Raw genomic sequence first — 56,391 nt, 5'->3', positions numbered from 1 at the left:
CGCTTGCGGCTCATCGCGGCGAACCCGTGGCCGCCGCTGGTGAGCACCCGGCCGCGGTGGTGAACGTCGATGTCGTCCCAGCGTGCGAACTCCGCACACATCTGCGCGAAGACCTGCGGGTCGGCGTGCTCGATGCCGCCGAGGGTCTCATCCGAGAAGACCACGCCGAACCCGAAGGTGTCATCGGGGGCGTTGCGCTCCCACACGGTGATCTCATGGCCGGGCTCCAGCTGCTTGGCCAGCGCCGCGAAGTACAGGCCGCCGGGCCCGCCTCCGATGACCGCTATGCGCACGATGCCTCCTGAATGACGTTGGGTCGCCCCAAAATATCGCGCATTTAAGACGACCGTTAATAAAGCGAAATATCAGTAGTCGACCTGGGCGGCCTTCGTGCCGCGGTCGGGGATGACGGCGACGCCGAGGATCTCGATCATGGCTTCGGGCTGCCAGAGCGCGGTGCAGCCGATGCCGGCCATCGCCGGGTAGACCGGCCCGGCCAGCTCGCGCCAGACCTCGCCGATCTCACGGCCGTGCGCCTGGTAGTCGGGGATGTCGGTGAGGTAGATCGTGATGCTCACCAGGTCCTCGGGTTCGCCGCCCGCCTCCCTGAGGGTGGTCAGGACGTTGCTGAACGCCTGGCGAAACTGCGCGACGATCCCGCCCTCGACGATGCGCATGTTCTTGTCCAACGCCGTCTGTCCGCCCAGGTAGAGGGTGTTGCCGTGCAGTGTGCCGTGCGAGTAGCCGCTGGGCTTGGGCAGGGACGTGGGGTTGATGGGCTGGGGCTTCACGGCTGCTCCTCGCGGGTTCGGATAGTGTATTGACAATATCTGACGATCGTGAAATATGCGATACATTCACTGCCGTCAAGGAGGCACGATCATGAAGCTGGCCACGGTGTCCGCCCCGGACGGGGTGACCCGCGCGGCCGTCCTGGACGGCGGCGTGTGGCGGGCGCTGCCCGCCCCCGACCTGTCGGCGTGGCTGCGCGGCGGCCGCGACGGCACCCCCGGGCAGGCGCTGGCCGACTGGGAGCCGGTCAACCCGCTGCCCACCCCCGGAAAGGTGATCTGCTGCGGCCTCAACTACGCCGAACACATCGCCGAGACCGGCCGCGACCTGCCCGCCCACCCGACCCTGTTCGCCAAACACGCCGACACGCTCCTCGGCCCGGACCAGGAGATCGTCGTCCCCGAGAACGCGGCGGTGGACTGGGAGGCCGAGCTCGCCGTCGTCGTCGGCGCCCCGCTGCGCCGCGCCGGCCAGGCCGAGGCCGCCGCGGCGATCGCCGGCTACACCGTCGCCAACGACATCTCCATCCGCGACTGGCAGAAGCGGACCCTCCAGTGGTTCCAGGGCAAGGCCTGGGACGCCACCACCCCCATCGGCCCGATCGTCGTCACCCCGGAGGAAGCCGATCCGGCCGCGGGCCTGGACATCTCCTGCCGCGTCAACGGCGAGGTCGTCCAGCACGCGAACACCCGCACCCTGGTGTTCGACTCACCCGCCCTGCTGGCCTACATCTCCACCTTCACCGTGCTGCGTCCCGGAGACCTCGTCCTGACCGGGACCCCCGGCGGGATCGGCGCCGCGATGGACCCGCCCCGCTTCCTCGCCGACGGCGACATCGTCGAGACGCGGATCGACGGGATCGGAACCCTGCGCAACCGCGTCCGGCTCACCCCCTCGACCTGAACTGGAGACAAACCACCATGGACCCGAACCCCACCTCGCAGATCCTCACCGCGGCCCTCACCCTCACCCCCGTCGAGGCCGAGCACGGCGACGAGGCCTACCTCGCCACCACCCAGGACTGCCCCTGGCCCAAGGCCTACGGCGGCGACCTCGTCGCCCAGGCCGCGGTCGCAGCCATCCGCTCCGCGGGCGAAGACCGCACACTGCACTCCATGCACAGCTACTTCATGCGGCCCGCCGAGATCGGCGGCGAGGTCCGCTACGAAGTCGAAAAGCTCCGCGACGGCCGCGGCTTCTCCACCCGGCAGATCCGCGCATACTCCGGCGGCAAGCTCGCCTACATCGCCCTGGCCTCCTTCCACACCGGCGAGCGCAGCGGCGAGCACCAGGCGCCGATGCCCGAAGGCCTGCCCGACCCCGAATCCCTGCCCTCCAGCGCCGAATACCTGGAGCCCGAGCAGCCTGGGACCGACGCCTGCGGTGACATGACCAAGGAGTCGAAGGCCTACTGGTCCTACGGCCGCAGCTTCGACATGCGGCACGTGCCCGGCCCGGTCTATCTGACCGTCGAAGGCGGAGCCGTCCCCCACCAGGCGATCTGGGTCAAGCCGTTCGACACGCTCCGCCCGGTCCCCGGCCTGACCGACGCCCAGCGCGACCTGGCGGCCTTGGCCTACGTATGCGACTACACCATCCTGGAGCCGGTCCTGCGACTGCTCGACCTGCCCTGGGCCACCCCCGGCCTGGTCACCGCCAGCCTCGACCACGCCATGTGGTTCCACAAGCCCGCCCTCATGGACGGCTGGCTGCTCTACGCCCAGGAAGTCGGCGCCGCCGGCGCCGGACGCGGCCTCGGCGTCGGCCGGTTCTTCACCCGCGACGGCCGGCACCTGGCGACCGTCGCCCAAGAAGGGATCATCCGGCCCCGATCGGCCTGAAGGCCAGCGGGAACTCGGCATCCTGACGGTGGTTGAATCTGCGTGACAAGGCGCATCCTGGTCAGGGAAGCGCCCGGAGACGACGAAGGACCACCGGATGGCAGACGACGACGAATTCACCGGCCGAGGCCAGACCCCCCGCGCGTTGATCGTCACCGTGTACGGCCTGTACGCGCGCGAGGTCGGCGGCTGGATGAGCGTCGCCTCCGTCATCCGGCTCCTGGGCCGGTACGGGGTCGACGCCCCCTCGGTCCGCTCTGCGGTGTTCCGGCTCAAACGGCGCGGCCTCCTGGTCTCGGAGAAGAAGGACGGCGTCGCGGGCTACGCCCTGTCGCAGGATGGCCACGCCATCCTGCGTGAAGGCGACCGCCGCATCTTCGAACGCCGCCGCGCGACTCTCGACGACGGATGGCTTCTGGCGATCTTCAGCGTGCCGGAGACCGAGCGCGACAAACGCCACCAGCTGCGCTCGCGCCTGTCGTGGCTCGGATTCGGTACTGTCTCGGCAGGTGTGTGGATCGCCCCCGCACACCTGCTCGACGAGACCAAGGACGTGCTGACCCGCCATGGGCTCGCCTCCTACGTCAATCTCTTCCAGTCCCACCACGTGGGGTTCGAGGACATCGCCGGACAAGCCCCCGCGTGGTGGGACCTCGCCCGGCTCCAAGCCCTGTACCAGGAGTTCCTCGACTGTCACGGCCCCGTCCTGGAGCGGTACAAGAACGGAGGCGAGATCGATCAGCCCGAGGCGTTCACCGACTACATCGCGGCCCTGACCGACTGGCGCCGTCTTCCCTACTCCGACCCGGGACTCGCGGTGGAGGTCCTGCCAGGCGACTGGAACGGCGTACGAGCGGCCGACACGTTCTTCGAGCTTCACGAAAGGCTGGCCAAGCCCGCGCACGAGTTCGTCGAGTCCGTACTGCGCACCCCCGCGGAGTGACCCGCTTACCGACGAATACGGCTCACCGCCCAGCCCGCACAACAGCAGCCGGGCCCTTCCTGACATTCACGCGATCACCCTGAAACGCCGCGTCATGAGCCGGAGACCGCCGATGCGTCTCGCCCTCGACCGGCCGCGCGTGATGCGGTCCTTGCGTATCCGGTCGACGCTGCGTCCGATGCGGTTTGTTGCTTACCCCAAAGCAGCGTCGGGTGGGCGAGGAGCCCGGCCGCGTCGTGTCATCTCCGCAGCGGATGAACGGTCAGCCCCGCGGGCGATGCCGGGCCTGCCCCGGCCCGTCAGAATCGGGGGCCGTGAACGCCAAGAAGATCATGTGGTCGGTGGCACTGTTCAGGGGCGGAGCGTACACGCCGGAAAAGGCCGGCCGAGTAGGCCGGCGCCTTGAGTGGATGCGGGTCATCAGCCCTTGGGAGCCGTGGTCCTCGCGCGCCGCGGGTCGGTGCGGAAGGGCCGTCGCCCCTTTCTCCCGTACGTGGTCCGCCATCGGGGAAGGCCCCCGCGGATCCCGTCCGGGTGAACGGCGGGACCGCGTGCCCACCGTCGCGCTCACGCGACGCGTGGCGATCGCTCTGACGATCGCCCTGGGGCTGGCGGGTTGTTCGGCGGACCCGGGGCCGGCCCGGGACGGAGTCTCGGCGAAGACATCGGCCGCGGTGCCGGACCGGGGATCGGGCGGGCGGGACACGGCCTCCGCACCCCGCGGCGAACCCGCGCTGCCCGACGACTTCAACGGGGACGGCATCCGCGATCTGGCCATCGGCGACACCGGAGCCGGGGCCGGCGGCGTGGCCGAGGCCGGAGCGGTGGCGGTGCTGACCGGGTTCGGGGCCGGCGCGGGCGCCGTCTCGCCTTCCCGCCTCACCTGGAACGACAGCGGCACCGAGGCGCGCCCGCAGGACTGGTTCGGCAGCGTGATGACCAGCGCGGATTTCAACGGGGACGGGTACGCGGACCTGGCGGTGGCCGCCATCGGCCGCGACGAGCCATCTGACGAGGACGTCGGCGGCGTGACGGTGACGATGGGCGGCCCTTCCGGTCTCACGGCTTCCGCCCCCGCCGCGCGGCTCGACATCCCGGCCGAGCGGCGCACCCACAAGGGCTCCCTGATGGCCTCCGGCGACGTGGACGCCGACGGGTTCCCCGACCTGATCGTCGGAGACTCGACCTGGACCTTCCATGTCGTACACGGTGGTCCCACGTTCCCCGCGGGTGCCCAGGCCTGGCCGTTCGACCTGGGGGAGGAGCGGGGCGACCTCGTCGTGGCGGACGTCACGGGCGACAAGGTGGCCGACGTCGTGACCCTCCTGGGGGACCGCGTCGAGGTCCGGGCCGGGGGCCGTGAGGGCCTGGCCGTACCCGTGGTGACGCCACTGGACCGCCGGGGTCGGGGATACCAGGTCCACCGGATCACCGTCGGCGACGTCGACACCGACGGCAAACCGGATATCGTGGTCAGCGGCCTCCGGGGCCCCGACGCCGGGAAGTACTACCGGGGGGAGATCACCGTGTTCCACGGGGGATCGGTCCGGCGCACCGTCCTGGACGGGAAGACCCCCGGGATGGAACCGTTCAAGACCCGCCCCACGGGATTCGCCAGGATGTCGACGGCGGTGACCGACATCGACGGCGACCACGACACCGACCTCGTCGTCACCCTCCCCGACAGCGACGCGTTCCTGCTCGTGCGGAGCGGACGCGGCGGTCTGACCCCTTCCACGGGCACGCTCGCGGGAGGCGGGAGAAACGAGAGCCGCACCGTCAAGCTGATCGATCTGGACGGCGACGGCCGCACGGAACTGGTCACGTCCGGCCAGGTGACGGGAAAGGTGACCGTGAGCACCTGGTCGAAGGGGTGGAAGAGCTCGCTGGAACTGGGGCCGGGGGAGAACGGCCTCAGCGGCACAGCGCCGGAGAAGGCGGTGGAAGAACCCGTCTGGGTCTTTTTCTCCTCCTGGCTCACGTTCACCGTCTGAGTCACCGGAGGCTGCCTCCGACGTCACCGGCCTGGTTCCGGGGCCGGTTCGCACACCAGGTGGCGAAGCCCCCGTCACTCGCGCGGGGAACGCCGCAGGGCCCGGCGCAAGCGGCCTTTCCTACCTCCCCGCGCGAATCGAACGCGTACGAAGGATGATCCATGTCTGCTCCCGTCGTCGCCCCGGGAACGCTCGGCCGAACGGCCGTCCTCTCCCGCCGGCACGCGTTCCCGTCCCGGCCGTCTCCCGGGCCTCGTGCCCGCGGCGCGCTGGCCACCGCGGCGGCATTGCTCGCCGTCGTCGTACTCCCCGGATGTGCGGCGGACTCCCGCCCCGCGCCGTCCCCCTCTCCGCGGGCACACGGGCTGGTGATCCCGCCGCCCCGGGAAGCGGGCTCCTTCGTCCTCGACGAGGACGGCATGTGGCCGTTCATCGAACGTGAGGAGATGATGCGCAACCGGCCGCTCATCGACGAACTCCCCGGGAACATCCCCGTGCATGACGCGGTGAACGCGCGCTACAGGGAGACCCCCGAGTCCAGGGGTGGGAAGTGGACCAGGAACATGATCTTCTACGGGTACACCATGCAGATCGGCAGCGATCGGTGGCGGCTGGCCGTCGACCACATCATCAAGAAGCTCCTGAAAGGCAAAGACCCGACCCGCAGGTTCGACGTCCCGCTGAGGTCGTCCGCCGGGCATGCCACCTGCATCGGTCTCAAGGGGCCGGGGGCGGGATCGGAGGAGGGCATCTGCGTCTGGGCGGACGAAGGTACGGTCGGGGTGATGAACAGCACGAGCATCGGCACCGCTGAACTCGGGACGGCGCTTCCCGCCTTCCACGCCGCCGTCCGGCGCTGACCACGGGCCTTCGCCGGCGTCGCGGTGATGCGCGACTGCACGGCGGGCCCGGTGCGGTGGGGCACCGGGACGGCGTGCGGGGGCAACTCGCGCCGATGGTGGCCGGCCGCGTCATCGACGGGGGCTGATCGCCCGGCAGTACGAGCAGGCGGGCTCGTACGCCACCGCGCTCAAGCCGCACGCCGGTGAGGCCGGCGGTACCGCCGTACGCGGCGTGCCGCCGCTTCACGAGGAGGTCGTCCGTCCGCAGCGGACGATGAGGGGAAAGGGGAACACCCACGCCTTTCCACTCTCAACGTATAGCGCACCGGGGGGCTTGCCACAAGACCCGGGTCGTGCCGCAGAATCGTCGGCCGAGGCCAGAAGCTGCGGAAATCGGGGGATGCGAAGTGCGTGTGTTGTTGTCGACGTATGGGTCACGCGGGGACGTCGAACCGGTGGTGGCACTCGCGGTGCGGTCGCGGGAACTCGGCGTGGAGGCGCGAGTGTGCGCGCCGCCGGACGAGGGGGTCGCGGAACCGCCGGCCGGTGTCGGCGTGACCCACGCGAGATCGTCGAGCCGGGAAAGCGCCTCGTTCACCTCAGATCGGAGCCGATGACGTGAACCCTTCGACCACCAGCGCGTTCGACCTTCCCGACCACCTGTCTCCCAAGGCCGCCCCGGCGCTGATCGCCGGCGATGAGCAGCACTTCGCGGCCATCGCGGAGAGCCTGGAGCAGGCGATCGCCGACCTGTCCGACCGCCTCGATGCCGAGCGCAGGGCACCCGGTGGCATAGGCCGGGCGGCACTGGACCGGGACCTGGAGATCCACCGGCTGACCGCTCGCCTGCGCGCGCTGCGTCGTTTCGGTCTGGACCTGTGCCTCGGGCACATGGTCAGCGCGGACGACCCCGAGCCCGTGTACGTCGGACGACTCGGTCTCACGGACAGCGCGGGTCGCCGGCTGCTGCTCGACTGGCGTTCCCCCGCGGCCGAGCCGTTCTTCGGAGCGACCCACGCCAACCCGATGGGGCTGGCGAGCCGCCGCAGGTACCGCTGGACCCGCGGCCGGGTCAGCGACTACTGGGACGAGGTGTTCACCGCGGACGGGTTCGAAGGGCATGCCGCGCTCGACGACCAGTCCGCCTTCATCGCCAGCCTGGGCGGCAACCGGTCGGGCCGGATGCGGGACGTGCTCGGCACCATCCAGGCCGACCAGGACGCCATCATCCGCGCGGGATCCCGCGGCGCTCTCGTCGTCGACGGCGGCCCGGGGACGGGGAAGACCGTCGTCGCCCTGCATCGCTCCGCCTACCTGCTCTACTCCGACCCTCGCCTCGGTCACCGCCGGGGTGGCGTGCTGTTCGTCGGTCCGCACCAACCCTACCTGGCCTACGTCGCCGACGTCCTGCCCAGCCTCGGAGAGCAGGGTGTGCGGACCTGCACCCTGCGGGACCTCGTCGCCGAGGGAGCCGCGGCGGCGGCCGAGACCGACCCGGACGTGGCTCTCCTGAAGTCGTCCGCGAGCCTGGTGAAGGCGATCGAGACAGCCGTCAGGTTCTATGAGAACCCGCCCACCAAGGGGATGACGGTCACGACCCACTGGTCCGACGTCCGGCTGAGCGCCGACGACTGGGCCGAGGCGTTCGAGGCACCGGCACCCGGTACTCCGCACAACGAGGCGCGTGACCAGATCTGGGAGGAACTGCTCACGATCCTGGTGGACAAGCACGACGACGACGTCCCGGCCGACCTGCTCCGCAGGTCGCTGCTGCAGGACAGGGAACTGCTCACGACCTTCAACCGCGCGTGGCCGCTGATCGAAGCGGCCGACCTCGTCGGAGACCTGTGGTCGGTCCCCGCCTACCTGCGGATGTGCGCTCCCTGGCTCAGCCCCGATGACGTCAGGAAGCTGCAGCGCGAAGACGCCCAGGCCTGGACGGTGTCCGACCTGCCGCTCCTGGACGCGGCACGGCAGCGGCTCGGCGACCCGGAGGCGTCGCGACGCAAGCGTCGGCATGACGCCTCCGTCGCCGCCCGGCGCGAGCGCATGGCGCGGGTCGTCGACGACCTGATCGAGGCCGACGACTCCGAAATGCTCGTGATGTCGATGCTTCGCGGTGAGGACATGCAGAACACCCTGGTCGACGAGAGCGCACTGCCCGGCACCGAACCGGACCTCCTCGCCGGTCCGTTCGCGCACATCGTCGTGGACGAGGCTCAGGAACTGACCGACGCGGAGTGGCAGATGCTGCTGCTGCGCTGCCCGTCCCGGAGCTTCACCATCGTCGGGGACCGAGCCCAGGCCAGGCACGGGTTCACCGAGTCGTGGCAGGAACGGCTCGAGCGGATCGGACTCGACCGGATCAACCTGGCCTCTCTGAGCATCAACTACCGGACGCCGGAAGAAATCATGACGGAAGCCGAACCGGTCATCCGGGCCGTGCTCCCGGACGCCAACGTGCCGACCTCCATCCGCAGCGGCGGCGTCCCCGTCGTCCACGGATCTGTTTCGGATCTGGGCTCGGTCCTCGACACCTGGCTCGCCGCGCATGCCGACGGGATCGCCTGCGTCATCGGCGATCCCACGTTCCAGGCGACGTCCCGCGTCCGGTCGCTGACCCCGGAGCTGTCCAAGGGGCTCGAGTTCGACCTGGTCGTCCTCATCGACCCGGAGGCGTTCGGCGAGGGCATCGCAGGAGCGGTCGACCGCTATGTCGCGATGACCCGGGCGACCCAGCGACTCGTCATCCTCACGAGCTCCTGACGTCGGCCGCCCGGCACAACCACCGGACGGCCCCGACCGGAACGCTACTACCGGCTGCCGAGACGGAGCAGGAGGGTCACGAAGCCCAGGATGTCCCGGTAGCCGTTGAGCCACATGTCGCGGTGGTCGCGGGCGGCGGCCAGGGCGGCGTCACCGTCGGGACCGGGATGGTCGAGCGCCCAGCGGGTGAGGGACCCGGTCCAGGACCATTCGTACTCGTCCCAGTCGGCACGCGTGCTGGTGTAGGCGTAGACGGTGGCGTAGCCGGCGTCCTCCGCCCGGTTCACCGTTCCCGCGAGGTCGGCGTACTCCTCCGGCTCCGCGCCGAGCCGGGCCAGGGTCTGCGGCGGGGGAGGCTTCTCCCAGAAGCCCTCTCCGACCAGAGCCTGCCCCGCCGGGTGCAGGTGGCGTCGTACGGCGTGCAGGGTTTCGGTCAGCCCGCCGAAGGCGTGGGTGGCGCCCACGCACAGCACGAGGTCGTACGGTTCGCCGGCGGTGAAGTCCGCAGCGGCGAGGTGGTGCAGTCGCATCCGGTCGGTCAGCCCGCGGCGGGCGGCTTCTCCGGCGGCGGAGGTGAGAGCGGCTTCGGAGACGTCCACCCCGTCCGCGGTCGCCTCCGGGTAGAGCTCCAGGGCCCGCATGGTCCACTCCGCCCCTCCGCACCCGAGGTCGAGGATGCGCGCCTCGGGCCGGAGTCGTGCCCGCCTGAGCAGTCGTTCCAGTTGTGCGTCATCGATCGGGGCGGCGATGGGGTGGTCCCGGTGGGCGATGTGGCTGATCAGTTGCCGATCCATCCCCAGGACTATGCCGGATGAGGCGATCAGGACAAAAGCCATCAGATCTTCCGGAAGTATCACGATTGGGAATGGGTCGCAGGCACACCGCCGGTGGGAGCGGTCGAGCGCCGCCGCCGAGCCTTGGACGGGGTGCCCGTCCGCACGTGGATCAGGGCAGTAGGTGGCGCACCCAGACGTTGGGCTCGACGTAGACGGCATGGTCGTGGGCGAGTGCGCAGTGCACGGGCACCAGCGCACCGGGCACCGTGACGGGGCCGTCCGTGTCGAAGGGCAGCCGGGTCCATCGGCGCCACTGCGCCAGGGAGCCGGCGACCACCATGGAGGCCGAGGCGATCGAGTCGATACGGCCGCCGGCCCTGACATGGGTGCGCAGCCACGGGTCGGCGGGCAGGCCGTCGGCCCGGGTGCGCCGGGCGTACTCGGCCATGGGGGTGGCGGGCTCGCGGTGCTTGCGGGTGGGGCGTACCGGGGCGACCACCTGGCGCAGGCCGGTGACCTGGGCGGCGTTCTTCAGCGCCGCCAGCAGCGCGCCCGCCAGGCCGGCGCGCTGCTGGTCGTGCCGGACCACGATGGCGAGCAGTCCCAGGGTGTCGGGCGGGCTGCCGTCCTGGAGGTCGGCGAAGGCCCAGGTGAGAATCTCGTCCCAGCCTCCGTCGGGCAGCTGCCCGCGTCCGGGTGCGGACAGCGCAAACGGCACCCCCCAGCCGCGTCCGACGACCGATCCACCGGCGTCGGTGGCGACCACGCCGAACTGGGGGAAGCGCTGCTGGAGTCGCGCGTGTGCGGCCCACCGGCCGGCCATGTCCTTGCCCAGGAAGGCGGGGGAAGACGGCTGGGCGATCTCCGCCTGGGCGAGGTGAGGTCGTTCGGCGATCGTGGTGACCGTCGCCGCCCGGGGTGACCGCCTCACCGGCCGGTCCGCCGGGACGACGGTGGGGGGAAGCGCGCCGCATGGCCGGGCCGGCGCGGCGGCGTGGACGAGGCGGGTCGCGGCGGGCAGATCGAGGTAGCCGTCCAGGCAGCGTTCGACCTGGCCGCCGGATTGCCCGGGGGTGCATGGGCGGGCGGTGACGAGCAGCGCGTCACGGACGGCGAGCGGGTCGGCCGCTTGGCCGAGCCGGCGCTGCAGGCTCAGCAGGAGGGCGGCGACGCCGGTGACCAGGGCGACGGCCGCGCAGGTGCCCTTACGGGCCTGGACGCCGCCACCCGGTGTGGCACCCAGGACCGCCTCGCCCAGGGCGGTGATGCCGTGCCCGCGATAGGCCGGCCCGAAGTTGCTGAAGCGGAACATGGTGCCGTCGGCGCGGTGCGCGCCGACGGCCAGCACGCCCGGGAGGACGGCCGGGGCGATGCCGCAGTGCCCGTGGTCGTTGCCCGCCGGGGCGACGATCAGTACGCCCGCGTCGAGTGCGCGGTTGACGGCGCGTTTGAGCAGCTCGTCGGCGTCGCCGGAGGCGGTGTGGTACGGGACGGTGAACTGGATGACGTCGGCTCCGGCCTCGAGAAGCTCGTCGACGGCGCGGGCGGCGTGCAGCGGATCGGGCGAGGTGTGCCCGTCGGAGGTGTCCGCCAGGGATATGCCGCGGCAGCGCGGGGCCAGGCCGGGCAGGACGCTGCCGGGCTGGCCGAACAGCACGCTGGCGGTGAAGGTGCCGTGCTCGACCAGGCCCGGGTCGTCCGCGGCGGGGGGAAGCCACCAGGGAGGGAGGACCCGCAGGTCGGCCCCCTCCAGGCAGGGGTGCGCGGTGTCCGGGGGGCCGTCGTAGAAGCCGATCGTGATGTCCGGATGGCCGTGGGTGTACTGCCACAGCTCGGTGACGCCGGCGACGGCTTCGGCGGGAAAGCGCGGACACGGCGGGATGGATCGGCCGGAATCGCTTTTGCCGGTGCGGTTCCCGTCCGGAACGGGGCCGCCCGTCGGGCAGGAGGGCGGGGACGGCGGAAGGTTCATCGGCGGCCTCGTACTGGTGCGGCGGTCGGGTGGGGAAGAGCGGGGCCGGGAGCCGGGGATCGGCCCCGCCCCTCCTGATCCGGATGGCGCGTCTTACCGGGCGGAGAGTTTCGCCTGCTCGTAGCCCGGCAGCGTGTAGGCGGCGGGATCGTTGACGTTGGCGCTGTAGGTGAGGTGGACGCGCACCCGGTCCAGGTGCTCGGCGGTGGGTGGATGAAGGCCGATGGTGGTGTACGGCGGCAGCGGATCGGGCCGGCGCACCGGGGCCGTCTGCGGGGGGAACATGGGCATGATCAGTCTCTTTCCCGGCCGGTGGATCAGGCTTCGGGCCAGCTGCGGACCGGTCCGAGGGTGACCGGCATGACGTCTTTGACGTCGACGGTGAAGCGGTAGACACGCTTGGCCCGCTTGCTGTTGTCGGGGTCGAAGAAGCGCAGCTTGACGTCCCAGCAGTCACTGTCGGGCCGGCCGTAGGGACTCTTCTCCACCTCGATGTTCTGCAGCGCCATGCCGCGTCCCAGCGCTTCGGCCAGGGTCTGGCGGGCCTGGACGGCGTTGGTGGCGGCGAAGTTGAGCGCCCGGTCGCGGGAGGTGGCGCCGAAGTTGCGCAGGTCGTAGTAGATGCGCGTGAGGAAGTCGGACACCGCGTCGGTCAGCCGGGCACGGTCGTTGTCGTTGCCGCGCTGGTTGTGCTGGGGAACCTGGCACTCCTGGGTGACGGCGTGGGCGAGACCGGCCACCGACCAGCCGTACAGGCCGCGGGTGAGGTTGATCTCGATCACCGGCACCACCTGGCCGGAGAACAGCTTCACGGTGCGTCCGGGCAGGGCGCCGGGCACCGAGACTCGGTCGACGAAGTCGACGTCGTCCTCGGTCTTGAGCTGGCGGGCGAGGAACTCGGTCAGCCGCTCGTACACCCCGGGTGCGTAGCCGCCGACCGGTTCGACGGCGTAGATCGGGGTCAGGTCCAGGTTGAGCGTCCAGATCAGCGGACGCGCCTCGGACGGGTTCTCCCGCAGGTAGTCGACCATCTGGCGGGGATCGTAGGGGTTGGCGGGCAGGCTCACTCCGTCGGCCTCGACCGGTGGCATGAGCTGTTTGAACGTGTCACGCCGGGCCTCGGTGCCGAAGTCATAGCCCAGCGTTCCCAGTGCGTACACCAGCCGCCGCGCCGCCGGTTTCCCCTGTTCGGCCGAGGTCACCACACCGGTCTGCGGAGCGGGCGCCGTCGCGGCCGGGGCCCAGGGCCGCGCCGCCGGCGTCGGCGCGGTGACCGCGGCGGGGACGAAGACGTCGTCCGCGGCGCAGTCGCAACCGCCCTGCCCGTCCGTGGCGGACTGGAGCGTGGTACCGCAGGAGAGGGTGACGGCCCGCTCGCCGGCATCGACGGCAGGAGCCGGATCCGGGGAGGAGATGGGCGCGGAGGTGGTGGTCACAGCATTCACCGCTTTCGTGATGTCGAGTGTTCCGGCCAGGTGGCGCGCGCAGGTCCCGTCCCCGAGCCGGGCCGTGTCGCAGGGGGTGGCGGACTCCAGCAGGAGTCTGCCGACGGCGCCCGGGTCGGGAGCGTCACCGCGTCGCCGTTGCAGGCTCAGCAGCAGCGCGGCCACGCCGGCCACGATCGGCGCGGCCAGGCTGGTGCCGCTCATCCGGGTGGTGCCGCCGCCGGGCACCGCGACGAGGATGTCGTGTCCTGGGGCGAGCAGGCCCTGGCGGCGGCTGCCGGGCCCGAAGTTGCTCGTCGGCAGCGGGCGCCCGGCCTCGTCGCAGGCGCCGACCGCCAGCACGCCGGGCAGTGAGGCCGGCACGTGGTCGCAGAAACAGCCGTCGTTGCCGACCGCGGCCACCACCAGCACGTTCCGTTCGCGGCATCTGTCGATGGCGCGGGTCAGCACGTCCTCCGCCTCCTCGGCGCCGGCGAGCTGCCCGCCGCTGACGTTGATCACATGGACGCCGGAGTCGGCCGCCAGCTCGATGGCGCGGGCCAGCTCCAACTGCGAGGTGCGCCGCCCCCGGGCGAACACCGGCACGCTGACCGCCCGGCAGGCGGGCGCCACGCCGGGAACCGGGCCGTCGTGCCGCCCGAACAGCACCCCGGCCACCGCCGTGCCGTGAGCGGCCGAGGTTCCCGAATCCGCATCCCCCGGCCAGGCGTGGCTCGGCTGTGTCAGCTTGCCCTCGGCGAAGACGGGGTGCCGGTCGTCGACCGGGCCGTCCACGACGGCCACCCCGATGTGATCATCGCCGGTGGTCAGGTCCCACAGCCGAGCCAGCCCCGTGACCGCTGACACCTCGCCCATCGCAACGAACTCCCGTGTGCCGGATACCGGTGTTCCCTGACGTCGAGAGGTGAGTGCCGGCGCCGACCGGCGCCGGCACTCACCCGGTCACCGACTACTCGTCGCCCTCATCGGCGAACGGGAAACGGAAGTCAGTGATCGACTGGCCGACGCCCGCGGCGTCGAGTGAGGCGGCTCCGGTGATCGTGCGCTCGACCGGGGCGGCCAGGGTGGGGATGAGCTTGTCGGACATGGTGATACGCCCTTTCCTGCTCGATGGGATCGGCGGCTGAGAGCCCACGCTGAGCCCTCAGCGGGCATGCCGGTGCACGGTGGAACGGCCCGGCCCGCCGACGGTGCACCACGGAGGGGTCGCCGTCGGGCCGTCGCCGTCTTGCCTGCGATCCGGCTGCCGCTTGAGTCTCCCGCCACCTCGGCCGAACACGCAACGTATCTTTCCGGTTACATTGAGTAACTCTATTGAAGGCTCCCAGGGTCCGCCCGAGGAGGGCGGGAAGGGCTCGCCTCCCGCGGCCCGGCCTGGAACGCGAGACCCTCGGTCCCGCCCCGGGCCGGGTCGCACCGGGCCGCCGAGGCGCCGGTCGTGCCCTACCCGAAGATTGATCCATGAACGACATGCCCGACGCCTTCTACCTGCCCGCCGGTGACGACGCCTACGAACCGACGCGTGCGACCGAAAGCCCCTGGGACGCCGAGGCTCAGCACGGTGGGCCGCCCGCCGCGCTGCTGGCGCACCTGATCGACGCCACGGCCGACCCCGGGACGCGCCTGGCCCGGATCTCGGTGGACTTCCTCGGCCCGATCCCGCGGCGCCGGGTCCGCGTCGAGGTGTCCCCGGTGAAACCGGGCCGGCAGGTCCGCCTGTCCGAAGCCCGGATGATCGTCGACGGCCGTACGGCGGTGACCGCCCGCGCCTGGCACATCGCGACCGGCCCGAAGCCGCCCGCCGACGGTGAGTCGCTCCGGCCGCCGGCGCTGCCGAACGCCGGAGCCGAGCAGCGGTACTTCCCCGGCCTGGCCGACTGGGGGTACGGCCGGGCCGTCGAGTGGCGTTTCACCCGCGGCGACTACGAGACCCTCGGCCCGGCACAGGTGTGGACGCGCGTGCGCCTCCCGCTGATCGCCGGGGAGGAGTTGACCGGCCTGGCCCGGACGCTGATCGTCGCCGACTCGGCCAACGGCCTGTCCGCGACCCTGCCGCTCGGGCAGTGGCTGTCCATCCCGCCGACCATGACCACCACTTTGCTGCGCGCACCCGAAGGCGAGTGGGTGCACATGGACTGCCGCACCCACCTGGCCGCCGACGGACTGGGACTGGCCCACGCCACCCTGTGCGACCCCGAAGGCTATCTGGGGGAGGTCGCCCAGCCGCTACTGGTCCGGCAGCGCTGAGATCCGGGACCGACGCCCGCACCACCCGCCCCCGGCGGTGAAGGGGCATGCGTCGCGTCGTCCGGCCACGCGCGGGCGGACGGCGCGACCATCCGGAACCGGGCCGTACGGCACGCCGTGAGTCCGACATTGCTGATTTTCTCTATAGTGGGAGCCGGTCAGCGGAAGGGACGCGAGGGGGGCGAGTGGAGGATGAGACGCCTGCCGTCCGCTCTCCTGACGCTCGCCCTGCTGGCCTTCGCCCTGATCGTGGTCTGGCCGCCCGGCGCTGAACGGGCCGATGCCCCGGGCCCCGGCGTGTCCCGGGTCGTGGCCGCCGGATACGACCACGCCCCGGCGGCACCCAGGTGCTCGGACCGCGAAGTCCCGGCCGCGCAACCGCCGGCCGCTCCGCGCCTGACAGCCACGTTCTCATCTCTGGCGTGCGCGGTGCACACCGCGCTCTCCTCCCATCGGCCGGACACCCCGCCCGTCCGGGCGGGGCGGCGCGGCCCACCGCCCGACCTGCACAGCCTGTCGATTCTCCGGATCTAGAAACGGCGCGGACGCGCCGCCGGCCGACCTGCGGCGTCCCCTCCTGTGATTCCTCGCCCCCGCCGGGGTGCGAGTGTTCCGCCGTTCTCTCGCGCGGCCGTCCGTCGCCGCGCCCGTTCACCTTCCGGAGACATCCATGTCCTCATCCGCCGACCGCCGGCTCATCGTAATGATCATGGTCGTCGTGGCCTGCGGGCTCGCGCTGGCCGTCCTGTCGACCAGCAACAGGAAACCGGCCGCCTCCCCGCCCGCTCCGGCCGCCTCACCCGCCGCGTCGGGACCGGCGAGGACCCCCTCGCCCCAGGAGGAGGCGCTCTCCCAGCTGGCCAGGCGCAAGGACGGCGACCCCTTCGCGGCCGGACGCCCCGACGCTCCGGTCGTCCTCATCGAGTACGCCGACTACCAGTGCCCCTTCTGCGGGCAGTTCACCCGGGACATCGAACCCGAACTGATCAAGCGATACGTGGACGCGGGGACCCTGCGCATCGAGTGGCGCAACTTCCCCATCTTCGGCAAGGAGTCCGAGGCCGCCGCCCGCGCCGCCTACGCGGCCGGTCTGCAGGGGCGGTTCCGGCAGTTCCACCGCGAGGTCTACTCGGTGGATCGCAAACGCAACAGCGGCGCCTTCGCCGACGACAAGCTGGTCGCGATGGCGCGCGAGGCGGACGTTCCCGACCTGGCGCGGTTCCGCCGGGACCTGAACTCCGAAGCCGCCCGCGACGCCGTCGTCGCCGACCAGGCGGAGGGCACGCAGATCGGTGTGCCGAGCACGCCGGCGTTCCTCGTCAACGGCCGGCCCATCCTGGGCGCCCAGCCGCTGGAGACCTTCGTCGAGACGATCGAGCAGGAGGCCGCCAAGACCGCCGGCACGGGAACCTCATGAGCGATCTCGGCTACCTGACGGCCTTCCTGGGCGGCGTGTTCGCGCTGTTCAGCCCGTGCAGCGCCTTGTTGCTGCCGTCGTTCTTCGCCTACTCCTTCACCAGCCCGCAACGCCTGTTCGGCCGCACCGCGCTGCTGTACGGCGGGCTCGCACTCACCCTTGTCCCGCTCGGCGTGGCGAGCTCGGCGGTCGGTGCCCTGCTGTACGGCCACCGGGACACGGTGGTCGCGGTGGGTGGATGGTCGATCATCGCGCTCGGCGTGGCGCAGATCCTCGGGCTGGGCTTCGCCGTCCGGCCCGCCCGGCCGGCGGGACGGCTCCGGCCCGACTCCGCGCTGTCGATCGTGGCGCTCGGCGCGGTGTACGGTCTGGCGGGATTCTGCGCCGGGCCGATCCTCGGCGGCATCCTGACGGTCGCGGCGCTGGGTGGAGCCCCGGTGTACGGCGGCGTCCTGCTGGCCGTCTACGCCTTCGGCATGGTGGTGCCGCTGTTCGGCCTCGCCCTGCTGTGGGACCGTTTCGACCTCGGGCGCCGGCGCTGGCTGCGCGGCCGGCCGTTCTCGCTCGGGCCGCTGCGCCTGCACACCAACTCCCTGCTGTCGGGTGCCTTCTTCATCGCCATCGGCACCGTCTTCCTGGTCTTCGACGGCACCTCGGCCCTGCCCGGCCTGCTCAGCGTGGACCAGGAGTACGCCGCGGAGCGGTGGATCCGCCGGCTGGGTGCCGCCGTACCGGACGCCGCGCTGCTGAGCGCGGTCGTCATCGTGATCGTGGCGGTCCTGCTCGTACGGCACCGGAGACGTACGCGGCGCGACACTCCGTAGCGGGCGTGGCGCCCCGTGGCGGAACGGCGCGCTACGACCGCCCCCCTGGAGCCGGCGGACCGGACGCGCTTCAGTCCGCCCCGGGGTGGGTGCGGCGGGCGTAGGCGCGGGCCGCGCGGGCGCGGTCGCCGCAGCGGGTGGAGCACCAGTGCCGGCGGCCGTGCCGCAGCAGGTAGCGGCTGCAGGGGGCCGAGCCGCAGGCGGCGAGGCGTTCGGCCTCGGGGCCGGTAAGCAGGTCGGCGGCGTCGGCGGCGAGGACCGCGAGGGCGTGGTCGACGATCTGGGTGGTGGGGTGGGAGGCGGCCCGGTACAGGCCGCGGGTTGGATCCCAGTGCAGCAGGGAGGCCGCGGGGGCCCTGGTCAGTGCGTCGTTGACGGCGGCGAGCGCACTGGAGGGGGCGGGGCGCCCGTCGACCCGGGAGGCGAGCAGGGCCCGGATCTGCTCGCGCAGGGAACGCAGCTGTGCTGCGCACATCTCCTGGAGCCCGAGGTCCGCCGGAGCGAGCCCGCGCTCGACCAGCCACTGGCCAGCGGCCGCGGGCGTGCCGAGGAAGTCGAGGAACTGCCCGCCGGGCAGGGCGACGGTGCTGTTGGCGAAGTCGAGCGCGAGATGGCGCTCCGCCCCCGGCGCGGGCGGCAGGACTTCCGTCTCCGGCGAGGGCGGCGCGACGGGCTCGGCGGTCAGGGTCTCCTCCATGCCTCTCATGTTATGAGTTGCGGCCATCCGTGAGAAACGACTACCGTGTATCACGGATAAACCACTTCTCATCCGTGAGGTTTTCACCTTGGCCATCAACGCGACCGATCGGCGGATCCCCGTCCACGTCTTCGGCGGCCCGACCGCCCTCATCGAGTACGGCGGCCTGAGGTTCCTCACCGACCCCACCTTCGACGCCCCCGGTGACTACCCGGTGCCCGGTGGCCCGCTCCTGGTCAAGACCGCGCACCCCTCCATCACACCTGCCGAGCTCGGTCGCGTCGACGTCGTCCTGCTCTCCCACGACGAGCACTCCGACAACCTCGACCACTCCGGCCGGGCCCTGCTCGCCGACGTGCCCGTCACGCTCACCACTCCCGGCGGCGCAGGCCGTCTGGGCGGCACCGCGCGGGGCCTGGCGCCCTGGGAGTCGATCGAGCTGGACCGCCCCGGCGGCGGCACCGTGACCGTGACCGGCGCACCCGCCCTCCACGGCCCCGAGGAACTCGGGGCCGAGGGTGTCAAGGCGGTCACCGGAGAAGTCGTCGGCTTCGTGCTGACCGCGGCCGACCTGCCCACGGTCTACGTCAGCGGCGACAACGCCTCCCTCACCCTGGTCGAACAGATCGCCGAGCGGTTCGGGCCGGTGGACACCGCCGTCCTGTTCGCCGGGGCCCCCCGCCTGCCGATCTTCGACGGTGCCCTGCTCGTCCTCGACAGCGCCATGGCCGTCGAAGCCGCCAGAATCCTCGGTGCCCGCAGGGTGGTTGCCGTCCACTGTGACGGCTGGGCACACTTCACCGAGGGTCGAACCGAGGTGGTGGCCGCCTTCACGGCCGCCGGGATGGCCGACCGCCTGCAGGTGGACTGAGCGGCTGCCGGCCGGCCGCCGGCCCGAGTCACCGGCGACGCCCACAACGTGCTGACCGATCACATCCGGAGCAGCCTCCACCGGCGGAGCAGCGCCGTCGGCCCGTGCCCCCCGAACGGACCGGGACGCAGGCGCCTCAGCCGCCCCGCACCGGGCGGACGCGCAGGCGTGGAGGAGCGCGCGCTTCCCGCCGGCGTCGGCGGAACCCGGCGCGCAGGCTCAGCCGCGCAGGCGCCGGACTTTGAGGACGTTGTCCGTGCGGGTCGCCGGTCGCCCCTGCGGGTCGTTCTGGGTCCGCTCGTACTCCTCGCAGAGCTGCACCTCCCACTGGCCGTCCGGGAGTTCGAGCGACCGCAGGACCTCCTGCGGTGTGGGGAGGTGCACGCCCGGATGCGGGTCGCTCTCCCAGGGCGGGGGAGCCGCGTGCCCCACGATGAGCAGCGTCCCGCCCGGGGCGACGGCCGAGGCGGCGGTCCGCAGGATCCGTTCCCGCGGCATGTCCTCGTAGGAGTGCAGGAAGTGGGCGGAGACGAGGTCGAAGACACCGGTGGGGAAGGAAACCCCGAGGTCGTGCCGCTGCCAGTCGACGCGGTCGGCGACACCGGCCGCCGCCGCCTGCCGGGCCGCCCGGTCGAGGGCGACCTGGGAGATGTCGACGGCGGTGACCCGCCACCCCCGCCCGGCGAGCCAGATCGCGTCGGCTCCCTCACCGCATCCCAGGTCCAGGGCGGTGCCCGGCTCCAGTCCGGGGACCTCGCGGACCAGGATGAGGTTGGGGTTCCCGCTCCAGATCCGGTCGTTCTCGGCGTAACGGGCGTTCCAGAAGTCCTCGCCGGAGAGGTTGTCAGTCGTCATCGTGCTGTCCTCCAGTGTGTTCTCGTGAGGGGGGAGGCGCACCGGTGCGGCCGGGCGCCGGGCGTGCTCGCGGGCGTCACGTCCCGTCCGCGCCGGGTCACGTCCCGTCCGCGCCGGAGAGGGCTCGTCGGGCGGCGACGGCCAGCCGGGTCTCCTCGGCGATCAGGTCGGCGTTGATCGCGGCGCCGGCGCGGACCCCGGCGGCGGCGGCCCCGATGACCTGCTCGTTCAGGGTGGTCACGTTGCCGGCCACCCACACTCCGGGCACCCGCGTCGCGCCGGACGGGTCCGCGTCGATGCGGGTCCCGATGACGTGCCCGCCCATCTCCAGGTCGACCGCCTCCAGGCCGAGGCCGGTCAGGACGCCGGCGCGGGCGGTGAGACGCGGGGCCACCGCGAGAGCCTGACAGGGGATCACCCTGCCGTCGGCCAGGGCCACACCGGTCAACCGGTCGTCCGTCACCTCCAGTGCCGTCACCTCGCCGTCGACGACCGTGATGTCCCGTGCCTCCAGCCGTTCGAGGTCGTCGGCGCCGAGCTCGGGCGTGGTGTGCAGCAAGAGCGTCACGTCCTTGCTCAACTGCCGCCACAGCAGGGCCTGGTGCACCGCCAGCGGCCCGGTGGCCAGCACCCCGATCGCCTGGTCGCGCACCTCCCAGCCGTGGCAGTACGGGCAGTGCACCACCTCGCGGCCCCACCGCCCGGCCAGGCCGGGGATCTCGGGCAGTTCGTCGAGCAGGCCGGTGGTCACCAGCAGCCGGTCCGCCACGACGGCCGACCCGTCCTCGAGCGCGACGCGGAAGCCCCCGTCGTCCAGGCATCCGACCGTCGCGACGGTGCCCGTCGCGATCTCGCCGCCGTAACCGGTCACCTCCGCGCGACCGGCCTCCAGCAGTCGCGCGGGCGGCATCCCCTCGCGCGTCAGGTAGGTGTGGACGCCCGCCGCCGGGGCGTTGCGCGGCCGGCCGGCGTCGATCACCAGCACCGAACGGCGGGCCCGCGCCAGGGTCAGCGCACCGCTCAGTCCCGCGGCGCCGCCTCCGACGACGACCACCTCGTAGCGCCGCTCCCGGCCCGCCGGGGTGACGGTCACCGTCTGCTCCGCCTCTGCGGTCATGGGTAGTACCTCCGTTTCAGGAAGAGGATCCATGCACGTCCCGGCGGATGACAAAGTTCGTTGCCAGGACAGCAAATCGTGGGGAGGGCGGGCGACGCTCTCACCGCGGCGCCCGGTTCGCCGCCGCCGTTCTCCGGTTGATCGGTCACCGCGACCGCCTCCATGGCGAATATGCGAGCTCTCCGGCATTTTCCGCAAACTTATTTGCCGATATGGCAAACTGGCGGCATGGACGACGATCTCGACCAAGCACTCGGCGCGGTCGGCCCCCGGCTGCGCGCGCTGCGCCGGCAACGCGAGACCACGCTGGCCGACCTGTCGGCGGCGACCGGCATCTCGGTGAGCACCCTGTCGCGGTTGGAGTCCGGCGCCCGCCGCCCGACCCTCGAACTGCTGCTTCCGCTGGCCAGGGCCCACGGCGTCACACTCGACGAACTCGTCGACGCCCCGCCCACCGGAGACCCGCGCATCCACCTGCGTCCGATCGTCCGCGACGGCATGACCATGCTGCCCCTGACCCGCCGGGCCGGCGGCATCCAGGCGTACAAGCTCGTGCTCTCACCCGGCGCCCGCCCGGGAGAGCCCGACCCGCAGACCCACGAGGGCTATGAATGGCTCTACGTCCTCAACGGACGGGTGCGGCTCATCCTCGGTGAACACGACCTGGTGCTCTCACCCGGCGAGGCGGTCGAGTTCGACACCCGCGTGCCGCACTGGTTCGGCCCCGCCGACGCCGAAACGGTCGAGTTCCTCAGCCTGTTCGGCAGGCAGGGGGAACGTGCGCACCTGCGTGTCCGTCCCAAGGCGAAAGACTGACCCGGACGCCCCCGCCGGACGCCGTGCCCCGCGGGCAGGCCGGGGGAGGGGCGGGTGGTGTGAGTTTTGTCATCGGCCGGCGGTGAGGAACGCACCTGAACCGGTGATTACCGGCACTGTCCCGCGTCCGGATGACACCGGACGCTGGGATCATGACGATGTCCGATCACCTGTACGCGGTTCTCCGGCCCCGGCCGGCCGAGCGTGAGCCCGGCCCGATCCGGCGGGGAGCCGCGATGCTCCGCCGCGCCGTGCCGGCGGCGGTGCTGGGGCTGGCGCTCACGGCCGCTCCCGCGCTCGCCGGCACCGGCGACGCCCGCCCCACCGCCGCCGGAACGACGCCGACTGAGGGCACCGGCACCGGCGCCGGTCTCACCGCCGGACAGGCGGCGCCCGTCCGGCTCACGCTGCCGGAGCCCACCGGCCCGCTCCGGATCGGGACCGTGTCGCTGCACCTGGTCGACCGCTCACGGCCCGACCCGTGGGTGCCCGCCAAGACGTCCCGGGAGCTGATGGTCCAGCTGTGGTACCCGGCCGAGAAGACGACGGCGCATCCCCGGGCCCCGTGGTTGTCGCCCAAGGTGGCGCAGGCCGTCCTGTCCGGCCTCCCGGCGGGCACCGTACGCCTGCCGGTCACCCACGGGCGGGTGGGAGCGCCGGTGGACCGGAGGCGGGGGCCCCGTCCGGTGGTGCTCTTCTCGCACGGCTTCGCCGCCGACCGCGCCTCCGGCACCGCCCTGGCGGAGGACCTCGCCAGCCACGGTTACGTCGTCGCCACCGTCGACCACACCCACGACGCCGCGGCCGTGGAGTTCCCCGGCGGGCGGCTGGAGACCCATGCGGTCAGCCCGCCGCCGGACTTCGACAAGCCGGACGACCCGGTCGCCACCAAGGCGGTGGCCGTCCGGACCGCCGACACGCGTTTCGTCATGGACCAGTTGACCGCGCTCAACCGCGGACACGCCGTCGACGCCGGCCGCGGGTCTCCGCCGAGCGGGCTCCGCGGCATGCTCGACCTGTCGCGCGTCGGCATGTTCGGGCATTCGCTGGGCGGCGCCACCGCCGCCGCGACCATGCACGCGGACCCGCGGATCAAGGCCGGCGCCAACCTGGACGGCGCGATGTTCGGACCGGTCCTGCGCGCGGGACTGGACCGGCCGTTCCTGCTGGTCGGCAGCTCGGAGCACGGCCGGGACAACGACCCGGGCTGGGCGGCGCTGTGGTCCCGCCTGCGGGGCTGGCGGCTGGAGCTGCGACTGGACGGCGCGGGCCACAGCTCGTTCACCGACCTTCAGGTGCTGCTCCGGCAGCACCCGCTGGGACTGCCGCCGGAGCAGGTGAACGAGATGATCGGGAAGATCGACGGGCCGCGTTCGGTGCTGGTCCAGCGCGTCTACCTCCGCGCGTTCTTCGACCGCCACCTGCTGGGGCGGCCGGGCCGGTTGCTCGACGGGCCGTCCAAGCGCTGGCCGGAGATGCGGTTCACCCGGTAGCGCGCCGTACGCCCGGCGCCGACGGCGTCCGCGGGAGCGGTTCACGGGCACGACTGCCATGATGACGACGTGGGCGGGAGCAGGATGACGGACCGGTGGCGGCGGCGAAGCCAGGCGGAGCGCTGGGACCTGGGGACCCGGATCATGCTCTGCGGGACGTACGTGTTCGAGCCGGTGTGGAGTGCCACCATGCTCGGCCCCGAGGTGGGGGTGTTCGCACGATGGGCGATGCTGATCTGGCTCACTCTGCACGCCCTCGCCTGCGCGCTGCTCGTCCACGCGGGAATGGACCACTACCTGGGGCGCCGGCCCCGGCCGGTGAGACTGATCGCCCTCGTCTGCGGGCTCACGGTCGTGGGCGTGGTGGCCGGGGTCGCGGCCTACCCGGACGCGCAACCCGGCCATCCCGACGGTCCTGCCTCCGGTCTGGTGGTCGTCATGGCGCCCGCGTTCGTCGCCGCCGTGTCGGCGGCGGTGTCGCTCCCGGTCACCGCGGGCGTGCTGGCGGCGGCCACGGTGACGAAGTTCGCGGTGTCCCGGATTGAGGGCGCCCCCGTCTCGATCGCCCTGCCCGCCGCGATCGGCCTGTGCGGCCTCGTGGCCGCCTGGACGCTCACGTTCCGCGTCTCGACGTGGGGGGTGAAGAGCGTCTGGGAGATGGAGCACTCCGTCAGGCTGCGTGCCCGCCTCGCGGTCGCCGAGGAGCGGCTGCGCTTCGCCCGCGACCTGCACGACGTGATCGGCCGCAACCTGTCGGTGGTGGCTCTCAAGAGTGAGCTCGCCGTGCGGCTGGCCGAACGCGGCCGGTCCGGGGCGGTGGAGGAGATGCGCGAGGTGCGCAGGATCGCGGAGGAGTCGTTGACCGAGATGCGCGAGGTGGTGCGCGGATACCGCACCGCCGACCTCGACACGGAACTGGCCGGCGCCAGGGCGGTCCTCGCCTCGGCGGGGGTGCACTGCCGGGTGGTCGGTGACGGGCACGGCCTGTCCACCGAGGCGCAGAGCACCCTCGGCTGGGTGGTGCGGGAGGGCACGACGAACGTGCTGCGGCACAGCGAGGCGCGCACGTGCACGGTGTCCCTGAGCCGGTCGTCGACCGGCGGCGCCGACCGGCTGACCCTGACCATGGAGAACGACGGGGCGGCGGGCCCGGTGCCCGCCGGCGGGCACCGGCCGATCGGCAACGGTTTCCCCGGGGTGGCGGAACGGCTCGCAGCGCTCGGCGGAAGCGTCACCGCCGGATGGGAGCCGCCCGACCGGTTCCGTCTCACCGCCGAACTGCCGCTGCCCGCGACCGCCTCCGGAGGGGACCCGGTGACCGGCGTGACACCGCCGCCGCCCGTGCCCGCGGGGCCGCTCCCGGCCCAGGGGAAGACGGCGGACACCGGGCCGGGCGTGGTCCCGGAGAAGACCGCGACCACCGGGCCGCTCCCGGCCCAGGGGAGGGAGACCCGGTGAGCGGCGAGCCGATCCGGATCCTGCTCGCCGAGGACGAGCACCTCATCCGGGGTGCCTTGGCGGCGCTGCTGTCCCTCGAAGACGATCTGAGCGTGGTGGCCCAGGCGGCCACCGGCGCCGAGACGCTCGCCATGGCCCGTGTCTTCCGGCCGGACGTGGCCATGCTCGACCTGCAACTGCCCGACCTGGACGGTGTGAGCGTGGCCCGCATGCTCCACGGGGAACTGCCGGGCTGCCGCACCATGATCGTCACGAGTCACGGCCGTCCCGGGTACCTGAAACGGGCGCTCTCGGCCGGCGTACGCGGCTTCCTGCCGAAGACCGTCTCCGCCGCCGTGCTGGCCGACGTCGTGCGCACGATCCACGCCGGGGGCCGCTACGTCGACCCGCAGCTCGCCGCCGAGGCGATCGGCGCGGGCGACAGCCCGCTCACTCCACGCGAGGCCGACGTGCTGGAACTGGCCGCCGAGGGGGCTCCGGTGGAGGAGATAGCCCGCCGGGCGGCGCTGTCGCCCGGGACCGTACGGAACTATCTCTCCTCCGCGGCCGGGAAGGTCGGTGCCGCGAACCGCCACGAGGCCGCGCGCATCGCCCGGCGGTACGGCTGGATCTGACCGGGCGGCGGGTCACGCCGGGCGAGCACCCGGGGCGTCCCCGGGGCCTGGGGCACCGGTGATCACGGCCACCGCCTCGACCTCGACGAGCTGGTCGTCGTAGCCGAGCACCGTCACGCCGAGCAATGTGCTCGGGACGTCGTGCGTCCCCATGTACTCCCGGTAGACCTCCCATGCCTCGACCAGGTCGGCCTGTCGGGAGGAGGCCACGTACACGGTGGTCTTGACGACGTCGGTCAGCGACGCCCCGGCCCCCTCCAGGGCGGTGACGAGGTTGCACATCACCTGGTGCGCCTGCCCCGCGTAGTCTCCCACCGCGACCGTCCTGCCCTCCGCGTCCAGGGGGCAGGCCCCCGCGACCCAGATGGAGCGCACCGGTGCCTCGGCGACCGCCGCGTAGGCGTAGTCGACCGTCTGGGCGAGTTCCCGGTGGCGGATCAGCCGGACGCCCGTGCTCATATGTGTTCCTTCCGGATGTGGTCGAACGTGGTTCCCGAGGTTAACGGTGAGCAGCGGAACGGTTCCACCGGAAATTAAGGCCGGGCCGCGGGCCTGCGGTTCAGACCAGCAGGCGCAGCGCGGCCAGGACGGTGAGGGCCAGGGTGACCCGCTCGAACCACGTCCTGTCGATGCGGCCGACGACCGCGCGCCCGGCCGCGGCACCGGCCAGGACCGCCGGGGCGGTGAACGCGGCGAAGACGAGGGTGGCCGGGGTGATGAGACCGAGCGCGACGCTGAACGGCACCTTGAAGGCGTTGATCGACAGGAAGAACCACGCGCTGGTGCCGAGGAAGCCCAGTATCGGCAGGCCCGCCGCGAGAAGGTACAGGGCCATGATCGGCCCTGCCGCGTTGGCCGTCATGGTGGCGAAGCCGGCCAGGAGGCCCGCCAGGGCGGCCACCGGCCGATGGCGGGCGAGCGAGGCGTCCGGGCCGCGGCGGCGGTTCCACAGGTGGACGGCGGTGATCGCCAGCAGGATCCCGCCGATGAGCCGTCTCATCTGGGCGTCGTCCACCCAGCGGACGACGACGGCGCCGGCGACCACCCCGGCGGCCACCCACGGGAACAGCCGCAGCAACCGGGGCCAGTCCGCGTGGCGTCGGTAGGAGAGCACGGCGACCACGTCGCCCACGAGCAGCAGCGGCAGCAGCATGCCGGTCGACTGCTTGGTCGGCAGGACGAGGGCGAACAGGGCGATCGCCACCGTCCCGGCGCCGGAGACGCCGGTCTTGGAGAAGCCGACCAGGAACAGGGAGAGCAGTACCACCACCCACTGGGCGATGTCGAGGGAGGGCATCATCCTCGCCGGGGATCAAGTGCGGGGGCCGTGGCCACCGGTACGGGAGTCATGAGCCGACGCCGACGCGGGGTTCGACGGACGGTGACCGCCGCGTGTGGACGCCGTTCTCCAGGGTCCGGATCACGGTCGCGGTGGCGACGTGGCGGGGGAGGTTTCCCTTGTCGACCTCCTCCGCCGCGGTGTAGACGAGGCCCCACAGCACCTGCTGGATCCAGCCGGCGCTGACTTCCGGGTCGAAGACGCCCTCGCTCTGGCCGCGCCGGATGAGCACGATCACCGGATCGGGGACGGAGTCCTGGGGACAGTCGGGGTCCTCCGGTGCGGGAGCCGGGTGGTGCTCCTGAAGCATGCGCATGTCACCGAAGAGGAACCGGAGCCGGTCGCCGACCCCCAACATGGCGGCGACGAGCCTGCGCATCCCCTCCTCGGCGGGCCCCCGGTCGATCGCCGCGTCCGTCACCGCCTGCCCCAGCATCTCCAGGGAGTCGTCGATGACGGCCCTGATGAGTTCGTCGCGGTCGGGGAAGTAGCGGTGAAGGGTGCTGCGGCCGACGTCCGCGGCGCCGGCGACATCCGCGAGTGTCGCCGAGCGGTCGCGGGCGAACACGGAGGCGGCGGCGCTCAGGATGGCGCGTCGCGTCCGCCCGCGTACTCCGGACTGCGGCGATGCGGTGTTGCTCATGGCTCGCACCGTACCACTGGCCCCAAAATGCGTATTTATCCTCTCATTATGAGACGTCCGTGTTCCAAAATGGTAATGTTCGATCCCGTCCTGCTCGCAGGAGTGGGATCACGCGTACCGAAAGGGAGTGATCGTGGGATCGTTCGCGATCGTCGCCGAGGGGCTGTGCAAGCGCTACGGCGACACCCGCGCTCTGGACGGGTTCGACCTGCGGGTCCGGGAGGGCACGGTGTGCGGGCTGCTGGGCCCTAATGGTGCAGGCAAGACAACCGCCGTCCGCGTGTTCGGCACACTGCTGCGCGCCGACGGCGGCCGGGCAGAGGTGGCCGGATGCGACGTGGCCACCCAGGCGGCCCGGGTCCGCTGCCGGATCGGGCTGGCGGGCCAGCAACCGGCGGTGGACGAGATCCTCACCGGCCGGGAGAACCTGGAGATGTGGGGGCGCCTGCACCACCTCGGTGCACGGGCCGCCCGCCACCGCGCCGGAGAACTGCTGGACCGGTTCGGCCTGGCCGAGGCGGCGGGAAAACGCGTCAAACACTACTCCGGCGGCATGCGCCGCCGGCTCGACCTCGCCGCCGGCTTCATCCTGGCGCCGCGGGTGCTGTTCCTGGACGAGCCCACCACCGGGCTCGACCCGCGTAACCGCAACGAGGTGTGGCGGGTGGTCCAGGACATGGTCGCCGGTGGCACGACCGTGCTGCTCACCACCCAGTATCTGGAGGAGGCCGACCGGCTCGCCCACCAGATCGCCGTGATCGACGGCGGCCGGGTGATCGCCGACGACACTCCCGGGCGGCTCAAGTCGATGATCTCCGCGGACCGGATCGACCTGGTGCTGCGCGACGCCGCGGACCTGCCCGAGGCCGCACGCCGCACCGCCCGGGTCGCCGGGGCCGAACCCGAGATCGACCCGGACGGGCGCCGGATCAGCGTCCCGGTGAACGACCGGATCACGGCCCTGACCGAGATCGTCCAGGCGATGGCGGCGGCGGGGGTGACGGTCGAGGACGTCACGCTGCGCCGCCCCACCCTCGACGAGGTGTTCCTGCACCTGACCGGGAACCGCGCCGGGCAGGAGGCGGCCGCGTGAACGCGCTCCTCACCCCCACCGCACCCCGGACCGTCCCGGAACGGCTGGGCTGGATGCTCGCCGACGCATGGGTCATCACCCGTACCAGCCTCGTCCACTGGGTGCGCAACCCGCTGCTGATCGTCTACAGCCTGCTCTGGCCGATCATGATGGTGCTGATGCTGGGTTACGTCTTCGGCAGCGCCATGACGGTGGCCGGCGGGGGCGACTACCGGGAGTTCCTGATGCCCGGCATGTTCGGCCAGACGATGCTGTTCGGTGTCGCGGCGACGCTCACCGCCGTCTCCGTCGAGACGGCCAAGGGCGTCACCGACCGGTTCCGCTCGATGCCGATGTCGCAGTCGGGCGTCGTCCTCGGCCGCTGTCTCTGCGACATGATCAACTCTGTGCTGGAACTGGCCTTGCTGGTCGGCTGTGCCCTGGTGGTCGGCTGGACGTGGAACAACGGGCCGGCCGAGGCGCTGGCCGCGTTCGGGCTGCTGTTGCTGCTGCGCTTCGCGCTCATCTGGGTGGGGATCTACATCGGCCTGATGGTCACTCCGGAGGCCGCCGGGGTGGCGTGGATGCCGCTGTACCTGCTCGGCATGCTCGCCAACACGTTCGTCTCGCCCACGCAGATGCCCGCCTGGCTGGGGACGATCGCCGAATGGAACCCGCTGTCGGCCACGGTGGCCGCCTGCCGGGAGTTGTTCGGCAATCCCGGCCTGGGCGGCGACTCCTGGGCCGCGCAGCACTCACTGCTGATGGCGGTGGCCTGGCCGGCGCTGATCGTGCTGGTCTTCCTGCCTTTGTCGGTGCGCCGCTACCGGCGGCTGAGCCACTGACCGGGCGCTCGGTGTGAAGATCTGATACCGCCCTCCTCAGGGAAGCCACTCCTGCAGCTCGGCGAGATGCCCCAGTTCCGACTCGATGCGCTGCCTGTCGTCGGCGGTGAGCTCAAGACCGCGTAAATCGGCGGCCCACGGATCGGTGGGCTCGCCGAGGACCATGGCCAGGTCGATGAGGTGGCACAGTGCGACGGCCCGCGCGGCCACCGGCGCGTCCGCGCCGTGCCTGCGCACCGCGGACTTGAGCGCACGGAAAGCCTGCAGGTCGTCGTTCTTGAACTCACGCAGGATCCGGGCGTTGTCGAGTGCCCTGGCCAGGCCCGTCAGCTTCTTCGAGCCGCCGTACTCCAGTTCGGCCGGCTCGTCACGCTGGATGAATATGATCGAGTTCCCGGACGGATCGATCAGCGTGAACCGGGACGCCCCCGGCCGGTAGCGGGTGATCCGCGGAAGGCCCGAACTCAGCACCTTCCCGTGGACCCGGCGCATCGCCGCGACGAACGCCGCATGGTACGGCGCCACGGCGTCGACCATGACCAGGCACCCTCCGGACTCCTCCCGGGCCGGGTCCAGCCCCTTGGGGGCCGGGCCGAAGTGCAGCTGGAATCCGCTCCACTGCAGCGCCAGATAGACATAGGGCTTGCTCTGTCTGTGGGTCGCCTCGAATCCCAGCGCCTCATAGAACGCCAGAGTCTCTTCCACGGACGCGCACGGCATCAACGGCACCGTCGTCTCGTTCGGCCGAACCTCGGGCTCACTCACGTCAGTCCACCTCCCAGGCCATTCGCCGCGATGCTTGCACCCTTCGGCGAACCTCGCATATGGATCGTTCCAAGGAGCGGGCACCGCCCGGGGCCGGCTTCCACCGTGACGACGGCGCGCCGATGGCCGACGGTCACACCGGGGAACCCCCCTCCTTCACCCGGCTCCACATCCCCACCCGCACCCGCACGCCCGCAGAGGCGTGCAGGATCGGCTCGTGGCCGGGAGCGGGGAGCCCTCCGGCCCGGACGAGGTCCTGGTCGAGGCGGACCAGCCGGACGCGGCGCAGCGGCCACGGCGCGTGCTCGACCTCGGCGCAGGCCAGCCCGCCCCCGATGACCGTGAACAACCGGTAGCGTTCGGTGAGGAAGTCCGTCAGTTCGTCCCGGTCGGAGTCGGCCAGCGACGGCCCCAGTTCCACCACCGCATCGCACCGGGCACCGGGCGGGCCGGGCAGGCGGCGCCGGCAGCGGTAGCCGATCCGGTCGCCCTCGGCCCGCACCGACATGTCGGACCAGTGGTACGGCAACCGGTATCCGGCCCGGCCGCCGAGCATCGCGAAGAGGCGCCCGGCGTCCAGCGACAGGAACCACAGTCCGCCGCGTCCCCGGGCGTCCCGCACGTATGTGCGCACGTTCGTCTCGGGGAACCTCGACATCCACGGCAGCGCCGGTACGCCCGGCAGCCGCACGTCCTCCATGAGGAAGGGGGTCAGGCCGACCCAGGCCGAGCCGTCGAACTCCTCCACCGTGAGCCCGCGGGGCAGCAGCGGCTGCACCAGGGCCGCTGGGTAGCGCCAGTGCACGAAGGTCATATGGGACCACCGGTGGTACATCACCGGCCGGGTGATCCGCGGGGGTCGTGTCGTCCGCATCCCCGGCCTCTACCCGGCTGAAGGGGATCAGGCCTGGCGCGGCGGCACGCCACCGCGCCAGGCCCGCGCCGCCCGCCCGGCGGGGGCGTCTCAGGACGACGGTGTCGCCCGCACGGCGTGCAGGCAGCGGGCGGCCTGGGCACGGAAGGCGTCGGCGAGTGCGGGCGGGCCGCTGGTGAGGGTGAAGTCGGCGTCCACCGAAGTGATCATCCAGACGAGCGCGGACGGGGTCTCGGCGCCGACGTGCAGCAGGCAGTTGCGGTCGTCGACGGCCTCGACGACGCCCGTCCCCGGCCAGATCCGGTCGGCCACGGCCTGGGCGGGTTCGTGCAGGGTGACGGTCGCCTGGACCGGCCAGGCCCGCGTGGACAACCGGTGGGCCAGGTAGGTCGCGACGTCGCCGTCCGGGGGTCGCCTGGGGGCGAACCTCGGACCGGCCGGGGGACGGGGGGTCAGCCGGTCCACCCGGAAGGTGCGCCAGTCGTCGCGGTCGACGTCCCAGGCGACGAGATACCAGTGCCGGTCGAAGCTGACCAGGCTGTGCGGCTCGACGGACCGGACCGTGCCGCCGCCGCGCGGGCTGGTGTAGTCCAAGCGCAGCCGTTCGCGGCGCCGGCAGGCGTCGGCGATCGCCATCAGCGTGTCCGGGCTCACCGCCGGCCCGGCACCGCCGACCCGGACGGTCGCCGTGTGCAGCGTGTTCACCCGGTGGCGCAACCGGGACGGCAACACCTGCTCGATCTTGGCGAGCGCCCGCAGCGAGGTCTCCTCGATCCCGGCCACCGAGCCGCCCGCCGCCGTGCGGAGCCCGACCGTCACGGCGACCGCCTCGTCGTCGTCGAGCAGCAGCGGTGGGAGCGAGGCGCCGGCCCCCAACCGGTAGCCGGCGGTGCCCCGGGTGGCGTGCACCGGATAGCCGAGCTCACGCAGCCGCTCCACGTCCCTGCGGATCGTGCGCGTGGTGACGCCCAGCCGGTCGGCGAGTTCGGCGCCGGACCAGTCGCGACGGGTCTGCAGGAGCGACAGCAGTCTGAGCAGCCGTGCGGAGGTCTCCTTCATGGCGTCAAGACTGCCGGATTCTTAGGACCGAAACTGTCCTAAGGGCGGCATAGCGTCGCCTGCGTGACAGAGCAGCGACAGGGCGTCCGCCCTTTCCGGATCGACATCCCCCAGGCTCACCTCGACGACCTGGCCGCCCGGCTGGCCGGCACCCGCTGGCCCGACGAACTGCCGGGCGTCGGCTGGCGGCGGGGGGTGCCCCTGGGATACCTCAGGGAGCTCGCCGAGTACTGGCGCACCGGCTACGACTGGCGGACGCACGAGGCGGCGATCAACGAGCATCCGCAGTACCTCGCCACCGTCGACGGGCAGACCGTCCACTTCCTGCATGTGCGCTCACCCGAGCCCGACGCCACGCCTCTGGTGCTGCTGCACGGCTGGCCGGGTGGGATCACCGACTTCCTCGACGTGATCGGCCCGCTGTCGGACCCCCGGACGCACGGCGGAGACCCGGAGACCGCCTTCCACCTGGTGATCCCGTCGTTGCCCGGGTTCGGGTTCTCCACGCCGCTGGCCGGGCCGGGCATGGACGCGGCCCGGATGGCCCGGGTGCTCGTGGAGCTGATGTCCCGGCTCGGATACGAGCGGTACGGCGTCCAGGGCTACGACACCGGCGCGTGGGTCGCCCCCCGGATGGGTGCGCAGGCCCCCGACCGCGTCTGCGGTGTCCACGTCAACGCCCTGCTCACCTTCCCCGCCGGGCAGGACGGTGAAATGGACGGCCTGTCCGAGGTCGAGCGGCGCCGCTGGCAGGCGATGCAGGACTTCAACGACGGTTACCTGCAGTGCAACTCCAAACGGCCGCAGACGGTGGCGTACGCGCTGCACGACTCGCCCGTCGGTCAGCTCGCCTGGATCGTGGAGAAGTTCAAGGAGCTGACCGACCCGGCGGACGGGCTGCCCGAGGACAGCGTCGACCGCGACCGCATCCTGACCGACGTCTCGCTGTACTGGTTCACCGGCACGGCCGGGTCGGCGGCGCAGATCTACTACGAGGAGATCTCCGCGAACACCTGGGGCGAGACGGCCGCCGACCGGGACGAAGGCACGGGTGACGGCACCGCGGAAGACGCCGGGGAAAGCACCGGCGGCGGCGCCGAGGACGGCGCGGGCTGGGACGAAGGCAACGGAGGCTGGTCGGCCCTGCGCGGGACGGTGCCGACCGGCGTGCTGGTCTCGGTGCACGACGTCACCGTCCGGCGGTGGGCCGAGCGCGACCACAACGTCGTGCACTGGACCGAACTCGACAGGGGCGGCCATTTCCTCGCGATGGAGGCACCGGACCTGCTGGTCGACGACGTCCGGGAGTTCTTCCGGAAGGTGCGCTGAGGGCCGGCGCGCAGGCCGGCGCGCGGACGCGTTCTATCCGCCGCTCGTCCGTCCGGGTTTCTTCTCGACGCGACGGTCCGGGACCGGGGCACGGCCCGCGGCGTGGTCCGCGAACGCCTCGGCAGCCGCGGCGCCGTCGCCGTCGCGCAGCATCGAGACCAGGCGCCCGTGCTCGTCGGCCATCGCGTGCCAGTCTCCCTCGAAGAGGGGGTCGGCGATGGCGCGGAGCGCGCGCAGGCTCGGCTCCAGGACCTCCCACATCCGGGTCAGGAACGGGTTTCCCGCGATCTGGCTGACCCGGGTGTGGAAGGCTATGTCGGCGTCGCGGAACGCGCTGACGTCGTTGGCCGCCGTCGCCCGGTGCATCTGGCCGACGAGCTCGTCGAGTTCGCGGAGGTCGTCGTCGGTGATGCGCTCGGCGGCGAGCTGGGCGGCCAGCCGTTCGAGCGGTTCGCGCACCTGGCGGGCGTACTCGGCGTCCTGTGTGGAGATCTCGACGACGAAGTTGCCGCGTCTCGGCACGTGCATGAGCAGGCCCTCGCGGGCCAGCTGCTTGACCGCTTCACGAACCGGCGCTTGACTCACACCGAGACGACGTGCGATCTCCGACTCCACCACTCGCTCGTTCGGCGCGAGGTCGCCCTCGACGATGGCCTGGCGCAGCAACTCGTAGACCTGATCGGAGATCAGGGTGTTGCGGAACCGGTCCTTGTTGGTGGCCAGCGTGGAGGCGAAGCCACTCGCTTGCCGTGTCGATGCCATGAAATCCCCATCATGCGATGTCGCGAGCCCCGGGTCCATGATACGCGATCATCGCTTAGCAGGTATCGATGGAGACTCCAGCCGTCGGGCCAGCCAGGCGAGCTTGACGACCTCGTGGTCCGGTCCGCCGCCCTCGTGGTCGTTGAACGGGTACACGCTGATCTGCTTGCTCTCCGGGGGGAGCTCGCAGAGCGCGCCGTAGTGGTTGAACGCCGCGTACACGGTCGAGGGCGGGCAGATGCGGTCCATGAGGCCGACGGAGAAGAGCGTCGGCGCGTTGGCCCGCCGCGCGAGCGTCACGCCGTCGAAGTACGACAGGGTGCGCATGACGGTCGCCGTGTGCTCGCGATGGAGTTTCACGAACCTGGTGACCTCGACGTAGGGCGGCTGGTCGGTGAACGTGGTCGCGCGCGGGAAGTGGCAGAGGAACGGCACGTCCGGCATGACCGCCACGAGGTCGGGCACGAGCCCGGCCACCGCGAGGGCGATGCCGCCGCCCTGGCTGGTTCCGGTGACCGTGACCCTGTCCGGATCCACGGCCGGGTGTGCGCGCACCGCCTCGACGGCGCGCACCGCGTCGGTGAACACGCGGCGGTAGAAGTAGCGGTCGGGGTCGAGGACGCCGCGGGTCAGGAATCCGGGGGCCGCGATGTCACCGCTCGCGGGGTCGGGGTCGGGCGTCCCGGCTCCCTGGCCGCGGGTGTCCATGACGAAGTGCGCGTAGCCCGCGCACGCCCAGAGTCTCTTCTCGTGCGGCACGCCGCGGCCGCTGCCGTACCCCAGATACTCCACGACGGCGGGAAGGGGGCCGCTCTTGGTCGCCGGCAGGTGCAGCCATCCCTTGACGGGGTGGCCACCGAAACCCGCGAACGTGACGTCGAAGGTGTCGATCGTCGCGAGCCCGTTCGCCACCGGCTCGACCGTCGTCGCGAGGTCGAAACCGCGGCTCTCGGTGAGGGTCTTCGCCCAGAACGCGTCGAAGTCCGCCGGCTCCGGCAGGACCGGCAGGTACTGCTCGAGCTGTTCCTGGGGCAGGTCGAAATGAGCCATCGAGCGCACCAATCATCGTTTATCGATCAACTGTCGCATGGAAGCAGGGAGGCCGGATCGTTGTCAACCGGCGCCGTCCAGGTTGTAGACGCGCGAGGCGGTCGCCGTCAGCACGCGTGCGCGCTCGTCGGCCGTGAGCCCGGCGAGCCCGCGTTCGGACAGGCGCAGCGAGTCGGCCCGCGATCCCCGGGGCAGGCAGATCGGCCAGTCGGAGCCGACCACGCAACGGTCGGGGCCGAACGACTCGACCGCGTGGCCGGCCAGTTCGGCCACCCGCTTGTGCGGTACGCCGTGCTGCTGGGTGAGGAGGCCGGAGATCTTCATGATCACGTTCGGCACCCGGGCCGCGCGCCGGACCTGCTCACGCCAGCCGGAGACGTCGCCGGTCAGGAGGTTCGCCGGGTTGCCGAGGTGATCGACGATCACGGTCAGCGCGGGGTGGCGACCGGCGACCTCGGCCGCGGCCCGGAGCGCGTCCACGTGGAGGTTGAGTTCGAGCGCGGCCCCGAGGTCGGCCAGTACGGGGATGAGCGCCCGGGCCGAGGCGGGCGTGGCCTCCCACGAGGCGCCGCCCAGGCGCATCCCGTTGGGCCGGGTCTCGCCCATGAGCTCCCGGAAGCTGGACGGCGGGAGGTCCGCGTGGACGTTGAGGTTCCCGACGTACCCGAGGATCAGGTCCGGGTGACGCAGGCGCAGGTCGCGGAGGAGGAGGATCTCACCGGCGTCCCCGCGTGAGGCCTCGACCAGGATCGTCCCGCTCAGCTCCAGCCCGGCCCCGGACGCGGCCAGGTCGTCGACGGTGAACGTCGTGAAATGCGGTGAGCCGGGCCTGATCCACGGGTATCCACCGCTGGGGTCCCACAGATGGGCATGGCAGTCGATCACATGTCCTCCGTACGCCTCGCCGGTATTGACAGGCCGCTACCGGCTTACGAAGATTCTAGCCATCGGCTATCGATCAGCGATTATAGGCTAGGTGTTCCCCATGTTCATGGCAGCGAGATCCGGTGACGGCCCAGCCGAGGGAGCGGTCCGGCGGTGACGGCGCCCGACAGACCACGCGTACCGCACGTGCAGGCGACCCGCGCCTCGGCCCCGCCGCGGTGGGCCGTCCTGGAACGGGAGCTGTTCGCCGTGCTCGACCGGGCGTGGCGCGTCTTCTCCGATCGGTACACCGAGGGCGACGGCCGGCTGGTCTTCCGCGACACGCTGGGGCAGGGGCTCGACGGCCGTGACGGCGTGGACGACTTCTACGAGGCGTTCTTCAACTGGCCGACGCTCTACCTGCTCGGCGGCAGCACGGACGTCCTCACCGCGTCCCGGCGGCACTGGCGCGGGGTCACCGGCCAGCTCACCGAGATGGGCATGCTGGTGGACGGGTTCGAGCGTGGCTACGACTGGTTCCACCAGGGCGAGGGCATGCTGCTGTTCTACGGGCTCTGCCTCGCCGCCCCCGAGGATCGTGAGCTGCGCGAGCTCGCGACCCGCTTCGCCGACCTCTACCTGCCCGGCGGGCCCAACTACGACCCCGCGCACCGGATCATCCGCGCGCCGCACAACGGCGCGGGCGGGCCGCGCTGGGGTTTCAGCGACCACGACGTGTACTTCCCGTGGAGCCTCGCGCTGCGTCCGTACGGCCTGCCGCTCGACTGGATCGACGGCGTCACCTCCTTCGACGAGCTGGCCGCCGATCCGCAGCGGGCACGTGCCTACGGACGGATCATGTGGGACCGGATGGGGCGTGGCGACACGATCGTCAACCTGGCCGCCACCAGCCTCGTCACCAACGCCTACCTCCTCGGCGGCGAGCGCCGCCACGCCGACTGGGTCGTCGAGTACGTGGACGCCTGGCGCGAACGGCTGGACGGGCGCGACGTCGTGCCGGACAACGCCGGCACGCACGGCGTGGTGGGGGAGCACCTGGAGGGCCGCTGGTACGGCGGGCACTACGGCTGGTCATGGCCCCACGGGCTTGCGCCGGTCGGCACCGCCGCGATCGTCGGCGCGGTCAACGCGGTGCTGCTGACCGGCGACGAGGGCTACCTCGACCTGGCACGCAACCCGATGGACGCGGTGCTGGACCAGGCGGAGCAGCTGCGACCCGCCGACGTCACGACCATCACCAAACGCTGGAGGCCGCACCTGCGGGGCCTGGAGAACGAACCGACGCTCATGGCCCCCATGCGCCGCGACGACTCCGGCTGGTTCGACCACAACATCATGCCGACCCAGCTCCCCGTGGCGCTGTGGCAGTTCGGCAGGGCCGCGGCCGACCGGGAACGGATCGACCACCTCAGGAAGGCGTCGAGCTGGGACTGGACGGTCGTGCACACCCAGCGGACCAAGGAGGAGGCGGGACACGAGGAACCCTGGTACGAGTACCTCGCGGGCCGCAACCCCGGCTTCCCCGAACGGATGCTGCAGAGCGCCGCCGACGCCTGTGCCCAACGGCTCGAGGCGATCGAGAACGACCCGGTGGATCCCGCCGTCGGCCCCGACGCGTTCGGCATCCACGACTGGCAGAACCACAACCCGGTCGTCACGGAGGCACTCCTGCAGCTCACCACCGGATCCCCGCAGATCCTCTACAACGGCGCGCTCGCCCAGATGCACCTGCGCTACTTCGACGCCGGGCGGCGCCGCCCCGGGCTCCCCGCCGACGTGGCGGCGCTGGTCTCCGGCATCGACGCGGACCGCACGGTGGTCGAGCTGGTCAATCTCGGCACGGCTCCGCAGTCGGTCGTCGTCCAGGCCGGCACGTTCGCCGAGCACCTCGTCCACACGGTGAGCGCCGACGACCAGCCGCCCGAGCAGGCCGGCAGCCCGTACGTCAGCGTGCGGCTGCCCGGCTCGACGCAGGTGCGGCTCACGCTGACGATGACCCTGCGCGGCGCGACGCCGACCTACCGGGCACCGTGGGAGGTGACGGGATGATCACGTTGCCGCCGCTGGGACTCGGCACCGCCCCCATCGGAGGGCTGTTCCGGGAGGTGACCGAACAGGACGCGGCCGCGACGGTGGAGGCCGCCGTGCGGGAAGGCGTCACCTACTTCGACACCGCCCCGCGCTACGGCCACGGCCTGGCCGAGGAGCGGCTCGGCCGGACGGTGCGGGCCGCGGGCGTCGCCGACCCGGTGATCTCCACGAAGACCGGATGGCTGCTGCGGCCGGGGGAGAAGGTGGTCACGGACTGGACCGAGCGCGGGATCCGCGAGTCGCTGGAGTCGAGCCTGGAGCGCCTGCAACGCTCCTTTGTCGACATCCTCTACCTGCACGATCCCGATGACTACCCGGAGGAGGTGCGGCGCACCGCCTATCCGGCCGTCCGCAGGCTCCGTGACGAGGGTCTGGTGGGCGCCATCGGCTTCGGCATGAACCACAGCGGTCCGCTGGCCGCGTACGTGGCGGAGTTCGACGTGGACGTCGTGCTCATCGCGGGGCGTTTCTCCCTGCTCGACCACGACGCGCTGGGAACGCTGCTGCCGCTGTGCCGCAGAAGGGGCACCGCGGTGGTCGTGGGCGGCGTGTTCAACACCGGCCTGCTGGCCGACCCCCACCCGGGCGCCATGTTCGACTACCGCCCGGTGCCGGGGGAGGTGCTCGCCCGCGCCGAGCGCTGCCGGGCGATCTGCGCCGAGTTCGGGGTCCCGCTGTCCGCGGCGGCGATCCAGTTCCCGTTCCTGCATCCGGCCGTGCGCTCCGTCGTCGTGGGCTGCCGGTCGGCGGCCGAGGTGACGGGGAACGCGGAGTCACTGCGGCTGGAGATCCCCCCCGAGCTGTGGCACCGGCTCGCCGGAGCGGGTTTCGTCCCGCCGGAGCTGCTGGAGGCGTAGGAGGATCCCGCCGGGGCGAGGCGGCGCCCCGGCGGGGTCGCTCACGTCATCCGTTGCGGCCGGCCAGATACTCCTGCAGGCCGTCACCGGTCAGCGGGTAGTAGTCGGACAGCCGCCCGCCCTCGTCCAGGCGGCGGCGGGCGAACGCCTCGCGGTCCTGGTGCCGGAGGGCGTCCTCGGCCACCGCGACGGCGCTCTTCTGCGGCACGACGACCGCTCCATCCTCGTCGGCGACGATGATGTCGCCGGGCGTCACCAGGGTGCCGCCCACCCCGACCGGGACGTTGAAGGCGGAGGGGAACAGCTCCGTCTGCGACGCGTAGTGCGGCGTCACCCCGGTGCACCAGATCGGCACGCCGAGAGCGCGTACCCGTGCGGCGTCACGCACCCGCCCGTCGACGACGATGCCCGCTCCGCCGCGCAGCTTGAAGTAGCGGACGAGCATGTCGCCGAGGCAGCCGGTGAAGTGGCTCGCCTGGGCCGACACGACCAGCACGTCGCCCGGCCGGATGGACTCCAGCACCGCCCAGAGCGCGGTCTTGCGCTCGGCGTCCTCCTGCTCGGCGCCGGAGAAGACGTCCTCGCGCTGGGGCAGGAACTGCAGCGTCACGGCGCCGCCGGTGATGCGCACGTCGGGCTCCCGGTGCAGCGGCACGGGACCGTCGATGAAGGTCCGGGTGATGCCCATCTGGTGGAGCTTGGCGCAGGCGGTCGCCGCGCTCACGTCGGCGAGGGCCTCCACCATGCGGGTGGTCGGCCGGACGAAGGGCGTGGCCTGGGCCGGCCCCAGCATCACCTCGTAGGCCGCCTCCTGCGTGGTCGGCGCCCCCAGATGCCCGTGCGTTTTCATGCAGTGCCCCTCATCCAACAGCATCGATATTATCGCCTATCGATGATAGATGTAACTGCCGATCGGCAAGGGCTGTCAACCTTGAGAGGAGACTCGGGTGCCAGTGCGCTCCACCGGGTGGTTCGAAGCGGCGCGCTTCGGGATGTTCGTCCACTTCGGCCTGTACAGCCTCGCGGCCCGGCACGAATGGGTGCGCAGCCGTGAGGCGATGTCGGACGCCGACTACGACCGCTACCTGGAGCGGTTCGACCCTGACCTGTTCGACGCCGGGGAACTGGCCAGGACGGCACGGGCCGCCGGAGCGCGGTACGCGGTGCTGACGGCCAAGCACCACGACGGGTTCTGCCTCTTCGACTCGGCGCTGACCGGCTACACCTCCGCCCGGGTGGCCGGCCGGGACCTGGTCGCCGAGTTCGCCGAGGCCATGCGCGCGGAGGGCCTGCGCGTGGGCCTGTACTACTCGCTGCTCGACTGGCGCCACCCCGACTTCACCGTCGACCGGTACCACCCGCTGCGCGACAGCGTCCCGCCCGAAGCGAACGCCTCGCGGGACATGGCGCGCTACCGGGCGTACATGCAGGGGCAGGTGCGCGAGCTGCTCACCGGGTACGGCCCGATCGACCTGCTCTTCTTCGACTTCACCTATCCCTCGGCCGGTGCGGGGCTGCCGGGCAAGGGACCCGGCGACTGGGGTGCCGAGGAGCTGATGAGGTCGGTCCGCGACCTGCAACCGGAGATCATCGTCAACGACCGCCTGGGCATCCCCGGCGACTACGTGACGCCCGAGCAGTACCAGCCCGACCGGCCGGTCACCCGCGACGGCGTCGAGGTCATGTGGGAGGCGTGCCACACGCTCAACGGGTCGTGGGGGTACGACCGCGACAACCACGACTACAAGGATCCCGCCCTGCTGGTGCGGATGCTCGTCCAGTCCGTCGCGTGCGGCGGCAACCTGCTGCTCAACGTCGGGCCCACCGGGCGAGGCGCGCTGGACCCCCGGGCCAGGAAGACGATGGACGCCATCGGCGAGTGGATGTCCCTGCACGCCAGGGCCGTGCACGGAGCCGGGCCGAGCGGCTTCGAGCCGCCGCCGAACGCGCTCTACACCCGGCGTGGCGACCGTCTCTACCTGCACCTGCCGGTCTGGCCGCTCAAGCACGTGCACCTGCCGGGGCTGGCGGGGCGGGTGCGGTACGCGCAGCTGCTCCACGACGGCTCGGAGGTGCGCTTCCACCGGGTGGACGGCGGCGCGGACGAGCACAACAACCTCGCGCTGCCCGGCCAGCCTCCGGGGACGCTCACGCTGACCCTGCCCGTCGTCGCACCCGACGTGCTGCTTCCCGTCGTCGAGCTCGTGCTGCGCGACGACGCCTCCTGACGGTGCCTGACGTCACCGGTCCCGTGACGGTGCCTGACGTCACCGGTCCCGCCGCCCGATCGCCGGGCGGCGGCCGTGGCGCTGTACCGCCACAGCCGGAGGCTCCGCGCGCGTCGCTCGCGTCGGCGCGGGCGGCGGCCGATCCGTCGGGCCCGGCCCTTGCGGTCACTCACCAAATGACCCTTGAACAAGTTAGGTATGCCACATAACATCTCCTATCGATAGACGATGAACGTTAGGGCTGGTGGTCGATGGCGTTCCCGACAAGGCCATCCGTTGTCCCAGGCACCACAGGGCCGGACACCCGCTACGCGCTCGGCGTCGACGGTCTGTCGCACGACACCCCATCCGGCGGCCGCGGGCAGGCTACGCCTCGAAGCCCGGGATCCACCCCCACGACCGGTTCGGTCACAACTTGCAATGGAGCGTGTAGCGCATATGGGAAAGCTGATGCGCCGGGCGTGCGCCGCCACGGTCGCGGTCACCACGGTCGTGGTCTCGACCGCCGCCTGCGGCGGTGCCGAACCGGCGGAGGCCGGTAAGACGACCCTCCGGATCATCGTCAACATCAGCCCGAACCTGACCGAGCAGTACTGGAAGGGACTGTTCGCGAAGTACGAGCAGAGCCACCCCGGCGTCAAGGTCAACCTGGAGCTGACCGGAACGATCACGGCAACCGCGAAGCTCACTCAGGACCTCGCCGCGGGCGACCCGCCGGACATCGCCCAGCAGGTCACGCCGACCCCGGAGAACGCCGCCCTGTTCGCCGACCTCACCGACCAGGAATGGACCGGTCAGACCCCGCTGGTGGACCAGTACGCCATCAACGGCAAGCGCTACCTGGTCGGCGTCGGCCAGCAGATCCAGTCGCTCGTCTTCTACAACAAGGCGGCCTTCGCCAAGGCCGGCGTCGACGCGACGGGCATCAGGACGCTCGACCAGTTCCAGGACGCCATGGCCAAGCTGAAGGCCGCCGGCTACACGCCGCTGCAGACCGCGGGCCAGTGGGTGCCGGGCGCGCAGTTCTCCCAGATGGCGGACTCCGGTGTGCTGACCGCCGACCCCGAGTGGATCGTCAAGCGCAAGCAGAAGCAGGTCACGTTCGCCGGCAGCGACTACGTGAAGTACCTCGAGCGCCACAGGAACTGGATCGACCAGGGATACCTGGACAAGAGCGCGCTCGGCCTGACCTACTCGGACGGACAGACGGCCTTCCTCAACGGCAAGTCCGCGATGTACATCATGGGCTCCTTCTTCGTCCCCGCGGCGGACGCCGCGAAGAAGAGCGACGAGATCGGCGTGTTCAGCATGCCGACGGACGGCGCGTACCCGTCCGGTCAGTTCGGCAACATCGCCAGCCCGTACGTCGTCACCAGCGCCTCCAAGAACAAGGCGGCGGCGATCGAGTTCGTGAAGTGGCTGGTCACCGATCCCGTCGCGGTCGAGAGCCAGCTCGCCTCCGACGGCAACCTGCGCAAGGGCTTCCCCTACAAGACGTCCAGCCTCGGCACCGAGGTGCAGAAGATCCTCGACGCGGCGCCGTCCGTCATCGTCAAGGCGGGTGCGCGCCAGCCGATCGAGGGCTACCCGGCCGAGCTCAACACGCAGGTCCAGTCCCTGTACACCGGTGCCACGGCCAAGCAGGTCGCCGAGAGTCTGGACAAGTGGTGGAACTCGCAGAGCTGACGCAGCGGCGGGAGCCCCGGGAGCGGGAGCCGGGCACGCCGCGCCGGAGCCCGGCACCCGCCGGCCGGAGGCTCGCCAGGTATCGGGAGGGCGCCGTCACGTTCGGGCTCCTGGCTCCGTCCGTGCTGCTCTACACCGTGATGACCGTCGTGCCGGTGGGCGTGGCGGTCTACCTCAGCCTGACGGACTGGAACGGCTTCTCCGACGCCGTGTTCATCGGGTTCGAGAACTACCTGCACCTGTTCGACGATCCGAGCTCGTCGCGGGCCTGGTACGTCACCGCGGCCATCGCGGTCTCCGGCACCGTGCTCATGATCGGCGGCGGCCTGGTCTACGCGCTGCTGCTGAAGGAGCGCTCGCGGACGAACTCGTTCTTCCGCACCCTCGCCTACTACCCGCACGTGATCAGCGCGCTGATCCTCGGTTTCCTCTGGGCGGCGATCCTCGGCACGAACGGCGCCGTCAACAGCACGCTCCAGCGTTTCGGCATCGGGCCGATCGGTTTCCTCTTCGAGGAACAGCTCGCCCTGATCTCGCTGATCGGGGTGATCGTGTGGGCCGGCTTCGGATTCAACGTCGTGCTGTTCATCGCGGCACTCCAGACCGTCCCCGCCGAACTGCTGGAGGCCGCGGCGATCGACGGCGCGACCAGGCACCAGACCAACATGCGCGTGGTCATCCCGATGATCTCACCGGTGATCACCGTGGCGACCGTCCTCAACCTCATCGGGTTGATCAAGACCTACGACCTGGTCGTGAGCCTCACCGGCGGAGGACCCGCGGGGGCGACGCAGACCTACTCGTTCCTCATCCTCGCCCGGTCCTTCGAGGGGACGAAGGTCGGCTACGCCAACGCGCAGGCCGTGTTCCTCATGGTCGTGTGCGCGGCGCTCGCCCTGCTGGTGACCGCGGTGCGCAACCGCCAGGACCGGGCCGCGACAGGTTAGGAGCAGGTGATGGTCGTACACACGCAAACCGAACCCGGACGCCGGCGCGGCATCGTGCGCCCGGTCATGCTGACCCTGCTCTTCCTGGCCATGACCGTGCCGGTCTACCTGCTCGTGGTCAACAGCTTCAAAACGCAGGAGGACATCCTCAACAACCCCTTCTCACTGCCGGTGGGGGACCTCACGCTGGACTACCTCTGGGCCGCCGTCAACAGCCCCCAGTACAACGTCATCGGCGGCTACGGGTTCACGCTCTTCCTGGTCGTCGTGGTGGACGTCCTGTGCATCCTGCTGGCGGGACCGGCCGCCTACGTGATCGCGAGAAGCCTCAAGCGCCGCACCCAGCTGGTGCTGCTGTACTTCCTCGCGGGCACCTTCATCCCCGCCGCCGCCCTGGTGATCCCAGTGATCTACGTGCTCCGCTCGGTCGGCCTGGCCAACACCGTGACCGGCCTGGTGGCGCATGACGTGGCCTCGACGCTCCCGGTGAGCATCTTCCTGTTCGTCGGATTCATCCGCACCATCCCGGTCTCGATCGACCAGGCCGCGATGATCGACGGCGCGGGGAGGCTGCGGACCTTCTGGACGATCGTCTTCCCGCTGATGCGGCCCGCGGTGGTGACCGTGCTGATCCTCAACTCGATCGGCATCTGGAACGACTTCGTCAGCCCGCAGATCCTGCTCAGCCCGGGGTCCGGCAGGTACACGGTGACGACGGCGATCTACGCGGGGATCAGCCAGTACTCGACCGACCTGACGAAGGTGTTCCCCAACCTGCTGCTGGCGGTGGCACCGGTCGTCATCTTCTTCGTCTACATGCAGCGTCACATCATCAGCGGCCTCACGGTCGGTGCCGTCAAGGGCTGAACGGCCTCGTCAACCGATTCGTCAACCGAATGGGAGAGAACGTGTTACGGACTTTCCGGCCGATGGCGGCCGTGCTGCTCCTGACGACGGCGGGTGCGGCGACCTCCGTACCGGCGGCCGCCGAGGCGGGCGGGCACGCCGGCGGCAGGACGTACTACGTGGCCCCCTGGGGCGGGGAGTCCGCCTCCGGCCGGTCGCCCGCCGCGCCGTACCGCCGCATCCAGCAGTGCGCCGACGCCATGGCACCCGGCGACACGTGCCTGATCATGTCGGGCACCTACCGGGAGACCGTGGTACCGGCCCGTTCGGGCACCGCGAAGCGGCCCGTCACCTACCGCGCGTTCCCCGGCGCCCGGGTGACGCTGAGCGGTACGACGCGGATCAAGGGCTGGTCGAAGGTGACCGCCCGGGATGTGGCGCGCATCGCGGAGACCGACCCGTTCGCGGCGGACTCGCCGTTCAGCAGGGCGGTGGAGGCCGGCCACGTCCACAGCGCGCGCGCCGACCTCGGCTCCGACGTCACCACCGTCCAGACCTTCACCGACGGGAAGATGAACGTCGAGGCGCAGTTCCCGTACCCGGGCCTCGACCTGCTCGACCCGGTGCGGGAGTACGCCGGCCCCGGCAGCGCCGAGGCCACCATCGTCGACGACGCGCTGACCCGCCCGGCCGGGTACTGGAACGGCGCCCGGGTGCTGACGAGCTACTGGTACGTGACGGCGACGTCCACGATCAAGAACTCCGACGCGGGGTCCGTGACCCTCGACGCGGTGCCGCCCTGCGTCCGTAAGGTGGTGCCGAAGGAGACGCGGTACGCGCTCTCCGGCAAGATCGGCGAGCTCGCCCACCCCGGCACCTGGTTCTACGACCCGGCCGGCAAGCGGCTCTACCTCTACGGCGAGGACACCCCCAACCGGCACGTGATCGAGGCGAAGACCCGGTCGCTGGCCTTCGACCTGAGGAACGCGAGCCACACGACGGTCGCGGGCGTCGGCCTCTTCGCCTCGACCATCGAGACCGGCGTGGCCAGCACCGGCGTCACGATCGACGGCGTCACCGGCACGTACCTGTCCCACTACACCGACATCACCCGCGGAGGCACCGACTGCGGATCGACCGTGACCAGGGGCGTCGCCGACACCGGCATCGTCCTCAACGGCACGGACAACAAGGTCGTCAACAGCGACCTCTCGCTGAGCGCCGGCAACGGCATCGCCCTGCGCGGGCAGCGGAACACCGCGCACAACAACATGATCCACGACGTGGACTACATGGGCACCTACGCGGCGGGGGTCGCCGTGCAGGGCAACAGCCAGACGGTGACGAACAACACCATCTACCGGGTCGGCCGCAGCGGCGTCAACCTGCAGTGGGACACCGTCATCGGGGGCACGCCCGGCCCGGACCGGATCGCCTACAACGACATCTCGCTGTACGCCCGGCTGAGCCTGGACACGGCCGCGATCTACACCTGCTGCGCCGCCGACATGCTGCGGACCTCGATCGATCACAACGTCCTGCACGACGGCACCCCGCCGGCGGGCGTCACCTCGTTCGCGGTCTCCGGTGTCTACGCCGACAACGGGCAGAGCAACATCACCATCGCGAACAACGTGGGGTGGGGGAACTCCGAGGGCACCGTCATGCTCAACGGCCTGGGCAGCGGCTCGCGCGACAACCTCGTCTACAACAACACCGGCGGCATGACGATGTTCTACGTCAAGGAGCCGAACGCCTCGACCGGCACCAAGGTGTACAACAACATCGGCCCGATCCGGGGGCTGAAGGACGCCACGAACGGCGGCATGGTGCTGTCCAACAACCTGCCGGCCGACGTGGACCCGCTGTTCGCCGACCCGGCGCGGCACGACTACCGGCTGTCCGAGGCCTCGCCGGCGCGGAACGCGGCGATCCCGCTGCCCGGTGTGAACGACGGCTCGACGGACCCCGTCCCGAGCCTCGGCGCCTACCAGTACGGCGCGCCGAAGTGGGTGGCCGGCGCCACCAGGTGACGCCCGGCGGGGGGCGATCGCACCCGGGCTCCGGCTCGGGTGCGATCGCCCCCCCGCCGGCTGGGCCCCGGCCTGGACGCGATCGTGCCCCGGGCCGGGGCTGGGCGGGCGCCGGCGGCTCAGCCGGGACGCACCTCCAGGCCCAGAGCCTCGGCGATCACCACGGCCTGCTGGATGTCGACGATCGCGCCTTTCATCTCGACATTGAACGGGTCGAGGGAGGACAGCTCGCTGCCCCGCAGGTCGCAACGGGAGAGCTTGGCGCTGTGCAGCCAGGCGCCCGCCAGGTCGGCCCCGCGGAGCGTGGCGCCCTCGCAGCGCGCGCCGGTGAGGTCGGCCTCACGCAGCCGCACGTCGACGAAGGAGGCGCTGTGCAGGTCGGCCCCGGGCAGGCCGGCGAACGACCAGTCTCCGCCGCTGACCTTCAGCAGGTCGAAGGTGCAGCGGTCGAACACGCTGCCGACGAACTTGCACCTGGTGAAGGTGGCGTCGAAGAACGTGCACCGGACGAAGGTGCAGTTCAGGAACGCCGTGTCGGAGTGCGTGGAGGCATTGAAACGGACATCCTGGAAGGTGCACTCGGAGAAGACCGCACCCCGGCTCTCCGTCTCGGTCATGTCCACGCCGACGAAGGCGACCCGCTCGTGGCTCTGCCCCGACAGGTCGTCGCCGTACCAGTCTTCGGCCGCGACGGTCGAGTGCGTCTCCGGCGCGGGGCGGCCGTGCTTGCGGTCAGCCACGCGCGGACCCCACAACGCTCGCAAGGGGGCGGGGGAGCCCGGCCCGCCCGCCGCCGGGGCGGGGGTCACCGGTGAGGGCGACGGTCATGTGCTGGTGCCTTCCGTGTCGATGCCCGGCCTGCCGCCGGGAGACCGAAGCTCGGCCGACGCCACCGTAGCGTCACCCTCCGACAATCCGGCTCCGCGGCGATCGGTGACCTGGCCGGCCGTCGCCCGTGGGGCGAGGCCGTGCTCACCGTGCGGTGAGCACGGTCCGCGTCCACGGCGCCCCGCCGGTCGTGACGCACGGGGATGCTGCTTTAATCGTCACCGCGACGGAAACCAGGAAGCCGGTGTGAGTCCGGCACGGTCCCGCCACTGTGACCGGGGAGCGAACCCCACGTCGACCACTGCGCGAGCGGGAAGGTCGGGGTGAGCGCCGATCCGGGAGTCAGGAGACTGGGCCGTCGCGACGTCCGTTCGAGGCGCGTGGACACCTCAGGAGGCTCCTGTGTTCGGCATTCCCCCATCTCCCGGCGGTTCCGGCGGGCGGCGTCCCCGCCGTCCGGCCGTCGTCGGCGGCATCGTGTCGGCCGTCGCCGCCCTGCTCCTGACCGCCTGCGGCGGCGCAGGCGACCCGGGTGGCACCCGGGCGGGCGGCCCGGGAGGGGCCCGGCCGGGCGCCGCCGCGGCCGGTTTCCCGGTGACGGTGGACAACTGCGGGGTGCGCACCACCTACCGGAGGCCCCCGTCACGGGTGGTGACCATCCACCAGCACCCGGCCGAGCTGATGCTGGCCCTGGGCCTGGAGTCCTCGATGGCCGGCACGGCCTTCCCCGACTCCGAGGTGCTGGCGCAGTACCGGCAGGCGTACGAGCGCATCCCGGAGCTGTCGGCCAAGGAGCCCTCCTTCGAGACCGTGCTGGAGGCCGGGCCCGACCTGGTCTACGGCGGCTACGGCAGTGCGTTCGCGGAGAAGGAGGGCCGCTCCCGCAAGGCGTTCGCCGACGCGGGCATCGACACCCACCTCAACCTGGAGTACTGCGCGGCCGGCCGGCTGACCATGGACCACGTGCACGAGGAGATCCGCACCGTCGGGAAGATCTTCGGGGTCGCCGACCGGGCCGAACGACTCGTGCAGGACATGCAGCGGCGTGTCGACGCGGTCACCGGCAAGCTCGGCGGCGTCCGGCCGGTGCCGGTGTTCGTCTACGACAGCGGAGACAAGACGGCGTTCACCGCCGGGGGCACCGGCATCGGCCAGGAGATCATCCGCCTGGCCGGCGGCAGCAACGTCTTCGGCGACCTCGACAAGGTGTTCGGCGACGTCTCCTGGGAGCAGGTCGTCGACCGCAGGCCCGAGGTCATCGTCATCTACGACTACGGCGACCCGGGGAACGTGGCCGAGAAGAAGAGGTTCCTGCAGTCGCAGCCGGCCCTCGCCGACGTCCCCGCCGTGAAGAACCGCAGGTTCGCGGTGCTGCCGCTCACCGCGACCGTCGTCGGCGTGCGGCCCCCGCAGGCCGTGGAGGAACTGGCCGGGCAACTGCATCCCGAGCGGTTCCGGTGACCGGACCGGCGCTCCGGCGCCGCCTTCCCCGCCTCGCCGGGGGAGCCGCCCGGCGGTCCCGCCCGCCGTACGCGCTCGTCCTGGTCCTGCTGACGGCCGCCCTGCTGGTCTCGATGACGGTGGGGCTCGGCCTCGGTTCGGTGCGGGTGCCCGCCGGCGAGGTGTGGGGCGTCCTCGGCCACCGCGCCGGCCTGCCGTGGCCGTCCGAGGTCACCTGGACGCGGACACGCGAGACGATCGTCTTCGACGTGCGGGCCCCGCGCGTGCTGCTCGGCGCGGTCACCGGCGCCGGGCTGGCGGTCGTCGGCACGGCGATGCAGGCGCTGGTCCGCAACCCGCTGGCCGACCCCTACCTGCTCGGCATCTCCTCCGGTGCCTCCTTCGGCGCCGTTCTGACGATCGTCTCCGGCTTCGCGCTGTTCGGCACCCGGCCGTCCCTGTCGCTGGCGGCCTTCGCCGGTGCGCTGGCGGCGCTGTCACTGGTGTACGTGACGGCCCGGGTCGGCGGCCGGATCACCTCCGTCCACCTGGTGCTGGCCGGGGTCGCCGTCGCCTCGGTGTTCTCGGCGCTGACCAGTTTCCTGCTGCTGACGGCGGACCGGGAGAACGAGTCGCGAGAGGTGCTCTCCTGGACGCTCGGCGGGCTCGGCGGGGTGCACTGGGAGACGCTGTGGCTGCCGGCGGCCGTGCTGACGGCCGCCACCGTCGCGTTGTTCCTGCAGGGCCGGTCGCTCAACCTGCTGCTCGCCGGCGAGGAGGCCGCCGCCACCATGGGCCTGGACGTGCGCGGCTTCCGCGTCCGGATGTTCGTCCTGCTCTCGGTGGTGACCGGGGTGCTCGTCGCCGCCACCGGGCCCATCGGCTTCGTCGGGCTGATGACGCCGCACGCCGCGCGCCTCGTCGTCGGCGGCGACCACCGCCGGTTGATACCGGCCGCGGCGCTCGGCGGGGCGGCCTTCCTCGTCTGCGCCGACGTCGCCGCCCGCACGGTCACCGCCCCGCAGGAGATCCCGGTGGGCGTGCTGACCGCGCTGTGCGGCGGCCCGTTCTTCCTGTGGCTGATGCGCCGGCAGGCCCGCCGCCGTGAGGCGCACGCGGCGTGAACGACATCGACGACATGAACGGCAGGAGCGGCAAGGGCAGCAGGAACGACGCGGGCTCCACAGGCGCCCGGGACGACAGGACCGGCCCCGGCGATCCCGGCGGCGCCGATCTGCGGATCGAGGACGTCTCACTCAGCGCCGGAGCACGCAGGATCGTCCACGACCTGTCGTTGAACGCCGCCCCCGGTGAGGTGGTCGGGCTGGTCGGCCCCAACGGCAGCGGGAAGTCCACCCTGCTGCGCGCCGTGTACCGGGTGCTGCGGCCCGACACCGGGCAGGTGCTCGTCGGGGGACGCGACGCCTGGTCGCTGAGCGTCCGCGCGCTGGCCAGCGTGGTGGCCGCGGTCGTCCAGGAGCCGGGCGGCGACTTCGACCTCACCGTCCGGGAGGTCGTGGCCATGGGACGCACCCCGCACAAGCGGCTCCTCGACGGCGACACCGTCGAGGACCACCGTCTGGTGGCCGCCTCGCTGGAGGCGGTCGACGCGGCCGGTCTGGGTGACCGCCCCTACGCCCGGCTCTCCGGCGGTGAGAAGCAACGGGTGCTGATCGCCCGTGCCCTGGCCCAGCAGCCGGCGCTGCTCGTGCTCGACGAGCCGACCAACCATCTCGACGTGCGTCACCAGTTGGAGGTGCTCACGCTGCTGCGCCGCCTACCGGCCACGGCCCTGGTCGCCCTGCACGACCTCAACCTCGCCGCCTACTTCTGCGACCGGCTGTACGTGCTGGCCGACGGCGCGGTGGCCGCCTGCGGCACTCCCGCCGAGGTGCTCACCCCCTCGCTGATCGCCGGTGTGTACGGCGTCGCCAGCGAGGTGGCGGTCCATCCCCGCACCGGGGCGCCCCAGGTGACCTTCCTGCCCGAGGAGCGATGACCTGGCTTCGCCCGAGTCGGCGAACGTGGTGTCCTCAGCCCCGCAGGAGCTCCCGCGACCGCGTCGAGGGCGGCCACATCCCCGGCGGTGACGGCGGGACGCGCGTGTACGGCGTGGCCGCGGTCACCGGCGCGGTGTCGCTGCCGCGCCTCTCGCCCGCGGACCGCGTCACGACGGGGCCTGCGGGATCACCGTCTCCAGGTGAGCGCCGAGGTTCTCGTGGACGGCGTTGAGCACGGCGAGTTGCGCCGGTCCGAGGGTGCTCTCGTCGTACTCGCCGAGAAGCTCGCTGAAGTCCTTCCCGCCGTGGGCGGGGGCGTCCGTCCGGCCGAGGGCGGGAAGCGCGGTGAGCAGGAAACCGGTGTAGTCGCGTGCGAGCCGGTCGAGCTCGGCCGGTTCGTGTCCGCCGTCCGCGAGGGCGGCGAAGCGGCGTGACAGTTCTACGTAACGGGACAGATTCGGCGCGGTGGCGAGAGTCTCGTACATGGTCGTGAGCTGCTCGGTCGTCGCGGCGGGGTCGTCGGCCAGGGTGATCACGAGCAGGAGGTCCTCCCTGTCGCGGTTCAGGATCGGCGCGGGCAGCCCGGCCGCCCTGAGCGTGGCGAGGGCGGTGCCGAGCCTGGCGGGCAGTTCGGGGTCCCGGTCGTCGCGCAGCAACTGCTCCAGCGCGGACCGTTTGCGGGCGATGAGAGCCGCCTGCTCGTCGAGCTCGTCCCGCAGTTCGAAGAGCGCGTCATGCATGGCCGCCGCCTGCCCGTCGAGGAGATCCCCGATCCGGCTCAGTGGGAGACCCAGGTCGCGCATGCCGCGGATGCGCCGCAGGCGGATGAGCGCGGTCGCGTCGTAGAGGCGGTATCCGTTGGCCGCGCGGTCGGGCTCCGGAAGGAGTCCTTTGCGGTGATAGAGGCGGATCGCCTTGGGAGTGGTCCCGCAGTGCCGGGCGAGGTCACCGATCGTCAGCATGGTCAGCGGTCTTTCCTTCAGGGGCGGTCGCCCCGCTCGTCGAGCTCACGGAACGTGGCCGTGGCCGCGGCGAGCGCGGATGTGACCGCCCAGATCAGACCCAGGGTAAGCGAGGTGGTCGCGAGGGTGGAGAGATCGATCGCCATTCCCGTGGTGAAGACTGCGACGGGGCACGCGAGCGAGGTGAACATGTTCTGCACGCTGAACACGCGGCCGCGGACGTGCTCGGGAATCGCCTCCTGGGTGACCACGGCGAACACGGAGCTGAGCACACCCATCCCGGCGCCCGTGACGACCGCCCCGAGCAGGATGACCGGGTAGGAGGCGAGGGTGGCGAGGACCAGGACGCCGGCGGCGAGGAGGGCGAGGGAGCCCGTCGCCCAGGGCCGGCGACGGCTCTTCCCTCCGGCTGCCGCGTAGAGTCCCGAACCGGCGATCATGCCGGCGGCGATCGCGATGAGGATCGTGCCGAGCAGGCCGGGGGTGCCCGCGCGGCTGAAGTGGACGGGCATGATGATGCCCTGGAAACAGGCGAGGACGGCGGCGCACGCGGTGACGAACAGGATCACCGTCAGCAGCCGGCGGTCCCCGCCGAGGACGGTGAATCCCGCGCGGAGCTCGCCGAGGGCGTCCCGGAGCCCGCCGAGACGGCGTAGCCCGGCCGGTTTCGCGCCGACCGCGCGCGGGAGCAGGAGGCCGCAGACCGCCGAGACGAGGGAGACCGCCGCGATGCCCCACAGCACCGTCGCGGGCGACGCGACCGCCAGCGCGAGCCCGGCGACACCGGGACCAATGATGATCATCGCGGCGCCGGTGCCCTCGCGCACGCCGGTCACCCGTTCCAGCCCGGCACCGCTCAACCGGGCGACCTCGGGCACCATCGCCTCCCTGGCCGTCATCGCCGGGATGTCCGCCAGGGCACCGAGGACGCCCAGGACGCCGAACCAGCCGAGATCCAGGCCCCAGACCAGGTCGACGAGCGGAAGCGCGGCCACCGCGAGCGCCGACGACACGTCGCCGGTGATCGCGGCCGTCCGCCGGCTGACCCGGTCGACGACGAGGCCGCCCACGAGCCCTCCGACCACGAGGGGCAGCGCGGTCACGAGCGACACCGTGCCCGCAGCGCCCACGCTACCCAGGCGTTCCAGCGCCAGCAGCGGAAGCACGATGGCGATCAGCGAGTTGCCCAGCAGCGACAGGGCGTCCGCTGCCAGGAAGAGGAGGAGGATACGGTTCACCCGGCCAGCGTCTGACCTTGTCCCAGGGACAAGGTCAAATCCGGCCGGAGCCGGCGGTCCCGCGTGAATCCGGTGGCGGTGCCGCGTGAATGCCGCGTGAATCCGGTGGTGGCGGGCGACGGGCCGGTCGTGCGCTCAGCCGTGTCACCCGGCCGCCGGGCGGCCGTCGACGGCGAGATCGCTGAGCCGCACGACCGTGATCTCGTACTGCTCGACGCCGCGAGCCGGGCGGGCGGCCGACCGCCACCCGGGCGGGCACGGGCGGCCGCCGGTTCCCCTCGCCGGTCGGATCGCGCCACGCGTCGTCGAGGGGGTGAGCGCCGCCGGGCCGTGGCGGGTTCAGGCGGCGATGGTGGCGTGCATCTCCCACACGAGGATCTCGGCCGGCTCGGTGGCGGTGACCTTCTGGCCGCCGGTGGCGGTCAGGCGCACCGCGTCCCCGGTGGCCAGTTGCCCGGCGCCTTCGAGGGTGACCGCGCCGCGGGGGACGAACAGGTGCAGGAAGGGCGCCTCGGGCAACTGCACGCTCCGGCCGGGCTGCAGGCGGGCGGCGTGCAGCGCGGCGTAGCGGTTCTTGATGCGGATGGCGGCGGCGCCGTCGTGCTTGGCCATGCCGGAGGCGACGGGCACCAGGCCGCCGGCCAGCAACTCGCCGTCGATCTCCAGCTGCTCGTAGCCCGGGGCGATGCCGCTCTCGTCGGGCACGACCCACATCTGCACGAAGTGCACCGGCTCGTCGTGGGCGGTGCCGCCCTGGAGGCGCCAGGAGTCGTTCTTCTCCGAGTGGAGGATGCCGGTGCCGGCGCTCATCCGCTGGGCCAGGCCGGGGTAGATGACGCCGTTGTGACCTTCGGAGTCCTGGTGGACCAGGGAGCCCTGCAGCACCCAGGTGACGATCTCCATGTCGCGGTGCGGGTGGGTGTCGAAGCCGGCGCCGGGCCGCACGACGTCGTCGTTGTTGACCAGCAGCAGCCCGTGGTGGGTGTTGGCCGGGTCGTGGTGGCCGCCGAAGGAGAAGGAGTGCTTGGAGTCCAGCCAGGAGATGGCGGTGGTGAAGCGCTCGTCGGCGCGGCGGACGTCCACGGTCGGGGTCGGTGAGGTGCGCATGGGACGGGTCCTTCCAGGAAGAGGAGAAGGCGGGCCGGGTGCGGCCCTGCCGGTCGGCGTCGCCGGGCGTGCCCGCCGGCGGCGGGGCGGGTCAGGTGTTCCTGATCGCGGAGGCCTCGGAGTTCATCACGATCCTGTCGCCGACCGGGAGGCCGCCGGTCTCCGGTGCGGCGGTGAGCGCGGTCAGCGCGGTCAGCGCGGTCAGCGCGGTGAGGCCGAGGGCCGCGGGGGTCATGTCGGTTCCCTCCACAGGGAAGATGATGTGTCATTCACCGCCGTCAACCTATATGACGTGTCATTCATTCCACAAGTTCATGATGTGTCATGCACATTGGGTAGAGTGGGTCCATGGACACCCCTCGATGGCTCGACGACGACCAGCAACTCGCCTGGCGGGCCTACCTGCGGATGCAGGGGCGGCTGAGCGCCGAGCTGAACCGGCGGTTGCAGGCGGCCAGCGGCCTGTCCCTGGCCGACTACGACGTGCTGGTCCACCTCACCGACGTGCCCGGCGGCCGGTTGCGTCCCTACGAGTTGCAACGCGCACTCGACTGGGAGCAGAGCCGCCTGTCGCACCACCTGAGCAGGATGCAGCGCCGCGGCCTGGTCGAACGCCGGGAGTGCGCCGACGACGGCAGGGGCGCCTTCGTCGTGCTCACCGAGGCCGGGCGAGAGGCCATCACCGCCGCCGCCCCCGGCCACGTCGCCGCCGTCCGGCACCTGTTCTTCGACGTCCTCGGTCCCGATCAGGTCGACGCCCTGCGGCGGCTCGCCACCCAGGTCACGACCCGGCTCGACGCCGCCGGGGAGTGAGGCGCCGGTCGGCCGCGGGCTCGTATCGGGGTGCTGGGACCATCTCCCCAGGGAACAACGTTAAGGACTTTACCCAGCTCAGCACAGGTGCGCTGAGCATGGCTCAACGATCTAGATCTCAGGTTGGGGGTACTTGCCGGTAACCAGCGGTTGATCGTTCAGCTTCGCGGCTTGTGGCCGAGTATCTGTTTGATGAGCAGGTAAGCCGGTATGGCCGGTTCCCGGCGGCGCCGTCGCCAGCCGATCTGGAGCGGTTCTTCTATCTGGACGCCCCGGCGTTGGCCAAGGTGGCGGAGAAGCGCGGTCCTCACAACCCGGCTGGGGTTCGCGGTTCGATGGGGCACCGAGCGGATGCTCGGCACGTTCCTGCTTGATCCGCGGGATGTGCCGCAGGTGGCGGTGGACCACGTAAACGAGCAGATCGGTGTGGCGGACCCGTCGCGCATCAAGCTATATCCGGAGCGGGCCCAGACCAAGTGGGACCATCAGGGCGAGATCCGGGAGCTGCACCCCGGCCGGGACGCCGATCGTGAAAGCGGTCAAGGACCCGCCCACCTTGCCGGCGCGCTGCGAGCACGCCGGAGTCGAGCACATGCGCGAGCACGACGGACTGGTGAGCGGGTCGTGGCGGCGGCTGGTGTATCACAACCCGCCCCTGCCCGACGATTCGCTGGATCGCGCCGCCTGCACCTTCTGCCTGCTGGAGGCCCTGCATGGAGCGTTGCGGCAGCGTCCTTGTCCATCGGTGTGTGCTTGCTCATGACTGATGCGTACCCGGACCCTCGCAGGCGGCGACGGGGAGGGTCCGGGCCGATTATTCGGCAGGGCCGGGCGGCCCCGAGCAGTTCATGCCGACCGGCGATCTTGTGCGATCACCTCCAGGAAAGGCGGGCGTATGGCGTTAGGAGCTGT

General features: G+C 71.7%; 55 protein-coding genes, 1 pseudogene and 1 riboswitch (1 of these 57 only partly in view). Of the genes and pseudogenes, 31 read left to right on the top strand and 25 right to left on the bottom strand.

The features are described from left to right. Both F4562_RS00275 and F4562_RS00270 read right to left on the bottom strand, forming a co-directional pair. A protein-coding gene (locus F4562_RS00275; RefSeq protein ID WP_184548397.1) for a bifunctional salicylyl-CoA 5-hydroxylase/oxidoreductase crosses the window boundary here: on the bottom strand, positions 1–293 show its start. The gene continues 2,062 nt to the left of window position 1, outside the view; only the first 293 of its 2,355 coding nucleotides appear in the window; it begins with the start codon at positions 291–293; the stop codon falls past the left edge of the window. A gap of 72 nt (positions 294–365) precedes the next feature. Then, positions 366–791 carry a RidA family protein gene (locus F4562_RS00270; RefSeq protein ID WP_221207912.1) on the bottom strand — a complete coding sequence of 142 codons (426 nt, stop codon included), beginning with the start codon at positions 789–791 and terminating at the stop codon, positions 366–368. A 91-nt stretch (positions 792–882) separates the two neighbouring features. Between F4562_RS00270 and F4562_RS00265 the strand changes: the two genes are divergently transcribed. The 6 genes from F4562_RS00265 to helR all read left to right on the top strand — a co-directional run bounded on the left by F4562_RS00265 (position 883) and on the right by helR (position 9,178). Further along, positions 883–1,695: a fumarylacetoacetate hydrolase family protein gene (locus F4562_RS00265; RefSeq protein WP_184548401.1), complete on the top strand. Its 813-nt coding sequence runs from the start codon at positions 883–885 to the stop codon at positions 1,693–1,695. A gap of 17 nt (positions 1,696–1,712) precedes the next feature. Further along, positions 1,713–2,633 (top strand): acyl-CoA thioesterase, encoded by a 921-nt coding sequence (locus F4562_RS00260; RefSeq protein ID WP_184548403.1) that lies wholly within the window; start codon positions 1,713–1,715, stop codon positions 2,631–2,633. 97 nt (positions 2,634–2,730) lie between these two features. Then, the gene (locus F4562_RS00255; RefSeq protein ID WP_184548405.1) at positions 2,731–3,576 is read left to right on the top strand and encodes a PaaX family transcriptional regulator; all 846 of its coding nucleotides are present in this window, start codon (positions 2,731–2,733) and stop codon (positions 3,574–3,576) included. Between the two features lie 578 nt (positions 3,577–4,154). Beyond that, positions 4,155–5,570, top strand: coding sequence for an FG-GAP-like repeat-containing protein (locus tag F4562_RS00250; RefSeq protein ID WP_184548407.1), 1,416 nt, complete (start codon positions 4,155–4,157; stop codon positions 5,568–5,570). A 161-nt stretch (positions 5,571–5,731) separates the two neighbouring features. Beyond that, positions 5,732–6,430 (top strand): hypothetical protein, encoded by a 699-nt coding sequence (locus F4562_RS00245; protein ID WP_184548409.1) that lies wholly within the window; start codon positions 5,732–5,734, stop codon positions 6,428–6,430. Positions 6,431–7,030: 600 nt separating this feature from the next. Beyond that, positions 7,031–9,178: an RNA polymerase recycling motor ATPase HelR gene (gene helR / locus F4562_RS00240; RefSeq protein WP_184548411.1), complete on the top strand. Its 2,148-nt coding sequence runs from the start codon at positions 7,031–7,033 to the stop codon at positions 9,176–9,178. Positions 9,179–9,225: 47 nt separating this feature from the next. On the opposite strand, the gene F4562_RS00235 is transcribed toward helR, so the two are convergent. From F4562_RS00235 to F4562_RS00215, 5 genes are all read right to left on the bottom strand, one after another. Continuing rightward, positions 9,226–9,972: an SAM-dependent methyltransferase gene (locus F4562_RS00235; protein ID WP_184548413.1), complete on the bottom strand. Its 747-nt coding sequence runs from the start codon at positions 9,970–9,972 to the stop codon at positions 9,226–9,228. Positions 9,973–10,123: 151 nt separating this feature from the next. After that, positions 10,124–11,926 (bottom strand): S8 family serine peptidase, encoded by a 1,803-nt coding sequence (locus tag F4562_RS00230; RefSeq protein ID WP_184548415.1) that lies wholly within the window; start codon positions 11,924–11,926, stop codon positions 10,124–10,126. A gap of 93 nt (positions 11,927–12,019) precedes the next feature. Further along, positions 12,020–12,217, bottom strand: coding sequence for a cyanobactin biosynthesis system PatB/AcyB/McaB family protein (locus F4562_RS00225; protein ID WP_184548417.1), 198 nt, complete (start codon positions 12,215–12,217; stop codon positions 12,020–12,022). Positions 12,218–12,243: 26 nt separating this feature from the next. Beyond that, the gene (locus F4562_RS00220) at positions 12,244–14,226 is read right to left on the bottom strand and encodes a PatA/PatG family cyanobactin maturation protease (protein ID WP_184548428.1); all 1,983 of its coding nucleotides are present in this window, start codon (positions 14,224–14,226) and stop codon (positions 12,244–12,246) included. A gap of 94 nt (positions 14,227–14,320) precedes the next feature. Next, positions 14,321–14,458 (bottom strand): hypothetical protein, encoded by a 138-nt coding sequence (locus F4562_RS00215; protein WP_184548430.1) that lies wholly within the window; start codon positions 14,456–14,458, stop codon positions 14,321–14,323. Between the two features lie 374 nt (positions 14,459–14,832). On the opposite strand from F4562_RS00215, the gene F4562_RS00210 reads away from it, so the two are divergent. From F4562_RS00210 to F4562_RS00195, 4 genes are all read left to right on the top strand, one after another. Then, a complete protein-coding gene (locus F4562_RS00210; RefSeq protein ID WP_184548432.1) occupies positions 14,833–15,618 on the top strand; it encodes a thioesterase family protein in 786 nt (261 codons plus the stop codon). 192 nt (positions 15,619–15,810) lie between these two features. Next, positions 15,811–16,152: a hypothetical protein gene (locus tag F4562_RS00205; RefSeq protein ID WP_184548434.1), complete on the top strand. Its 342-nt coding sequence runs from the start codon at positions 15,811–15,813 to the stop codon at positions 16,150–16,152. A gap of 136 nt (positions 16,153–16,288) precedes the next feature. Beyond that, the gene (locus F4562_RS00200; RefSeq protein ID WP_246473311.1) at positions 16,289–17,035 is read left to right on the top strand and encodes a DsbA family protein; all 747 of its coding nucleotides are present in this window, start codon (positions 16,289–16,291) and stop codon (positions 17,033–17,035) included. Next, positions 17,032–17,859 (top strand): cytochrome c biogenesis CcdA family protein, encoded by an 828-nt coding sequence (locus tag F4562_RS00195; RefSeq protein WP_184548436.1) that lies wholly within the window; start codon positions 17,032–17,034, stop codon positions 17,857–17,859. The genes F4562_RS00200 and F4562_RS00195 overlap by 4 nt, the downstream gene beginning before the upstream one ends. Positions 17,860–17,929: 70 nt before the next feature. On the opposite strand, the gene F4562_RS00190 is transcribed toward F4562_RS00195, so the two are convergent. After that, positions 17,930–18,556 carry a CGNR zinc finger domain-containing protein gene (locus F4562_RS00190; RefSeq protein WP_221207913.1) on the bottom strand — a complete coding sequence of 209 codons (627 nt, stop codon included), beginning with the start codon at positions 18,554–18,556 and terminating at the stop codon, positions 17,930–17,932. Positions 18,557–18,644: 88 nt separating this feature from the next. On the opposite strand from F4562_RS00190, the gene F4562_RS00185 reads away from it, so the two are divergent. Beyond that, a complete protein-coding gene (locus F4562_RS00185; protein WP_221207914.1) occupies positions 18,645–19,427 on the top strand; it encodes an MBL fold metallo-hydrolase in 783 nt (260 codons plus the stop codon). 219 nt (positions 19,428–19,646) lie between these two features. Here the strand turns inward: F4562_RS00185 and F4562_RS00180 are convergent, their stop codons facing one another. Both F4562_RS00180 and F4562_RS00175 read right to left on the bottom strand, forming a co-directional pair. Next, the gene (locus F4562_RS00180; RefSeq protein WP_184548440.1) at positions 19,647–20,282 is read right to left on the bottom strand and encodes a class I SAM-dependent methyltransferase; all 636 of its coding nucleotides are present in this window, start codon (positions 20,280–20,282) and stop codon (positions 19,647–19,649) included. Between the two features lie 97 nt (positions 20,283–20,379). Continuing rightward, entirely contained in the window at positions 20,380–21,399 is a 1,020-nt protein-coding gene (locus tag F4562_RS00175; protein ID WP_184548442.1) for an NAD(P)/FAD-dependent oxidoreductase, read from the bottom strand. A 228-nt stretch (positions 21,400–21,627) separates the two neighbouring features. Between F4562_RS00175 and F4562_RS00170 the strand changes: the two genes are divergently transcribed. The 4 genes from F4562_RS00170 to F4562_RS00155 all read left to right on the top strand — a co-directional run bounded on the left by F4562_RS00170 (position 21,628) and on the right by F4562_RS00155 (position 25,780). After that, positions 21,628–22,215 carry a helix-turn-helix domain-containing protein gene (locus F4562_RS00170; RefSeq protein ID WP_184548444.1) on the top strand — a complete coding sequence of 196 codons (588 nt, stop codon included), beginning with the start codon at positions 21,628–21,630 and terminating at the stop codon, positions 22,213–22,215. 152 nt (positions 22,216–22,367) lie between these two features. Next, complete coding sequence (locus F4562_RS00165) at positions 22,368–23,708, top strand: alpha/beta hydrolase family protein (RefSeq protein WP_221207915.1); 1,341 nt, start codon at positions 22,368–22,370, stop codon at positions 23,706–23,708. Between the two features lie 69 nt (positions 23,709–23,777). Next, entirely contained in the window at positions 23,778–25,166 is a 1,389-nt protein-coding gene (locus F4562_RS36145; protein WP_184548446.1) for a sensor histidine kinase, read from the top strand. Continuing rightward, on the top strand, positions 25,163–25,780 hold the full coding sequence (locus F4562_RS00155; protein ID WP_311734287.1) for a response regulator: 618 nt from the start codon (positions 25,163–25,165) through the stop codon (positions 25,778–25,780). Before F4562_RS36145 ends, F4562_RS00155 begins: the two co-directional genes overlap by 4 nt. 12 nt (positions 25,781–25,792) lie before the next feature. Here F4562_RS00155 and F4562_RS00150 read toward each other — a convergent pair whose 3' ends face one another. The 3 genes from F4562_RS00150 to F4562_RS00140 form a co-directional block, all read right to left on the bottom strand. After that, a complete protein-coding gene (locus F4562_RS00150; RefSeq protein ID WP_184548448.1) occupies positions 25,793–26,239 on the bottom strand; it encodes a RidA family protein in 447 nt (148 codons plus the stop codon). Positions 26,240–26,339: 100 nt separating this feature from the next. Next, positions 26,340–27,077, bottom strand: a complete 738-nt coding sequence (locus F4562_RS00145) for a sulfite exporter TauE/SafE family protein (RefSeq protein WP_184548450.1) — start codon at positions 27,075–27,077, stop codon at positions 26,340–26,342. A 49-nt stretch (positions 27,078–27,126) separates the two neighbouring features. After that, positions 27,127–27,762: a TetR/AcrR family transcriptional regulator gene (locus F4562_RS00140; protein WP_184548452.1), complete on the bottom strand. Its 636-nt coding sequence runs from the start codon at positions 27,760–27,762 to the stop codon at positions 27,127–27,129. A 130-nt stretch (positions 27,763–27,892) separates the two neighbouring features. Here F4562_RS00140 and F4562_RS00135 point away from each other — a divergent pair, with 130 nt between their 5' ends. Further along, on the top strand, positions 27,893–28,855 hold the full coding sequence (locus F4562_RS00135; protein WP_375782505.1) for an ATP-binding cassette domain-containing protein: 963 nt from the start codon (positions 27,893–27,895) through the stop codon (positions 28,853–28,855). Then, positions 28,852–29,679 carry an ABC transporter permease gene (locus F4562_RS00130; protein WP_375782503.1) on the top strand — a complete coding sequence of 276 codons (828 nt, stop codon included), beginning with the start codon at positions 28,852–28,854 and terminating at the stop codon, positions 29,677–29,679. Before F4562_RS00135 ends, F4562_RS00130 begins: the two co-directional genes overlap by 4 nt. 36 nt (positions 29,680–29,715) lie before the next feature. On the opposite strand, the gene F4562_RS00125 is transcribed toward F4562_RS00130, so the two are convergent. The 3 genes from F4562_RS00125 to F4562_RS00115 all read right to left on the bottom strand — a co-directional run bounded on the left by F4562_RS00125 (position 29,716) and on the right by F4562_RS00115 (position 32,377). Further along, entirely contained in the window at positions 29,716–30,444 is a 729-nt protein-coding gene (locus tag F4562_RS00125; RefSeq protein WP_184548463.1) for a DUF8817 family protein, read from the bottom strand. Positions 30,445–30,577: 133 nt separating this feature from the next. Beyond that, positions 30,578–31,258 carry a YqjF family protein gene (locus F4562_RS00120; protein WP_221207916.1) on the bottom strand — a complete coding sequence of 227 codons (681 nt, stop codon included), beginning with the start codon at positions 31,256–31,258 and terminating at the stop codon, positions 30,578–30,580. Between the two features lie 150 nt (positions 31,259–31,408). Then, a complete protein-coding gene (locus tag F4562_RS00115; RefSeq protein ID WP_184548467.1) occupies positions 31,409–32,377 on the bottom strand; it encodes a helix-turn-helix transcriptional regulator in 969 nt (322 codons plus the stop codon). Between the two features lie 63 nt (positions 32,378–32,440). Between F4562_RS00115 and F4562_RS00110 the strand changes: the two genes are divergently transcribed. Next, on the top strand, positions 32,441–33,706 hold the full coding sequence (locus tag F4562_RS00110) for an epoxide hydrolase family protein (protein ID WP_184548469.1): 1,266 nt from the start codon (positions 32,441–32,443) through the stop codon (positions 33,704–33,706). A gap of 33 nt (positions 33,707–33,739) precedes the next feature. Here F4562_RS00110 and F4562_RS00105 read toward each other — a convergent pair whose 3' ends face one another. The 3 genes from F4562_RS00105 to F4562_RS00095 all read right to left on the bottom strand — a co-directional run bounded on the left by F4562_RS00105 (position 33,740) and on the right by F4562_RS00095 (position 36,403). Next, positions 33,740–34,468 (bottom strand): GntR family transcriptional regulator, encoded by a 729-nt coding sequence (locus F4562_RS00105; RefSeq protein WP_184548471.1) that lies wholly within the window; start codon positions 34,466–34,468, stop codon positions 33,740–33,742. Between the two features lie 48 nt (positions 34,469–34,516). Continuing rightward, positions 34,517–35,518: an acetylxylan esterase gene (locus tag F4562_RS00100; protein WP_184548473.1), complete on the bottom strand. Its 1,002-nt coding sequence runs from the start codon at positions 35,516–35,518 to the stop codon at positions 34,517–34,519. A gap of 63 nt (positions 35,519–35,581) precedes the next feature. Continuing rightward, positions 35,582–36,403, bottom strand: a complete 822-nt coding sequence (locus F4562_RS00095) for an amidohydrolase family protein (protein WP_184548475.1) — start codon at positions 36,401–36,403, stop codon at positions 35,582–35,584. 153 nt (positions 36,404–36,556) lie between these two features. Between F4562_RS00095 and F4562_RS00090 the strand changes: the two genes are divergently transcribed. Together F4562_RS00090 and F4562_RS00085 are read left to right on the top strand one after the other, a co-directional pair. Beyond that, on the top strand, positions 36,557–38,452 hold the full coding sequence (locus tag F4562_RS00090) for a DUF8034 domain-containing protein (protein WP_221207917.1): 1,896 nt from the start codon (positions 36,557–36,559) through the stop codon (positions 38,450–38,452). Then, complete coding sequence (locus tag F4562_RS00085) at positions 38,449–39,351, top strand: aldo/keto reductase (RefSeq protein WP_184548477.1); 903 nt, start codon at positions 38,449–38,451, stop codon at positions 39,349–39,351. The genes F4562_RS00090 and F4562_RS00085 overlap by 4 nt, the downstream gene beginning before the upstream one ends. 46 nt (positions 39,352–39,397) lie before the next feature. Here the strand turns inward: F4562_RS00085 and F4562_RS00080 are convergent, their stop codons facing one another. Next, on the bottom strand, positions 39,398–40,201 hold the full coding sequence (locus F4562_RS00080; RefSeq protein ID WP_221207918.1) for an RraA family protein: 804 nt from the start codon (positions 40,199–40,201) through the stop codon (positions 39,398–39,400). Positions 40,202–40,298: 97 nt separating this feature from the next. Between F4562_RS00080 and F4562_RS00075 the strand changes: the two genes are divergently transcribed. The 5 genes from F4562_RS00075 to F4562_RS00055 all read left to right on the top strand — a co-directional run bounded on the left by F4562_RS00075 (position 40,299) and on the right by F4562_RS00055 (position 47,091). Next, positions 40,299–41,579 carry an alpha-L-fucosidase gene (locus tag F4562_RS00075; RefSeq protein WP_184548479.1) on the top strand — a complete coding sequence of 427 codons (1,281 nt, stop codon included), beginning with the start codon at positions 40,299–40,301 and terminating at the stop codon, positions 41,577–41,579. A gap of 438 nt (positions 41,580–42,017) precedes the next feature. Beyond that, on the top strand, positions 42,018–43,265 hold the full coding sequence (locus tag F4562_RS00070; protein ID WP_184548481.1) for an ABC transporter substrate-binding protein: 1,248 nt from the start codon (positions 42,018–42,020) through the stop codon (positions 43,263–43,265). Further along, a complete protein-coding gene (locus F4562_RS00065; protein WP_221207919.1) occupies positions 43,244–44,212 on the top strand; it encodes a carbohydrate ABC transporter permease in 969 nt (322 codons plus the stop codon). The genes F4562_RS00070 and F4562_RS00065 overlap by 22 nt, the downstream gene beginning before the upstream one ends. Positions 44,213–44,221: 9 nt before the next feature. Further along, positions 44,222–45,079: a carbohydrate ABC transporter permease gene (locus F4562_RS00060; protein ID WP_184548483.1), complete on the top strand. Its 858-nt coding sequence runs from the start codon at positions 44,222–44,224 to the stop codon at positions 45,077–45,079. A gap of 41 nt (positions 45,080–45,120) precedes the next feature. Continuing rightward, a complete protein-coding gene (locus F4562_RS00055; protein ID WP_221207920.1) occupies positions 45,121–47,091 on the top strand; it encodes a right-handed parallel beta-helix repeat-containing protein in 1,971 nt (656 codons plus the stop codon). Between the two features lie 119 nt (positions 47,092–47,210). Here the strand turns inward: F4562_RS00055 and F4562_RS00050 are convergent, their stop codons facing one another. Further along, positions 47,211–47,831 (bottom strand): pentapeptide repeat-containing protein, encoded by a 621-nt coding sequence (locus F4562_RS00050; RefSeq protein WP_184548485.1) that lies wholly within the window; start codon positions 47,829–47,831, stop codon positions 47,211–47,213. 278 nt (positions 47,832–48,109) lie between these two features. Next, positions 48,110–48,292: riboswitch (cobalamin riboswitch) on the top strand. A gap of 29 nt (positions 48,293–48,321) precedes the next feature. Here F4562_RS00050 and F4562_RS00045 point away from each other — a divergent pair. The 3 genes from F4562_RS00045 to F4562_RS00035 are packed head-to-tail and all read left to right on the top strand — an operon-like array spanning position 48,322 to position 51,358. Then, a complete protein-coding gene (locus tag F4562_RS00045) occupies positions 48,322–49,380 on the top strand; it encodes an ABC transporter substrate-binding protein (protein WP_311734291.1) in 1,059 nt (352 codons plus the stop codon). Then, complete coding sequence (locus F4562_RS00040) at positions 49,377–50,483, top strand: FecCD family ABC transporter permease (protein ID WP_311734292.1); 1,107 nt, start codon at positions 49,377–49,379, stop codon at positions 50,481–50,483. Before F4562_RS00045 ends, F4562_RS00040 begins: the two co-directional genes overlap by 4 nt. Further along, complete coding sequence (locus F4562_RS00035) at positions 50,480–51,358, top strand: ABC transporter ATP-binding protein (RefSeq protein ID WP_311734293.1); 879 nt, start codon at positions 50,480–50,482, stop codon at positions 51,356–51,358. The genes F4562_RS00040 and F4562_RS00035 overlap by 4 nt, the downstream gene beginning before the upstream one ends. Positions 51,359–51,526: 168 nt before the next feature. On the opposite strand, the gene F4562_RS00030 is transcribed toward F4562_RS00035, so the two are convergent. From F4562_RS00030 to F4562_RS00015, 4 genes are all read right to left on the bottom strand, one after another. Then, entirely contained in the window at positions 51,527–52,321 is a 795-nt protein-coding gene (locus tag F4562_RS00030) for a MerR family transcriptional regulator (protein ID WP_184548487.1), read from the bottom strand. A gap of 17 nt (positions 52,322–52,338) precedes the next feature. Continuing rightward, positions 52,339–53,559, bottom strand: a complete 1,221-nt coding sequence (locus tag F4562_RS00025) for an MFS transporter (RefSeq protein ID WP_184548489.1) — start codon at positions 53,557–53,559, stop codon at positions 52,339–52,341. A 339-nt stretch (positions 53,560–53,898) separates the two neighbouring features. Then, positions 53,899–54,666: a pirin family protein gene (locus F4562_RS00020; RefSeq protein WP_184548491.1), complete on the bottom strand. Its 768-nt coding sequence runs from the start codon at positions 54,664–54,666 to the stop codon at positions 53,899–53,901. A gap of 91 nt (positions 54,667–54,757) precedes the next feature. Further along, positions 54,758–54,916: a hypothetical protein gene (locus F4562_RS00015; RefSeq protein WP_184548493.1), complete on the bottom strand. Its 159-nt coding sequence runs from the start codon at positions 54,914–54,916 to the stop codon at positions 54,758–54,760. A gap of 98 nt (positions 54,917–55,014) precedes the next feature. Here F4562_RS00015 and F4562_RS00010 point away from each other — a divergent pair, with 98 nt between their 5' ends. From F4562_RS00010 to F4562_RS34390, 3 genes and pseudogenes are all read left to right on the top strand, one after another. Next, positions 55,015–55,479 carry a MarR family winged helix-turn-helix transcriptional regulator gene (locus tag F4562_RS00010; RefSeq protein WP_184548495.1) on the top strand — a complete coding sequence of 155 codons (465 nt, stop codon included), beginning with the start codon at positions 55,015–55,017 and terminating at the stop codon, positions 55,477–55,479. Between the two features lie 210 nt (positions 55,480–55,689). Beyond that, positions 55,690–55,956, top strand: a pseudogene (locus tag F4562_RS36570) (DUF4158 domain-containing protein); the annotation flags it as partial. A gap of 52 nt (positions 55,957–56,008) precedes the next feature. Next, positions 56,009–56,242, top strand: a complete 234-nt coding sequence (locus F4562_RS34390; RefSeq protein WP_246473310.1) for a hypothetical protein — start codon at positions 56,009–56,011, stop codon at positions 56,240–56,242. The last annotated feature ends 149 nt before the right edge of the window (positions 56,243–56,391 follow it).

Source organism: Streptosporangium becharense, assembly GCF_014204985.1.
Lineage (GTDB): Bacteria > Actinomycetota > Actinomycetes > Streptosporangiales > Streptosporangiaceae > Streptosporangium > Streptosporangium becharense.
This window is presented reverse-complemented; position numbering and strand designations above follow the sequence as displayed.

Coding starts and splice junctions, on each gene's coding strand:
- F4562_RS00265 (WP_184548401.1), top strand. CDS start 883: ATGAAGCTGGCCACGGTGTCCGCCCCGGACGGGGTGACCCGCGCGGCC.
- F4562_RS00260 (WP_184548403.1), top strand. CDS start 1,713: ATGGACCCGAACCCCACCTCGCAGATCCTCACCGCGGCCCTCACCCTC.
- F4562_RS00255 (WP_184548405.1), top strand. CDS start 2,731: ATGGCAGACGACGACGAATTCACCGGCCGAGGCCAGACCCCCCGCGCG.
- F4562_RS00245 (WP_184548409.1), top strand. CDS start 5,732: ATGTCTGCTCCCGTCGTCGCCCCGGGAACGCTCGGCCGAACGGCCGTC.
- F4562_RS00235 (WP_184548413.1), bottom strand. CDS start 9,972: ATGGATCGGCAACTGATCAGCCACATCGCCCACCGGGACCACCCCATC.
- F4562_RS00230 (WP_184548415.1), bottom strand. CDS start 11,926: ATGAACCTTCCGCCGTCCCCGCCCTCCTGCCCGACGGGCGGCCCCGTT.
- F4562_RS00225 (WP_184548417.1), bottom strand. CDS start 12,217: ATGCCCATGTTCCCCCCGCAGACGGCCCCGGTGCGCCGGCCCGATCCG.
- F4562_RS00220 (WP_184548428.1), bottom strand. CDS start 14,226: ATGGGCGAGGTGTCAGCGGTCACGGGGCTGGCTCGGCTGTGGGACCTG.
- F4562_RS00215 (WP_184548430.1), bottom strand. CDS start 14,458: ATGTCCGACAAGCTCATCCCCACCCTGGCCGCCCCGGTCGAGCGCACG.
- F4562_RS00210 (WP_184548432.1), top strand. CDS start 14,833: ATGAACGACATGCCCGACGCCTTCTACCTGCCCGCCGGTGACGACGCC.
- F4562_RS00205 (WP_184548434.1), top strand. CDS start 15,811: ATGAGACGCCTGCCGTCCGCTCTCCTGACGCTCGCCCTGCTGGCCTTC.
- F4562_RS00200 (WP_246473311.1), top strand. CDS start 16,289: ATGTCCTCATCCGCCGACCGCCGGCTCATCGTAATGATCATGGTCGTC.
- F4562_RS00195 (WP_184548436.1), top strand. CDS start 17,032: ATGAGCGATCTCGGCTACCTGACGGCCTTCCTGGGCGGCGTGTTCGCG.
- F4562_RS00190 (WP_221207913.1), bottom strand. CDS start 18,556: ATGGAGGAGACCCTGACCGCCGAGCCCGTCGCGCCGCCCTCGCCGGAG.
- F4562_RS00180 (WP_184548440.1), bottom strand. CDS start 20,282: ATGACGACTGACAACCTCTCCGGCGAGGACTTCTGGAACGCCCGTTAC.
- F4562_RS00175 (WP_184548442.1), bottom strand. CDS start 21,399: ATGACCGCAGAGGCGGAGCAGACGGTGACCGTCACCCCGGCGGGCCGG.
- F4562_RS00170 (WP_184548444.1), top strand. CDS start 21,628: ATGGACGACGATCTCGACCAAGCACTCGGCGCGGTCGGCCCCCGGCTG.
- F4562_RS00165 (WP_221207915.1), top strand. CDS start 22,368: ATGACGATGTCCGATCACCTGTACGCGGTTCTCCGGCCCCGGCCGGCC.
- F4562_RS00150 (WP_184548448.1), bottom strand. CDS start 26,239: ATGAGCACGGGCGTCCGGCTGATCCGCCACCGGGAACTCGCCCAGACG.
- F4562_RS00145 (WP_184548450.1), bottom strand. CDS start 27,077: ATGCCCTCCCTCGACATCGCCCAGTGGGTGGTGGTACTGCTCTCCCTG.
- F4562_RS00140 (WP_184548452.1), bottom strand. CDS start 27,762: ATGAGCAACACCGCATCGCCGCAGTCCGGAGTACGCGGGCGGACGCGA.
- F4562_RS00120 (WP_221207916.1), bottom strand. CDS start 31,258: ATGACCTTCGTGCACTGGCGCTACCCAGCGGCCCTGGTGCAGCCGCTG.
- F4562_RS00115 (WP_184548467.1), bottom strand. CDS start 32,377: ATGAAGGAGACCTCCGCACGGCTGCTCAGACTGCTGTCGCTCCTGCAG.
- F4562_RS00105 (WP_184548471.1), bottom strand. CDS start 34,468: ATGGCATCGACACGGCAAGCGAGTGGCTTCGCCTCCACGCTGGCCACC.
- F4562_RS00100 (WP_184548473.1), bottom strand. CDS start 35,518: ATGGCTCATTTCGACCTGCCCCAGGAACAGCTCGAGCAGTACCTGCCG.
- F4562_RS00085 (WP_184548477.1), top strand. CDS start 38,449: ATGATCACGTTGCCGCCGCTGGGACTCGGCACCGCCCCCATCGGAGGG.
- F4562_RS00080 (WP_221207918.1), bottom strand. CDS start 40,201: ATGAAAACGCACGGGCATCTGGGGGCGCCGACCACGCAGGAGGCGGCC.
- F4562_RS00070 (WP_184548481.1), top strand. CDS start 42,018: ATGGGAAAGCTGATGCGCCGGGCGTGCGCCGCCACGGTCGCGGTCACC.
- F4562_RS00060 (WP_184548483.1), top strand. CDS start 44,222: ATGGTCGTACACACGCAAACCGAACCCGGACGCCGGCGCGGCATCGTG.
- F4562_RS00030 (WP_184548487.1), bottom strand. CDS start 52,321: ATGCTGACGATCGGTGACCTCGCCCGGCACTGCGGGACCACTCCCAAG.
- F4562_RS00020 (WP_184548491.1), bottom strand. CDS start 54,666: ATGCGCACCTCACCGACCCCGACCGTGGACGTCCGCCGCGCCGACGAG.
- F4562_RS00010 (WP_184548495.1), top strand. CDS start 55,015: ATGGACACCCCTCGATGGCTCGACGACGACCAGCAACTCGCCTGGCGG.